Origin of the sequence: Ornithinibacillus bavariensis, assembly GCF_018333235.1 — a bacterium.
Taxonomy (GTDB): Bacteria; Bacillota; Bacilli; order Bacillales; family Amphibacillaceae; genus Ornithinibacillus; species Ornithinibacillus bavariensis.
This window is the reverse complement of record NZ_BORP01000001.1, coordinates 1095759-1153429: the sequence shown is the minus strand read 5'-3', so window position 1 is coordinate 1153429 and position 57671 is coordinate 1095759. Positions and strand designations below refer to the sequence as shown.

Annotated in this window: 53 protein-coding genes and 3 pseudogenes; 44 read left to right on the top strand and 12 right to left on the bottom strand. The window is 37.1% G+C overall.

Annotated features, from left to right (window positions below):
- Positions 1 to 316: 316 nt before the first annotated feature.
- From hpaI to KI338_RS05730, 11 genes are all read left to right on the top strand, one after another.
- The gene (gene hpaI / locus KI338_RS05780) at positions 317 to 1237 is read left to right on the top strand and encodes a 2,4-dihydroxyhept-2-ene-1,7-dioic acid aldolase (RefSeq protein WP_212919985.1); all 921 of its coding nucleotides are present in this window, start codon (positions 317 to 319) and stop codon (positions 1235 to 1237) included.
- 13 nt (positions 1238 to 1250) lie between these two features.
- Complete coding sequence (hpaE, locus tag KI338_RS05775; RefSeq protein ID WP_373306328.1) at positions 1251 to 2738, top strand: 5-carboxymethyl-2-hydroxymuconate semialdehyde dehydrogenase; 1488 nt, start codon at positions 1251 to 1253, stop codon at positions 2736 to 2738.
- A 15-nt stretch (positions 2739 to 2753) separates the two neighbouring features.
- Positions 2754 to 4214, top strand: a complete 1461-nt coding sequence (gene hpaB, locus KI338_RS05770; RefSeq protein WP_212919983.1) for a 4-hydroxyphenylacetate 3-monooxygenase, oxygenase component — start codon at positions 2754 to 2756, stop codon at positions 4212 to 4214.
- A 14-nt stretch (positions 4215 to 4228) separates the two neighbouring features.
- The gene (hpaD, locus tag KI338_RS05765) at positions 4229 to 5212 is read left to right on the top strand and encodes a 3,4-dihydroxyphenylacetate 2,3-dioxygenase (protein WP_212919982.1); all 984 of its coding nucleotides are present in this window, start codon (positions 4229 to 4231) and stop codon (positions 5210 to 5212) included.
- A gap of 36 nt (positions 5213 to 5248) precedes the next feature.
- Complete coding sequence (locus tag KI338_RS05760; RefSeq protein WP_212919981.1) at positions 5249 to 5725, top strand: flavin reductase family protein; 477 nt, start codon at positions 5249 to 5251, stop codon at positions 5723 to 5725.
- Positions 5726 to 5819: 94 nt separating this feature from the next.
- Positions 5820 to 6968: a Leu/Phe/Val dehydrogenase gene (locus KI338_RS05755; RefSeq protein WP_212919980.1), complete on the top strand. Its 1149-nt coding sequence runs from the start codon at positions 5820 to 5822 to the stop codon at positions 6966 to 6968.
- Between the two features lie 2 nt (positions 6969 to 6970).
- Positions 6971 to 8212, top strand: coding sequence for a dihydrolipoamide acetyltransferase family protein (locus KI338_RS05750; protein WP_212919979.1), 1242 nt, complete (start codon positions 6971 to 6973; stop codon positions 8210 to 8212).
- Between the two features lie 105 nt (positions 8213 to 8317).
- Positions 8318 to 9109, top strand: coding sequence for a fumarylacetoacetate hydrolase family protein (locus tag KI338_RS05745; protein ID WP_212919978.1), 792 nt, complete (start codon positions 8318 to 8320; stop codon positions 9107 to 9109).
- Positions 9106 to 9861: a fumarylacetoacetate hydrolase family protein gene (locus tag KI338_RS05740; RefSeq protein WP_212919977.1), complete on the top strand. Its 756-nt coding sequence runs from the start codon at positions 9106 to 9108 to the stop codon at positions 9859 to 9861. The genes KI338_RS05745 and KI338_RS05740 overlap by 4 nt, the downstream gene beginning before the upstream one ends.
- An 11-nt stretch (positions 9862 to 9872) precedes the next feature.
- Positions 9873 to 10259: a 5-carboxymethyl-2-hydroxymuconate Delta-isomerase gene (locus KI338_RS05735; RefSeq protein ID WP_212919976.1), complete on the top strand. Its 387-nt coding sequence runs from the start codon at positions 9873 to 9875 to the stop codon at positions 10257 to 10259.
- Between the two features lie 392 nt (positions 10260 to 10651).
- The gene (locus KI338_RS05730) at positions 10652 to 11485 is read left to right on the top strand and encodes a helix-turn-helix transcriptional regulator (RefSeq protein WP_244853371.1); all 834 of its coding nucleotides are present in this window, start codon (positions 10652 to 10654) and stop codon (positions 11483 to 11485) included.
- On the opposite strand, the gene KI338_RS05725 is transcribed toward KI338_RS05730, so the two are convergent.
- The 3 genes from KI338_RS05725 to ytaF form a co-directional block, all read right to left on the bottom strand.
- Positions 11422 to 12660, bottom strand: coding sequence for an MFS transporter (locus tag KI338_RS05725; protein WP_212919975.1), 1239 nt, complete (start codon positions 12658 to 12660; stop codon positions 11422 to 11424). The genes KI338_RS05730 and KI338_RS05725 overlap by 64 nt on opposite strands.
- Before the next feature lie 271 nt (positions 12661 to 12931).
- On the bottom strand, positions 12932 to 13711 hold the full coding sequence (locus KI338_RS05720) for an alpha/beta fold hydrolase (protein ID WP_212919974.1): 780 nt from the start codon (positions 13709 to 13711) through the stop codon (positions 12932 to 12934).
- A 500-nt stretch (positions 13712 to 14211) separates the two neighbouring features.
- The gene (gene ytaF, locus KI338_RS05715; protein ID WP_244853369.1) at positions 14212 to 14874 is read right to left on the bottom strand and encodes a sporulation membrane protein YtaF; all 663 of its coding nucleotides are present in this window, start codon (positions 14872 to 14874) and stop codon (positions 14212 to 14214) included.
- A gap of 169 nt (positions 14875 to 15043) precedes the next feature.
- On the opposite strand from ytaF, the gene KI338_RS05710 reads away from it, so the two are divergent.
- The 3 genes from KI338_RS05710 to KI338_RS05700 all read left to right on the top strand — a co-directional run bounded on the left by KI338_RS05710 (position 15044) and on the right by KI338_RS05700 (position 18463).
- Positions 15044 to 17221: a DNA topoisomerase III gene (locus tag KI338_RS05710; RefSeq protein WP_212919973.1), complete on the top strand. Its 2178-nt coding sequence runs from the start codon at positions 15044 to 15046 to the stop codon at positions 17219 to 17221.
- Between the two features lie 453 nt (positions 17222 to 17674).
- Entirely contained in the window at positions 17675 to 18112 is a 438-nt protein-coding gene (locus KI338_RS05705) for a GNAT family N-acetyltransferase (protein ID WP_212919972.1), read from the top strand.
- A 111-nt stretch (positions 18113 to 18223) separates the two neighbouring features.
- Positions 18224 to 18463, top strand: a complete 240-nt coding sequence (locus KI338_RS05700; protein WP_212919971.1) for a ferredoxin family protein — start codon at positions 18224 to 18226, stop codon at positions 18461 to 18463.
- A 183-nt stretch (positions 18464 to 18646) separates the two neighbouring features.
- On the opposite strand, the gene KI338_RS05695 is transcribed toward KI338_RS05700, so the two are convergent.
- The gene (locus KI338_RS05695) at positions 18647 to 18784 is read right to left on the bottom strand and encodes a hypothetical protein (RefSeq protein ID WP_212919970.1); all 138 of its coding nucleotides are present in this window, start codon (positions 18782 to 18784) and stop codon (positions 18647 to 18649) included.
- 696 nt (positions 18785 to 19480) lie between these two features.
- On the opposite strand from KI338_RS05695, the gene KI338_RS05690 reads away from it, so the two are divergent.
- Together KI338_RS05690 and KI338_RS17705 are read left to right on the top strand one after the other, a co-directional pair.
- Positions 19481 to 20044 carry a pyridoxine/pyridoxamine 5'-phosphate oxidase gene (locus tag KI338_RS05690; protein WP_244853367.1) on the top strand — a complete coding sequence of 188 codons (564 nt, stop codon included), beginning with the start codon at positions 19481 to 19483 and terminating at the stop codon, positions 20042 to 20044.
- A gap of 12 nt (positions 20045 to 20056) precedes the next feature.
- Positions 20057 to 20134 (top strand): annotated as a pseudogene (locus tag KI338_RS17705) (oxidase); the annotation flags it as partial.
- Between the two features lie 307 nt (positions 20135 to 20441).
- Here KI338_RS17705 and KI338_RS05685 read toward each other — a convergent pair.
- The 5 genes from KI338_RS05685 to KI338_RS05665 form a co-directional block, all read right to left on the bottom strand.
- The gene (locus KI338_RS05685; protein ID WP_212919969.1) at positions 20442 to 22508 is read right to left on the bottom strand and encodes a thioredoxin domain-containing protein; all 2067 of its coding nucleotides are present in this window, start codon (positions 22506 to 22508) and stop codon (positions 20442 to 20444) included.
- Positions 22509 to 22901: 393 nt separating this feature from the next.
- A complete protein-coding gene (locus KI338_RS05680; protein ID WP_212919968.1) occupies positions 22902 to 23249 on the bottom strand; it encodes a hypothetical protein in 348 nt (115 codons plus the stop codon).
- 138 nt (positions 23250 to 23387) lie between these two features.
- Positions 23388 to 25850 carry a YhgE/Pip domain-containing protein gene (locus KI338_RS05675; protein ID WP_212919967.1) on the bottom strand — a complete coding sequence of 821 codons (2463 nt, stop codon included), beginning with the start codon at positions 25848 to 25850 and terminating at the stop codon, positions 23388 to 23390.
- A gap of 112 nt (positions 25851 to 25962) precedes the next feature.
- On the bottom strand, positions 25963 to 26535 hold the full coding sequence (locus KI338_RS05670) for a TetR/AcrR family transcriptional regulator (protein WP_244853365.1): 573 nt from the start codon (positions 26533 to 26535) through the stop codon (positions 25963 to 25965).
- A 103-nt stretch (positions 26536 to 26638) separates the two neighbouring features.
- A complete protein-coding gene (locus KI338_RS05665) occupies positions 26639 to 27643 on the bottom strand; it encodes a tetratricopeptide repeat protein (RefSeq protein ID WP_212919965.1) in 1005 nt (334 codons plus the stop codon).
- A gap of 308 nt (positions 27644 to 27951) precedes the next feature.
- On the opposite strand from KI338_RS05665, the gene KI338_RS05660 reads away from it, so the two are divergent.
- The 9 genes from KI338_RS05660 (at position 27952) to KI338_RS05620 (ending at position 38125) form a co-directional block, all read left to right on the top strand.
- Positions 27952 to 29445 (top strand): peptide MFS transporter, encoded by a 1494-nt coding sequence (locus tag KI338_RS05660; protein ID WP_212919964.1) that lies wholly within the window; start codon positions 27952 to 27954, stop codon positions 29443 to 29445.
- 258 nt (positions 29446 to 29703) lie between these two features.
- A complete protein-coding gene (locus KI338_RS05655; RefSeq protein ID WP_212919963.1) occupies positions 29704 to 30465 on the top strand; it encodes an acyl-[acyl-carrier-protein] thioesterase in 762 nt (253 codons plus the stop codon).
- A gap of 569 nt (positions 30466 to 31034) precedes the next feature.
- Positions 31035 to 32336, top strand: coding sequence for an ABC transporter substrate-binding protein (locus tag KI338_RS05650; RefSeq protein ID WP_212919962.1), 1302 nt, complete (start codon positions 31035 to 31037; stop codon positions 32334 to 32336).
- A gap of 121 nt (positions 32337 to 32457) precedes the next feature.
- Positions 32458 to 33324: a carbohydrate ABC transporter permease gene (locus KI338_RS05645; RefSeq protein ID WP_212919961.1), complete on the top strand. Its 867-nt coding sequence runs from the start codon at positions 32458 to 32460 to the stop codon at positions 33322 to 33324.
- Positions 33325 to 33336: 12 nt separating this feature from the next.
- Entirely contained in the window at positions 33337 to 34188 is an 852-nt protein-coding gene (locus tag KI338_RS05640; RefSeq protein ID WP_212919960.1) for a carbohydrate ABC transporter permease, read from the top strand.
- Between the two features lie 15 nt (positions 34189 to 34203).
- Positions 34204 to 35370, top strand: a complete 1167-nt coding sequence (locus tag KI338_RS05635; protein ID WP_212919959.1) for an exo-beta-N-acetylmuramidase NamZ family protein — start codon at positions 34204 to 34206, stop codon at positions 35368 to 35370.
- Complete coding sequence (murQ, locus tag KI338_RS05630) at positions 35360 to 36256, top strand: N-acetylmuramic acid 6-phosphate etherase (RefSeq protein WP_306345297.1); 897 nt, start codon at positions 35360 to 35362, stop codon at positions 36254 to 36256. Before KI338_RS05635 ends, murQ (KI338_RS05630) begins: the two co-directional genes overlap by 11 nt.
- Before the next feature lie 12 nt (positions 36257 to 36268).
- Positions 36269 to 37222 (top strand): N-acetylglucosamine kinase, encoded by a 954-nt coding sequence (locus tag KI338_RS05625; RefSeq protein WP_212919958.1) that lies wholly within the window; start codon positions 36269 to 36271, stop codon positions 37220 to 37222.
- A 30-nt stretch (positions 37223 to 37252) separates the two neighbouring features.
- Positions 37253 to 38125, top strand: coding sequence for a MurR/RpiR family transcriptional regulator (locus KI338_RS05620; protein WP_212919957.1), 873 nt, complete (start codon positions 37253 to 37255; stop codon positions 38123 to 38125).
- Between the two features lie 211 nt (positions 38126 to 38336).
- On the opposite strand, the pseudogene KI338_RS05615 reads toward KI338_RS05620, so the two are convergent.
- Positions 38337 to 38450 (bottom strand): annotated as a pseudogene (locus tag KI338_RS05615) (IS3 family transposase); the annotation flags it as partial.
- A gap of 572 nt (positions 38451 to 39022) precedes the next feature.
- On the bottom strand, positions 39023 to 39616 hold the full coding sequence (locus KI338_RS05610; protein WP_212919956.1) for a TetR/AcrR family transcriptional regulator: 594 nt from the start codon (positions 39614 to 39616) through the stop codon (positions 39023 to 39025).
- 86 nt (positions 39617 to 39702) lie between these two features.
- Between KI338_RS05610 and KI338_RS05605 the strand changes: the two genes are divergently transcribed.
- From KI338_RS05605 to KI338_RS05585, 5 genes and pseudogenes are all read left to right on the top strand, one after another.
- Positions 39703 to 40410, top strand: a complete 708-nt coding sequence (locus tag KI338_RS05605) for a GAP family protein (protein WP_212919955.1) — start codon at positions 39703 to 39705, stop codon at positions 40408 to 40410.
- Positions 40411 to 40450: 40 nt separating this feature from the next.
- Positions 40451 to 40663: a hypothetical protein gene (locus KI338_RS05600; protein ID WP_212919954.1), complete on the top strand. Its 213-nt coding sequence runs from the start codon at positions 40451 to 40453 to the stop codon at positions 40661 to 40663.
- A gap of 168 nt (positions 40664 to 40831) precedes the next feature.
- A complete protein-coding gene (locus KI338_RS05595; protein ID WP_212919953.1) occupies positions 40832 to 41182 on the top strand; it encodes an ArsR/SmtB family transcription factor in 351 nt (116 codons plus the stop codon).
- A 20-nt stretch (positions 41183 to 41202) separates the two neighbouring features.
- Positions 41203 to 41715, top strand: a complete 513-nt coding sequence (locus tag KI338_RS05590; protein WP_212919952.1) for an SRPBCC domain-containing protein — start codon at positions 41203 to 41205, stop codon at positions 41713 to 41715.
- A gap of 123 nt (positions 41716 to 41838) precedes the next feature.
- Positions 41839 to 42091: pseudogene (locus tag KI338_RS05585) on the top strand (ATP-binding cassette domain-containing protein); the annotation flags it as partial.
- Between the two features lie 236 nt (positions 42092 to 42327).
- On the opposite strand, the gene KI338_RS05580 reads toward KI338_RS05585, so the two are convergent.
- On the bottom strand, positions 42328 to 43869 hold the full coding sequence (locus tag KI338_RS05580; protein ID WP_212919951.1) for a SpoIID/LytB domain-containing protein: 1542 nt from the start codon (positions 43867 to 43869) through the stop codon (positions 42328 to 42330).
- A gap of 346 nt (positions 43870 to 44215) precedes the next feature.
- On the opposite strand from KI338_RS05580, the gene KI338_RS05575 reads away from it, so the two are divergent.
- The 14 genes from KI338_RS05575 (at position 44216) to KI338_RS05510 (ending at position 57599) form a co-directional block, all read left to right on the top strand.
- Complete coding sequence (locus KI338_RS05575) at positions 44216 to 44947, top strand: PIG-L deacetylase family protein (RefSeq protein ID WP_212919950.1); 732 nt, start codon at positions 44216 to 44218, stop codon at positions 44945 to 44947.
- A 5-nt stretch (positions 44948 to 44952) separates the two neighbouring features.
- On the top strand, positions 44953 to 46545 hold the full coding sequence (gene nagZ, locus KI338_RS05570) for a beta-N-acetylhexosaminidase (RefSeq protein WP_212919949.1): 1593 nt from the start codon (positions 44953 to 44955) through the stop codon (positions 46543 to 46545).
- A gap of 14 nt (positions 46546 to 46559) precedes the next feature.
- On the top strand, positions 46560 to 47741 hold the full coding sequence (locus KI338_RS05565; protein ID WP_244853360.1) for an anhydro-N-acetylmuramic acid kinase: 1182 nt from the start codon (positions 46560 to 46562) through the stop codon (positions 47739 to 47741).
- Positions 47742 to 47817: 76 nt separating this feature from the next.
- Positions 47818 to 49176, top strand: coding sequence for an ABC transporter substrate-binding protein (locus tag KI338_RS05560; RefSeq protein WP_212919948.1), 1359 nt, complete (start codon positions 47818 to 47820; stop codon positions 49174 to 49176).
- Between the two features lie 179 nt (positions 49177 to 49355).
- Positions 49356 to 50273 (top strand): carbohydrate ABC transporter permease, encoded by a 918-nt coding sequence (locus KI338_RS05555; protein ID WP_212919947.1) that lies wholly within the window; start codon positions 49356 to 49358, stop codon positions 50271 to 50273.
- Between the two features lie 11 nt (positions 50274 to 50284).
- Positions 50285 to 51250, top strand: a complete 966-nt coding sequence (locus KI338_RS05550; protein WP_212919946.1) for a carbohydrate ABC transporter permease — start codon at positions 50285 to 50287, stop codon at positions 51248 to 51250.
- Positions 51251 to 51290: 40 nt separating this feature from the next.
- Entirely contained in the window at positions 51291 to 52211 is a 921-nt protein-coding gene (gene murQ / locus KI338_RS05545) for an N-acetylmuramic acid 6-phosphate etherase (protein WP_212919945.1), read from the top strand.
- A gap of 1 nt (position 52212) precedes the next feature.
- Positions 52213 to 53160, top strand: coding sequence for a GNAT family N-acetyltransferase (locus KI338_RS05540; protein ID WP_212919944.1), 948 nt, complete (start codon positions 52213 to 52215; stop codon positions 53158 to 53160).
- 27 nt (positions 53161 to 53187) lie between these two features.
- The gene (locus KI338_RS05535; protein ID WP_212919943.1) at positions 53188 to 54057 is read left to right on the top strand and encodes a MurR/RpiR family transcriptional regulator; all 870 of its coding nucleotides are present in this window, start codon (positions 53188 to 53190) and stop codon (positions 54055 to 54057) included.
- A 64-nt stretch (positions 54058 to 54121) separates the two neighbouring features.
- Complete coding sequence (locus tag KI338_RS05530) at positions 54122 to 55075, top strand: GNAT family N-acetyltransferase (protein WP_212919942.1); 954 nt, start codon at positions 54122 to 54124, stop codon at positions 55073 to 55075.
- 2 nt (positions 55076 to 55077) lie between these two features.
- Complete coding sequence (locus KI338_RS05525; protein ID WP_212919941.1) at positions 55078 to 56124, top strand: serine hydrolase domain-containing protein; 1047 nt, start codon at positions 55078 to 55080, stop codon at positions 56122 to 56124.
- Positions 56125 to 56169: 45 nt separating this feature from the next.
- Entirely contained in the window at positions 56170 to 56925 is a 756-nt protein-coding gene (locus KI338_RS05520) for a class I SAM-dependent methyltransferase (protein WP_212919940.1), read from the top strand.
- Between the two features lie 167 nt (positions 56926 to 57092).
- Entirely contained in the window at positions 57093 to 57266 is a 174-nt protein-coding gene (locus KI338_RS05515) for a hypothetical protein (RefSeq protein ID WP_212920070.1), read from the top strand.
- Positions 57267 to 57296: 30 nt separating this feature from the next.
- A complete protein-coding gene (locus tag KI338_RS05510) occupies positions 57297 to 57599 on the top strand; it encodes a DNA-binding protein (RefSeq protein ID WP_212919939.1) in 303 nt (100 codons plus the stop codon).
- Positions 57600 to 57671 lie beyond the last annotated feature (72 nt).

The window sequence follows — 57671 nt, the reverse complement described above, 5'->3', positions numbered from 1 at the left end:
TCCTCTACAAAAAATCCTCTAGAAGATAAGCTAAGGAACAATAAAGATCAACTAATGTAGTTCTGTCTTCTTCTTTTCTCCATAACTGCTGAGAGATGAAGATTTTCTATTTTATTTAAATCCTTAAGTGAATATTTCGTATTGACATGACATATGAAATCATATATGATTTAATTGTTCAGAAAATTATCAGTTATTAAATTTATCCCACATCTTTGAACGGTAATCCTCCTAATGGTTTACAATATTTCAGAGAGGATTTCCACAATACTAAATGATGCTATACCTTACTAAAATATGAGTTGGAGGTAATCAAATGGCTTTTGAAGAGGCAAAAGAACGATTCCGAGGCTCGATTGCACCTGTGATCACCCCATTTAATGAGGATGAGTCCATTGATTTTGAAAAATTTAAGGAATTGATTAATTGGCAAATTGCTAGTGGGAGTCATGGCATATCCGTAACAGGAACTTCTGGTGAACCTAGCTCGATGTCAATTGAAGAACGAATTCAAGTAATGGAAACAGCTTGCAAAACAGTTAACGGAAGAGTTCCATTTATCCCAGGAACCGGATCAACTAACCACCAAGAAACACTCCGCATGACAAAGGCTGCACAAGAAATGGGAGCAGATGCTGCAATGGTCATTGTTCCTTACTACAACAAACCAAACCAACACGCATTATACCAACACTTTAAACAGGTTGCAGATTCAGTAGACATACCAATTATTTTATACAACATTCCGGGAAGAACAGCAGTAAATTTGGAAGCGTTTACAATTGCTAGATTAGCAGAGGATTGTCCAAATATAATCGGAGTAAAAGAATCCAATAAGGATTTTGAACATGTTAACAAAGTATTGCTGAAATGTGGTAGGAACTTCAATTTATATTCTGGCATTGAGGTTCTTTGTTATCCAATGCTTGCCATTGGTGGAGCGGGACATATTAGTGCAACTGCAAATGTTGCACCACGTGAAGTGGCTGAAGTTTACAATCGCTGGGATAGAGGGGACGTAAAAAGTGCACAAGACCTGCATTACGAATTAATGCCACTAAACGATGTGCTTTTCCGAGATACGAATCCAGCACCAGCTAAAGCAGCGCTTGGCATGATGGGCAAGATTAAACCAATACTAAGAAAGCCACTAGATGTTCCATCACTAGAAATTCAAAACGAAATACGTGAAGTATTGCTAGATTATCAGTTAATTACGGAAGATGTTGAAATCTAAGGAGGGTCAGATTTTGGGAGAAAGGTTAGAGGATGTAAAACTCTACATAAATGGAGAATTTGTTGATGCTGCAAGTGGAGAAACCTTTGAAAATATCAATCCCTTTACAAATGAAGTCACGAACCTTGTGGCAAAAGGATCAAGTCCTGATATCGATAAGGCAGTAGCAGCAGCAAGTGAAGCATTTCAACATGGACCATGGGGCTCTATGAAACTATCTGAAAGAATGAAATATATAGATAGGATAGCTGATTTAATTGAGGAGGAGGCGGAAACGATAGCGCATCTTGAGTCACTTGATTCAGGATTACCCATCAGCCAAACACGTAAAATGGCGGCTAGAGGTGCAGAGAATTTCCGTTTTTACTCCCGAGTGGTGCAAGCAAGAATGCATGGAGATGCTTATCAGGTTGATGACGAGTTCATGAATTATACCGTCTACCAACCACTAGGTGTTGTGGGACTGATTACCCCATGGAATGCTCCGTTTATGTTACTGACATGGAAGGTGGCACCAGCACTAGCTACAGGAAATACTGTAGTGCTGAAGCCAGCAGAGCTATCCCCATTATCCGCAAATATTTTAGCAAGCGTTATACAAAAAGCAAAATTACCAAAGGGTGTTTTCAATGTTGTGCATGGTTTTGGAGAAACAGCAGGAGAAGCACTTGTAAAGCATGCTACAGTCAAAGCGATCTCCTTTACTGGGGAAACAACTACGGGAAAACGGATTATCAAGAATGCTGCTGATTCGTTAAAGAAAACCTCGATGGAACTAGGTGGTAAATCTCCTTTGATCATCTTTGAGGATGCGGATTTTGAGAAAGCACTGGATGCGGCTATTTGGGGGATTTTCTCTTTTAATGGAGAACGTTGCACTGCGAATTCAAGAGTTTTTATTCATAAAAGTTTAAAAGAAAAATTTACTACTGCTTTAAAAGAAAGAGTCCAAAACATCATTGTAGGAGATCCAAAGGACAATAGGACCGAACTTGGTCCACTAATCGATAAAGGACATTTTCAAAAGGTCACGAGCTATATTGAACTAGCCAAGGAAGAAGGCTGTGAGGTGTATCAGGGTACAGTTCCACCAGTTTTCAAATCTGGAAATTATGTACCACCGACTCTATTATTAAATGCCAAAAATGAGATGCGGGTATGCCAGGAGGAAATCTTTGGACCGGTCATGGCAGTCATTGAATTTGAAACAGAAGAAGAAGTTGTTCATATAGCGAATGACGTAGATTATGGTCTAGCGGGATATGTTTGGACAAATGATATTAAGCGAGCACATCGGGTAGCACAAGCAATTGATTCAGGAATGATTTGGGTCAATTCCCAAAATGTTCGTGACTTACGTATTCCATTTGGCGGAATGAAGGCTAGTGGAATTGGACGTGAAGGTGGACATTTCGCCATCTTTGAATTTTATACAGAGCCAAAAGCAATCCATATCGCAATAGGAGACCATCATATTCCGAAATTTGGTAAAGGGAAATAAGGAGGGAATTATTAGATGCCAGCGAAAACAGGAAAAGAGTATATCGAAGGATTAAAAAAAGCAAATAATAATATTTATATTCATGGGGAAAGAGTTGACGATGTTACAGAACATCCTGCATTTAAAAATGTCATTAAATCAATGGCAAACTTATATGATTTACAGTACGAAAAGCCTGAGAAAATGCTTTATACATCACCGACCACAGGTAATAAGGTTGGGATGACCTTTCTACAGCCGAGGACGATAGAGGATTTGATAGCTCGCAGAGAAGCAACCCAAGAATGGGCAAAAACATCAGGGGGAATGATGGGACGCTCACCAGATTATTTAAATGCCGAAGTAATGGCAATGGGCGTTAATAATAGCCTTTTTGCAGAAGGTGACCCACGCTTTGCCGAGAATGCACGTAATTATTATGAATATGCTCGTGAAAATGATATTAGTCTAACACATACACTAATCCACCCACAGGTAAATCGTGCTAAAATGCAGCACCAGCAAAAGGATGCGAATGTTGCACTTCATTTAGTGGAGGAGCGTTCGGACGGAATTATTGTCGATGGGATTAGGTTGCTAGCTACACAGGGTGGAATCACAGATGAAATCTTGGTTTTCCCATCTACTGTGAAGAAGGCAGGAGAGCTAGACGATCCATATTCCCTAGCATTTGCCATACCGAATAATACTCCTGGTCTTAAGTTCATTAGTCGTGAATCCTTTGATTATGGAAAAAATGAATGGGATCACCCACTAGGAGCTAGATTTGAAGAGGGAGATGCCATCGTATCGTTTGAAAATGTATTTGTCCCTTGGGAACGAGTTTTCGTATGTGGGAACTCTTCAGTATGTAATCGTACGTTTAAGGAAACAAATGCGGTGGTTCATATGTCTCACCAGGTTGTGGCGAAAAATATCGTGAAAACAGAATTTGTATTGGGTGTTGCACTTAGTGTAATGGATGCAATCGGAATTGATGGGTTCCAGCATGTTCAGGACAAAGGAACAGAAATCATGCTTACCCTTGAAACTATGAAATCACATTTATATCGTGCCGAGCATAATGCTAAGCTAGATAATTCTGGAACGATGACACCAGATTTTGCTGCTTTAGATGCTGCGCGTAATTGGTATCCAAGAATTTATCCTAGATTGACTGAGATTATTCGTATATTGGGAGCTTCCGGGTTAATGGGAATCCCAACAGAAGCAGATTTCCACCATGATGAAATTGGTCCAATTATCCACCGTGGATTACAGGGTAAAAATTTAGAAGGTTACGAACGGGTACAGCTATTCCGTCTAGCGTGGGACCTAACATTGAGTGCCTTCGGTAGCAGACAAACACATTACGAATATTACTTCTTTGGTGATCCAATTCGTATGGGGATGACATATTTTGAAAACTATGATAAAGAGCCATTTAGAAACTATATTCAAGATTTTTTAAAAAAGTCTAGTAGTGTAAAGGCCTAAAGGGGGAGAATGGTTTGAATTATAATGTCATTCGCTGTGCAAGGTCTGTTCTATTAGTTACCAATTTAGAAGCATCAAGAAAGTTTTATGTTGATGCATTGGGCTTTATCGAAACAGAGTCAGATGAAAATCATATCTATTTACGTGGCTTAGAAGAACATAATCACCACAGTCTAGTTTTGAAAAAGGCGGATAAAGCTGCAGTAGAGGTATTAGGTTATAAGGTTTCTTCAGAAGCTGATTTAGATTCGTTAGCAATCATGTTTGAAAAAGAAGGATACTCGATTAAATGGGTTGAAAAAGGAGAGCAGCATGCGTTAGGTCGTTCCTTACGAGTAAATGACCTGTCTGGTTTACCATTGGAATTTTTCGCGGAGATGGATACAGTTGAAAGACTCCTCCAACGATATGATTTGTACAAAGGCTCTAGAATGCAACGAATTGATCATTTTAACTGTGCAGTATCAGATGTAGAGGCAGCATATAAATTTTATAAAGAAAATCTAGGCTTTGCTTGTTCAGAATACACGGACACTCCAGAAGGTAATATATGGGCAGCATGGTTACATCGTAAACAGAATGTTCATGATGTCGCGTTTATGAATAGTAAAGGACCTAGATTACACCATATTGGTTTCTGGCTACCGGATCAATTATCACTGATTCATACTTGTGATGTACTGGCGGCAATGGGCTATGGTGAAGCAATAGAGAGGGGTCCCGGTAGACATGGATTGTCCAATGCCTTCTTTCTTTATTTACGGGATCCAGATGGACACCGAATCGAATTATATAGTGGGGATTATTTAACAAGTGATCCTGACTTCGAACCAATTCGTTGGGATATTAATGATCCAATGCGCCAAACTTTTTGGGGACATGAAGCACCAGATAAATGGTTTACCGAAGCATCGCCTGTTTTAAATGTTCACACAGGAAAAGAGATGGAAATACTACCTGCAAAGTTAGAGCAGCATAAACCTACCTTTGTGATTTGATTGCCAACCAAAATATAGAAAAAAGGAGGCAGGTAAATGGATGATCGTATTTTCCGTAACGCAATGGGAAAATTCGCTACGGGCGTTACGGTGGTTACGACCAAGCTAGGCGAAGAAATTCACGGTATGACTGCAAATGCTTTTATGTCTGTTTCCTTAGACCCAAAACTAGTATTAGTGTCAGTAGATCATAGAGCAACCATGAAACGTTATATAGAAAACTCCGGTAAATTTGCGATTAGTTTTTTAAATCAGGAACAAAGAGATTTATCGGCATATTTTGCTGGTCAGATTAACGAAACACGTGAAATAGATTTTTACTGGTTACAGGAAATGCCAACGATAAAGGATGCACTTGTCAATATCGTTTGTGATCTACATGAAGCAATAGATGCTGGGGATCATACCCTATTCATTGGAAAAGTAATCGATTTAGAAATACGAGATGGGGACCCACTCACATTTTTTCAAGGAAAATATCGAGAGCTGGGGAATAGTGAACGGGTTAATTAGTCTTACTTGGTAAGGTTAAACGGTGAAGCGCTTTTGTCGTATTGTCATATAGACAGCAAAAGTTAATTTTTTCAAACTGATTGGGGGTTGGACCATGAAACAGCAATTAGATAAGTCAACTCATTTAACAATGGATATTTTTGAAAAAATAAGTGGACATGAGCAAGTTGTATTTTGTAATGATCCTACAACAGGACTACAAGCAATTATAGCCATCCACAATACAACTCTAGGACCTGCGCTAGGGGGCACGAGAATGTATCCATATGCTAGTTTAGAAGATGCATTAAATGATGTTCTTCGACTTTCGGAAGGTATGACATACAAATGTGCTGCAGCAGATATTGATTTTGGTGGAGGAAAAGGAGTTATTATTGGTGACCCAAAAACAGATAAGTCACCAGCCCTATTCAGGGCTTATGGACAGTTCGTAGACTCGCTAAACGGTAGATTCTTTACTGGTACAGACATGGGAACGACAATGGATGACTTTGTACAGGCATCAAAGGAAACAAATTTTATAAATGGAATTCCCGAGGAGTTTGGCGGTGGTGGTGATTCATCAATACCAACTGCACAGGGAGTTATTTATGCGCTACAGGCTACAAATCAATATTTATTTGGTGATAAGGATCTCGCTAGTAAAACTTACGCAATTCAAGGTCTAGGTAAGGTAGGCTTCAAGGTGGCAGAGCATTTATTACAAGTAGGTGCTAATTTAATAGTAACCGATATTTCGGATGAGACACTTACAGCTATCCAAGATATGGCAAATAGTTCTAAAGGAAATGTAACCGTTGTAGATAGTGAAGCTATCTATGCAGTTGCAGCAGATATTTTTATTCCATGTGCCATGGGTGGTATTTTGAATGATGAAACTATTGCAAAGCTCCAGGCAAAAGCTATTGTTGGGTCAGCTAATAACCAACTAAAGTCAGACCAGCATGCGAAGCTCTTACATGAAAAAGGAATATTGTATGCACCTGATTATATTGTCAATGCTGGAGGACTCATACAGGTTGCGGATGAACTCTACGGTCCAAATAAAGCTAGAGTCTTATTAAAAACGAAAGCAATCTATAACTCTATTTTAGAGATTTATAAGCAGTCAGAGCTGGATGCCATTACAACATTAGAGGCAGCCAATCGCAAGTGTCAACAACAATTAGAGGAACAACGTGTCCGTAATAATTTTTATAAGAGACACAAAAGCCCGAAGTGGACATTTATAAAAGAGGTGTAACCATGGTCGAGGTAAAATTCCATGATATTGGGGAAGGAATGACGGAGGGGGAGGTAGTTAGCTATTTAGTGAAGGTTGGCGATTCGGTTAAGGTTGACCAGCCTCTTGTGGAAATGCAGACTGACAAAATGGTAGCTGAAATTCCCTCGCCAACAGCGGGAATAGTTAAAAAGATTCATTTTTCTGAAGGAAGCACAATATCCATTGGGCAGGTGATTCTAGAGATAGATGATGGTAAAGAAGAAAGCTTATCCTCTAGTCCAGAAAAGGAGGTTTCTGCAGGATTATTAACCCCTGAGAAGAAGGAAGTACAGCCTCATTCTCAGACTACTAAAATCCCACCTAAAAGGGTGATTGCAGCACCGCATACGAGAAGGATTGCTAGAGAGCATGATGTTAATATCGAGCAAGTAGTTGGTTCAGGCCCAGCTGGTAGAGTGACGGATGAAGATATTTTCCGGGTTGTACGTGAACGGGAGGAAAAGGTAGATACTCGTTTTGTAGAAATGGAAAGTTCACCGTTATTGAGATCAACAGATGAAAAAGTGATAGCCGACCATACTGTACCTTTTTCTGGCATTCGTAAACAAATAGCGATAAAGATGACAGAATCATTGGCTAGAATCCCACATGTCACCCATTTTGATGAAGTGGATTTAACGAATTTACTAGAGCTACGTGAAGAATTGAGAGAGGCAGGAGAAAATGTATCGGTAGTGGCATTTTTCTTGAAGGCAATTGCAATTACCTTGAAAGAATTTCCATTATTCAACGCCCAATTAGATGAAGAAAAAAATTTAATTCGTCTTTTAAAAGATTATCATATTGGACTTGCGACAAATACAGACAAAGGGTTACTAGTTCCTGTCCTGCGGGAAGTTGATAAGAAGTCAATAAAAGATATACATGAAGAAATGAAAACATTAACGAAAAAGGCACAGGAGCATAAATTATCGGTAGGTGAGATGAAGGGTGGGACATTTACCATCAGTAATGTTGGCCCACTTGGTGGAATAGCTGCAACACCAATTATTAATCATCCACAAACGAGCATTATTGCATTTCATAAAACAAAACGTACGCCAGTAGTCACAGAAAATGATGAAATTGCTATTCGTTCCATTATGACCATGTCATTATCCTTTGATCACCGAATCATTGATGGTGCAGATGCGGTAATGTTCACCAATCGCTTTATAGCATTAATGGAACAACCCAAAACAATATTATTGTATTTGCGTTAATAGGCACGGGTAGTTGCACCAAGATTGGTTCTGCTGCCCGTTGTGTTATGAATAAAGTGATAAAGTAACAAACAATGATGTCATCAAAAAGGGGTGAATGCTTTCATGCTGTATCCAGCAAAAGCAAGATTTTCATCAACATCCGGCTTGGAAAATATTTTGATAGGTCACTCCCATATCGAATGGAAGGGAGAAAAATTTACAGAAGATGCTTTTTCTTGGCAATCACCAGTGCTTGGGACCGTTTATGGCTGTTTATTCAATTTTCAGGATCAAGTAGAGACATTAGCCAACCAATTTACTCAATCTCCGTACCAAAAGCCTCCAATGAGGCCGGTTTTATATATCAAACCAAGAAACACCATGAATGCACATTTAAAGGAGGTTGCGATACCTACAGGGGAAAATATGGTGGAAATTAATGCTACGCTAGGTGTTGTCATTGGAAAAACAGCGACAAATGTTAAAGAAGCCGATGCATTCGATTATATAGAAGGGTATACGATTGTAAGTGATGTTTCCCTTCCACATGATAATTTCTATCGCCCAGCTATCAAACAAAAAGCACGTGATGGTTTTTGCCCGATTGGTCCATGGGTTGTATCAAAAAAACATGTTTCAAATCCGGATAACTTAACTATCTGGACCTTTAAGAACGATGAATTGATTCATATAAATAGTACAAAGGATTTAATTCGTTCCATTCCTCAGCTCATTCAGGATGTTACAGAATTTATGACATTATCTAAGGGTGATGTTCTACTAGTTGGTGTTCCAAATAACCCACCTACAGCAAGTGCTGGCGACACGATTCGGATAGAAATAGACAGGATTGGGAGTCTGGAAAATCGCTTTGTCTATGAAAATGTCCATATTGCTGGAGGTGATAAGGTATGAAGCGGGCACGAATCGCTTTCCTTGGAGCGATCCATGATGCAATGGAAGAGAATGGGCAATTGAAGCTATCAGATGGTCGCTTCGTTGACCAAAGCGAAGTAGTTTGGTTACCACCAGTTGAAGCAGGTACCATTTTTGCACTCGGACTAAATTATGCTGATCATGCAAGTGAAATTAGCTTTCAAGCACCAGAAGAACCGTTAGTGTTTTTAAAGGGACCGAATACATTAATTGGGCATAATGGCCAGACTCGTAGACCAATTGGTGTTGAAATCATGCATTATGAGTGTGAATTAGCCGTTGTAATCGGGAAAAAAGCGCGTTCTGTTAAACGAGAGGATGCGTATGAGTATGTAGCTGGATATACCGTAGCAAATGATTATGCAATACGGGATTATCTGGAAAACTATTATCGCCCAAATTTAGTAGTGAAGAACCGTGATACACTGACTCCAATTGGTCCCTGGTTTGTTGAAAAAGAAGATATTACTGATCCAATGAACTTAAGGCTCTATACGTATGTTAATGGAGATTTAAAGCAAGAAGGTACGACCAAGGATATGGTGTTTGATATTCCGTTTTTAATTGAGTACTTAAGTAGTTTTATGACGTTGAATGAAAATGACATCATTTTAACCGGGACACCAAAGGGGACGGTGAATGTGGTTGAGGGTGATGAGGTCATCGTAGGTATAGAGGGAATAGGAGAATTAAGGAATACAATCGTAGGAGACACTGAATTTTCACGTTGAGGGGTGAAATAATGCCACATGTTACAGTTGAATATACGGATAATCTTCGTGATGATGGTGATATAAAGGGACTCTTACTGAAAATAAATGAGACGCTTATTGCAGAAGGAGATGCTTTTCCAATTGGCGGAATTCGCTCTCGGGCAATTGAATTAAAGGACTATGTTATTGCAGACGGTACAGGTGGTAATGATGATGCCTTTGTTCATGTTACTTTAAAAATAGGAAGCGGACGTCCTAATGAGGTGAAGATGGCTGCTTGTGATTCCTTATTTCGTGTGCTGGAAGAGCACTTCGAAAAGCATTTTGCTGAGCGTAATATAGCGATATCATTAGAACTTTTTGAGTTCATGTACCCAACATATAAAAAGAATAATATTCATCGAAGGTATCAGTAGGATAATAGATATGAATAAATAGAACCTAGGGGCAGTAGATACATTGGAAGATTCTACGCCCCTTTTTTACGGGTTATTTGTATTAAAGAAATACTTTACGTTAAAAAACTAAGTTATCTACTTATTTTGCCATTCTAAGACTAAAATGGTTTATAAGGACTATTAATTCTTTGACAAAGTATTGGTTATTCAACGATCACACCTGCTTGTTGAATAACCAATGTCTATTAGCCGAGGTGAAACGTCTGATAAAATAGCTGTTCGACCCATTACTAATGAATGTGCATTTTACTTTCTCATAATATGAGTTTAAATAAAGTTCAGATTTTTACGATATCGTCAATCTGTATGATACAATTTTTTATAAACAGAATTACAAAGCAGGTGAATTCTTGAGAAAATCAAAGTTATTAATGGAAGTTCCAAACGGCGTTTTTTTACTCAAAAAGGATTTTGATCAGGAAAGTAACTGGCGATCAGATAATTGTTATAAATTTATTTATTCCTTAAATGGAGCGATGACTTATCAAACGAATCGAAATCAGTTAATCCTGTATGAGCAACAATTTATTTTGTTTAATCCACAAGATGAACATAAACAGTTAGCAGTAGATGATAAGAAATTTCTGATTGAATTAAATCCGTCATTTTTGAACGAGATTGCTAGATTTCTATCTCCGATGCACTACTACGATATTCAATTTGCTTCATTTGTACAGAAATATCCTCAGCTAACAAACTGGGTCCAGTTTGTTTTGCAGTATGTACAACTTGAACAAGATGAGATTACTGAATCAACGGAAATTTTTCTTGAACACAGTATTACGCAATTAGCATTAATACTTGTAAAAAGTGCTGTTGGAACACATACAAACGACATAAATATACATACCCATAAAACGATTCATCCTGAGCTGTATAAAACCATATCGGCAATGAAAGAAAATTTTCAGCATGCATGGACATTAGATGAAATGGCGAATGTTTCTAGACTAAGTAAATATCAATTTGCTCATTATTTTAAAGAAATTATTGGGATTTCACCATATTCTTGGTTGCAGATATATCGCATCATTCGTAGTCAAGAAATGCTTAAAAACACGGATAAAACTATATTAAATATCGCGATGGAATGTGGATTTTCTTCTGTTGCAATTTACAATCAACTATTTAAGCGTTTATATGGCATCACTCCAGGTTTGTTTCGAAGGATGGTTAGAAGGTAAACGCCAGAGCTAACAATCATCATTAGTCCACATATCAAAAATAAGATATGGGTGGATACGAATGAAGAAATAAATCCGAAGATTCCAAGAGAAATGGCATTGGATAAATATAGAAGAAATGCATTGAAACTAAAGCCTCTCCCCAATTTATTTGTTGGCAGGTATTGTTGTAATAAGTATACCCTAGCTAAGCCAGATATTGGCAAGCCAATTGCAGTAACTAACACTCCGATAAAATATAGTGGGGTGTTAGTTGCTAGACCCAAAATAAAGATACCCAATCCCCAAATAAGTGATCCAATCAAATAAATCTTCATATTCAGCTTTTTCCACATTATTGGAACCAGTAAATTTATTGCTATGACTGCAGCACCGTACCAGCCTAATAGAATACTGTACAGTTCTTCTCCGTTCGGTCTTGTTTCCATCAGCTGTAATAATAGACCAACTTGCCATACCCATGTGTTAAAAAATACGATTATTACTGTTACAATAAACAATGTTCGGATTGTGACTTGTCTGTACGCCCAAACAGCAAAATCTCTTATTGAACTAATTATATCCGTTGTTTTTATTCTGGAAATTTCACTGTCTTTTTCTTGAAGACGGATTTTATAAATAAGGATTGCACTTATTAGATATGTAAACGCATCGAGAGTAAAAAAATGTATGATGCCAATCGTATTCATTAATCCAACACTAGCTATCGGACCTAGTACGGTCACCCCTCTTGTAACGGTATCAAGGAAGCTATTAACTGTAGTTCTTTCTTCCTCCTTAGTAATAACCGGTAGAATTGCTCGATGAGCTGGGTTGAAAAAACATCCTAAACATTGAATGATAAAGCTTACAATAATTAGATGCCAGTAGTTCAATAGTTCAAATTGATGTAATGCGACTAGTGATAAGATAAGCGGTACACTGATAAGATCAATTTTTATCAACAGCTTCTTTTTATCTACCGAATCAGCAATGACGCCACCAACTAATCCAAATAAGAGATATGGTAGTACCTGTGAAATAGCAACACCTGTTGTGTGTAGGGTTGATTCCGTCATCTCATAAGCTAAAAATAAGAAAGCAAGTCCTGTTATAACATTACCTAAATTAGATGCTCCCGCTCCTAGTAAGTAGAATAGAACATTCTTATTATTTTTTAGAACATTCAAGTACATATGATTTCACCTCACTTAAAGATTACTAAATTAGTGAGTTTATTTTCTTCTAGATTCTTGCGGACTTTATTAACAAGATTATATAGCTTTGGAATAGGACTTTATTAAAAACACCTTCCTAATCTTCTTTTTACATTACATATAAAGAATCCATTTTGAAAAAAATAAATCAAAACGGATCCTAATCCAGCAGATATAGGTTTGGGTTATGTAAGAGGTTTGAACATTTCAGTAATCCCTTTATGCAAAGGAACCGTTCCTCTAACTTTTTTTACTTTATTAATGTTACTTCTTTTGGCAAAGTACCTTCGTGTATCCAAGTTTTTATCAATTGGTTAAAGAAATCAGGATTCACCAAAGATATTCCGTGGCCAACCTTAGGGATAATTATTCCAGTGCAATTTGAATTATTTGCAACTATATCTATTGCTGATTTTTTCATTATTGATTTTTCTTTTTTCCCAACAGTAACGAGTATTTTACTTTTTGATTTCTTAAAAGCTTCGGGTATTTTAAATGACATATTTTCCTTTAATATTCTAATCAGTGTATCTGATTTCATTTGTGAGCTTTCCTTAAAATATGTATCAAAGTATTCCTGTCCGATATATAGTGTTTTCGCTTGAAGTTTTGAAAAGAATTTATTTTTAACTAATGGAAAGGACAATTTTATCATCGGTCTTATCATTTTTCTAATTATTGAGTTGGGTCTTACTAATGCACTGTTAATAATGGCATAATCAATTAAATTGGAATTTAGGCTCAGCATTTTTATAGCAACCTGTGCCCCTAGTGAGAACCCAATAACAATTACCTTTTTACCGTTTGCTTCCTTCTCTATTATCTCATTAACTTTTTCGGCACTAAACTGAATGGAGAACTCCTCTGTATCTGTACTTGCTCCTTGTTCTGGTAGATCTATGGTAATACAATGATAATTACTGAAATATTGAACTTGCTTATCCCACATCCAGCTGCTTACTCCACCCCCGTGTAAAAACACCATCAATGGAGCATTCTTATCTCCATACACTTGATAATTTAAACTCAAACCATCCACCCTCTTTTTAGTTAAGTTATTAAGAAAACGGCGTCGTTCGTTATAAGTACATGGTTTCACATACTACCTTTATGTTAGCATAAAAATCGAAATAAACTGATATTAAAAAGGAGAAAAGAGATATAATCTCTTAAATTAACCCAAAACAACGCACTTTCAAATATAATACGTCTTTTCAAAACAACTTACTTACAGCAAAAGTCGATCTATCTTAAATAGTAAAAAGGACTACCTATTAGATAGCCCTTCATAATTTTATATACCTTCTCCATGCTTATATTAAGAATTTCTTTGTTCTACTTTATCACTACTAAATTATTAAAATTGGAAAATGAGTTTAAAGCTATTCTCAAGCGAATAAAGCTTTTTTACTTTATGATGCTACAGCGAGACTATAACTAGATTCTCGATTTTTCGAAACATGAGGAATCCATTTTCTAGATTGTTACCATATAATAATACTTTGATAATGGAACATTATTATAACTTTTCTAAAACAAATTCAAAACCCCAATGGTAATTAACAATACTGGTGGTAAAAAGTTCATTCGTTCCAGGCGTTTATTTTTTGATAATACGATTCCTATTCTTATACCAAAATGAACAAATAGTCCACTCATTAACGCGATTAAGAGTGGGGTAAGAATCACGGAATAACCCAAAATGGCAGCACCTATTCCCGCACCAAATGCATCTAATGCTAGAGCAGTGCCAAGTAAAACTGCTTCACCAATGGATATCGTTCCAGAAAGGTCAAGATCTGCTTTATCAGGTGTAGCTATAACGGTGCGAAATCGATGGAAGTTGTTCGGTGATGAGGCTTGATTTGTTTTCCCATCATCTTTTTTTAGTTGACTTCGAATAGCGTTAATTAAGGAGAATACTCCAATAAATATTAGAATTGCTGCTCCAATAGTTTTCGCGAAGTGTATGGATAAATAGGAACTTATCACATTTCCAAGAAGCATGGAAAAAAGAACAACTACTCCTGAACATAGCATAATGATTGAAAGTGCATTTCGTGGTACTAGTATCTTACGCATTCCATAGGAAACGCCAACACCAAAACCATCTAAGCTTACAGCAATGACTAGGAATAATAATCCTGTATAGTATAGCATATCACCATATCCTTTACTTAGCAGATGGAACATCGTTTTCACCTGCATTAGTGTAACCTAGTCTTCGCTTCATGCGATGTATTACTAGGTATTCTATCTGTAGGTTATATTATGGGATTTAGTGATGTTGTGTGCTACAAAGGGCAAGCCCTTCGAAATATGGTATAGTAAGGAATAGATGTTTTTAGAAAGGATTATGCATATGAGTAAAACATTAGTTCTAGCAGAAAAACCTTCCGTAGGTCGTGATATAGCACGAGTTCTTAATTGTTCTAAAAAAGGAAATGGCTTTATGGAAGGTTCGAAATATATCGTGACCTGGGCACTTGGTCACTTGATTACGCTTGCGGACCCAGAAGCATATGATGATAAATACAAACAGTGGCGCCTAGAGGACTTACCAATGCTTCCTGCCCCTTTAAAACTTATTGTCATGAAGCAAACTGGAAAGCAATTTAGTGCGGTAAAAACACAGCTTAATCGAAAAGATGTAGGGGAAATTGTTATTGCTACAGATGCTGGCCGTGAGGGGGAGCTTGTGGCAAGATGGATTATTGAAAAAGCTCGGATTAATAAGCCTATTAAACGACTTTGGATTTCGTCTGTCACAGATAAAGCAATACGTGATGGGTTTAAGCAGTTAAAGCCAGGTAAAAACTATGAAAATTTATATGCCTCTGCTGTTGCTCGTTCCGAAGCCGATTGGTATGTAGGACTGAATGCTACACGCGCACTTACAACAAAATTTAATGCCCAGCTATCTAGTGGACGTGTCCAAACACCAACATTAGCAATGGTCGCTGCAAGAGAAAAGGAAATACAAGAATTTAAAGCCCAAACATTTTACGGAATAGTAGCAAAGACTAAAAGCGGTATTACATTTACATGGCAGGATAACAAAAACAACTCGAGGATTTTTTCTAAAGAAAAAGCAGATGGATTACTTGCTAAACTAAGAGACCAGTCGTTAAAAATTATTAAGGTCGATACAACGCTGAAAAAGAAACATTCGCCACAGCTATATGATTTAACTGAATTGCAACGGGATGCAAATCGTATATTTGGCTTTTCTGGGAAACAAACCTTATCGATTATGCAAAAACTCTATGAACGTCATAAGGTTTTAACTTATCCTAGAACGGATTCAAGGGTTATTTCTACTGACATTGTTCCAACATTAACAGATCGTCTAAAGGCATGTGGTGTTGATCAGTATGCTCGATTTGCTAAATTGATCCTGCAAAAGGGCATCGGCAAGCTACCGAAATCTGTTGTTGATAATGCAAAAGTCAGTGATCACCATGCTATTATTCCTACCGAGGAGCCTGTAATTCTGGAGGGTTTGGATGATAAGGAACGAAAAATATATGATCTCGTTGTCAAGCGTTTCTTAGCAGTGTTAATGGAAGCATATGAGTACGATCAGACGACAATTCACGCAAGTATTGGCTCAGAATCCTTTACAGCAAAAGGGAAAATCGTTAAAAAACAAGGCTGGAAAGCTGTCTATGATCGTCATTTCGATGATGAGGAGGAGGTAGACAATCAGCGTTTACCGGTTGTAAAACAGCATGATGTAATGGCAAATATAACAATTAATTTGACAACTGGAGAAACAAAACCTCCAGAACGGTTTACCGAGGGTGCTTTGCTACAAGCAATGGAAAATCCTGTTCGATACATGAATCCAGATGAAAAGCATTTAGCTGGAACCCTGCAAAAAACAGGAGGAATCGGGACGGTAGCAACTCGTGCGGATATTATTGAAAAGCTATTTAATAGTAGCTATATGGAGCTAAAAGGAAAACATATTTTTATTACCTCCAAAGGAAAGCAACTGCTGGATCTTGTACCAGAGGATTTACGGTCCCCGGCTTTAACTGCTGAATGGGAGCAAAAACTTAGTTTAATAGCAGAAGGTAAATTAAATAAAAATCAATTTATTCGCGAAATCAAGGATTATACAAAAGAAGTTGTACAAGAGATTAAAGGAAAAGACAGTAAATTTAAACATGATAATATGACCGGGACAAAATGTCCTGAATGTGGAAAATTAATGCTTGAGGTTAATAATAAGCATGGACGTATGCTTGTCTGCCAGGACCGCTCCTGTGGACATAAGAAAAATATAGCAAGAAAAACAAATGCACGTTGCCCAAATTGCCATAAACGATTAGAATTACGTGGTGAAGGCGAAGGACAATTATTTACTTGCTCCTGTGGCTATCGAGAAAAGCTGTCAACCTTTAACAAGCGAAGAGAACAAGAGAAGAGACATAAGGTTTCTAAAAAGGATGTTCATAAGTATTTAAAAAATCAAGATGATGGATTTGCCAATAATGCTCTTGCAGAAGCTTTAGCCAAGTTTAAAGAAAAGTAAAAGAATGAATTTCTAAAAATCATTAAATAATATAGATATACGAGTTTACCACAGCTTATCTTGCTGTGGTTCTTTTATTTGGAACTAATTTAGGCATAAAACATAAAACTAACGTACAGCATTCATATAAACGTCATTATGGGCAAAGAGAAGAAGAGAAATGAAGCATAGAGCGCTCCTAAGCATTATTTTGAGGAAAAAGAAGAAGAGAAATGAGGTCTAGGGATCTTCTAAGCATCATTTTTGGCAAAGAGAAGAATAGAAATGAAGAATAGAGTATCTCCTAAATACCAATTTGACCAATGTATTGTTGAAAAGGAGACGTAGCAAGGATTAAATCCTACAGTTGTCTAAATCCTTGTTAGTTTCATTCGTTTTTTTTTTGTTAAATAAAGAAGGAGATATGATGAACGAGAAGAATTAATATAGTAGTTAGTAAAAGGGGGAAATTAAATGATAGAAATTAGAGAAGTTAGTCCAGAAATGACCTATGATATAAGGCACCAAATCTTAAGGCCACACTTACCGTATGAGGAAAGTATATATGATACAGATCATGATGAGGGTGCATTTCATTTGGGTGCTTTTTTAAATGATAAATTAATCACAATTGCATCATTTTATAAGGAAAGTTTTCCGGATTTTTCTAGTGAAAAGCAATATCGTTTACGAGCTATGGCCACACTGGACGAACATCGTATGCTTGGAGCAGGTAGAAGAGTCGTTACTTATGCTGAAGAAAAGCTAAGGGATGAAGGGTTTGATTTACTCTGGTGTAATGGAAGAACGACAGTACAAGCATATTATGAAAAGCTGGGCTTTTATGCACATGGTGATGTGTTTCATTATCCACAAATTGGACCTCATATAATTATGTATAAGGAACTTTAGTCTTCTTTATCTTTATGAATTTTCCGTGAAGCAGTTTACTTGAACTTCTACTAGTTGTATCATTAATATGAAGATGTGCCTTGTATTATGGATTAGGGAGGGTTAAAATAGATGGCTTTTGTAATATTAGAACCATGTCAGCAAGAAAAGGCAGCAGAGTGTGTTAGTGTCTGCCCAGTTGATTGTATAGAAGAAGGTCCAGATCAATTCTACATAGATCCAGATATTTGTATTGACTGTGGAGCATGTAAAGCTGCTTGCCCAGTAAATGCAATTGAAGAAGAATATGATTTGACACCTGAACAAGAAGTTTATTTAGAAAAGGCTGAAGAATTCTTCGCCAATCGTTAATCATACACAAAAGTCCCGTTAACATCATAAATGTTAGCGGGACTTTTTATCTTGCATCGTTGTAACAAAAAGCGAAGGGCAAATTTGTAATTTTATTGCCGTAATTTTTTTGAATGAAATATGCAAGGATATAGGAAACCAAGAAACGCTTTTGCGGTACATTATAGAAGTGAAATCTATGAACTATTCTTCCTCAGCCTTTATAGCTAGTTTGCTAGCTATCCATCTTTTAGCCGTTTCTTCATCAACCTCATAAACCTTGCCTGCCCGAAATAATTCACCATGATATGCCGTTTGTACATTCATTTTTACTTTTACCATATCCCTAAACTCCTTCCTATCTCTATTATAAAGAACAAAAAATAGAGATGCCATATTTAAACTACAGAAGATGCCAACCGAATTGAACATTCATTTTTACGGTAAAACGTATGAATAGATGCACTGTAATAGACTAAAATTGCGGAAACCAAGCAAATCTGCCTAATAGAAGTGCCCTAATAGACTAAAAATCGGGGAATAAGGAAAATTAGTCTAATAGAAGCGTTCTAATAGACTAAAAATCGGAAAACAAGGCGAATCAGTCTAATAGAAGCGTTCTAATAGACTAAAAATCGGGAAACAAGGTAAGTCAGTCTAATAGAAGTCATCTAATAGACTAAAAATCGGAAAACAAGGTAAGTCAGTCTAATAGAAGTCATCTAATAGACTAAAAATCGGAAAACAAGGCGAATCAGTCTAATAGAAGCCCGCTAATAGACTAAAAATCGGAGAACAAGTTAAATCAGTCTAATAAAAGTCATCAAATACAGAAAAACTCGGGGAGCACGACTGAAGAGTAGACATTACGAACTACAGACATTTGCCGGTTGCTACAATTTTTGGTATTGGAATATAAATACATGAGCCTGTAAAATATTTATTTTTTGTAAATATGTCAGATTACTAAAAATGCTCATTAATATTCAAAAATGATATACTTTGCTTAAAAGATCCTTTAAGAAAAGGAGCATGAATATGAACAGTCCTCACAAGTTACTTAGTAACCTTAAAGCGTTGGAGGGACCATTTCCGAAATTTGATTATACCAATGTTCCGGAAAGTCCTCATAAGCTTTTTCAAGAATGGTTTCAGATTGCAATAAAAAATGGAGTACATGAACCACATTCCATGACACTTTCTCCTATCAATCGTTTTGGGAATCCTGATGCGCGAGTACTCATTCTAAAAGATATGGATGAAGAAGGGTGGTACTTTGCATCTGGTATTAATAGTGCAAAGGGACAGCAATTAAAGGAGAATCCAAATGTTACATTAACTTTTTATTGGTCCTTGATCGGCAGGCAAGTTCGAATACGTGGTACTGCATCGGAGATAGGAAAAGAGCAAAGTGCTAAAGACTTTTTAGGAAGAGGAGAAACTGCACGAGCCATAGCTCTAATTGGTAAGCAAAGTGAAGTGATGCCTAGCAATGATGATTTTGAGCGATCTTTTCTAGAGAATTATCAGCTTGTCGAAAATAATCCTAATTTAGTAGACCCTAATTGGTGTCTATATCAGGTAACTGCATGTGAGGTGTAATTTTGGCAGGGGGACATAGACAGAAAACATATACGCGTTCTGTATCGAAAGGAAAATAATAATTGGGTCAAAGAACTTCTTTGGCCATAGTCGCTAATAAATAGATGATCTGGTAGGCTGAAGTACTCTTCATCAAGAAACAAACTAACCACCAATCAGGAAAAGAAATTGATAATCCTGTAATAGGTAAGCTTTGGTATGAAATACCAGATGGTTTATCAATTCTATTTTAGAAAAGACAACAGATAAGATTTTAAAATCCTAAATTAAAGGCTACACCTCATCATAAGAAAAATGGATTCCATTTTTATAAAAAAACCGCATGAAGCTAAGTGATAACCAATTTGATTTCATGCGGTTTTTTATTAGTTCTGCAGTTAGCTCTATATTTCTATACCTACTTCTCAGTTGAAAATATGTTTGATATCGCCACCTCAATATCTGTGGTGGGCTGTCTACAGGCGAAATTTTCACAAACATAGATAGTAGTTTTTTCATCTAACTTTTTGTAATCAGTAGCAAATTCTGCAATTTTAGCAAACTGCTCAGGGTTTTCAGCTACCAAAAGTGATATATCTGGTGTAAACTTTTCCTGAATTAATTTTACGACTTCCATGCGAGAATAATCGTTTTCAACAAGAGCTACTACTTCTTTTGTCGGGTTTTCCGTAAGTAATAAACTTTGGAGGAAGAATGCTCCAGCTGAAGGCTGTCGATTAATATCCTCAAAAAATGTATAGTACATTTCCTCTAATTTATCTAAGTAACTCATTTCACCAGTTGTATATCCCAACTGTGCAAGTACTACAGCTGCAACACTATTTCCAGAGGGGATGGCACCGTCATAGATTTCCTTATCATTGGAGATTAGCTTCTCGTTATCTGCACCACTAAAGAAGAATCCGCCATTCTTTTCATCCCAGAATAAACGAATCATTTCGTTAACAAGATGTTTACCCTTTACTAGAAAATCTAAAGAAAAAGTAGCATTATAAAGCTCTAAATACGCCCAACTTAGGTAGGCATAATCACCTAAATAGGCTTTATATTTTGTATCACCTTCACGATATCTCGCCATTATCCTACCTTCTTGAATAAGCCTAGACTCTATAAACTGGATAGCTTTTTTGGCAGATTGTAAATAGCTTTCCTCTTGAAAAACGATGCTAGCCTTGGCTAATGCAGCAACCATCATCGCGTTCCAGGAGGTTAGGATTTTATCATCCACATGAGGATAAATTCTTTCTTCACGTGCCTTCAATAATTTTTCTCTTGCTATTTCAAGCTGTTCCAATAATTCATCCATGGAAAGCTCAAACTCCTCGGCAATAAGTTCAAGCTTCACACCAATTAAATGAGGAATATTTTTTCCTTCAAAATTTCCATAAGGAGTAATACCGTATGCTGTTGCAAAAATCTCCCCTAAGTCCTCATCAAGGATGTCATAAATTTCTTCATTCTCCCAAACATAATATTTTCCTTCCACACCTTCTGAGTCGGCATCGATAGCAGAATAAAAGGCTCCTTCTTTACTGGTCATTTCCCGTTCAACAAATTCTATGATTTGTTTAGCAATTTGCTTATAGAATGGATTTTTTGTGAGCTGATAGCTCTCTGTATAGACCATCAGCAATAGGGCATTGTCATAAAGCATTTTCTCAAAATGCGGAACAAGCCACTTTTCATCGGTTGAATATCGAGCAAAACCAAATCCTACATGGTCATAGATTCCACCTGTAGCCATTTTCTGGAGAGTCCTTTCAACCATTTCTAGAGCAGCAGGTTTGCCAGTGAAATGATAATAACGAAGCAAAAACATTAAATTTTGTGGCTGTGGAAATTTCGGTGCCTCCCAAAAACCACCATATGTATGGTCAAATCCTCTTCCTAATTGTTGGTATGCGTGATCTGTTGTTTCCTTTGTTAAACGGCTTTTGCTTTTTTCTCTAGTGGATTGATCTAATGCTTGTTTAACACTTTGGGTAACTTCGGAAATATGATCTGGATCGGTGGTGTATTTTTGATGTAATTGTTCCAACGATTCCAGTAATCCAGGTCTTCCATATTTACTTTCTTTCGGAAAATAGGTTCCAGCATAAAACGGTACCTTCTCTGGTGTCATAAAAATGGTTAATGGCCATCCACCATGTCCTGTCATCATTTGACACACTTTCATGTATATCGAGTCGATATCAGGGCGTTCTTCACGGTCAACCTTAATAGCAATATAATGGTCGTTTAGAAGCTTAGCGACTTCTTCATCCTCAAAGGATTCATGGGCCATAACGTGGCACCAATGGCAAGTGGAATAGCCAATAGAAAGGAAGATAGGTTTATTCTCTTGTTGTGCCTTTTCAAATGCTTCTTCTCCCCATGGATACCAATTAACTGGATTATGTGCATGTTGAAGTAGGTAGGGGGATTTTTCATTGATTAAATTGTTGGATCTTTGTTTATGACTCATAAGGGCACCATCTTTCCAAAATGTAATTCACCTATTTTACTTTACCACAACTATCCAAATATATGAGGCGATATCATTTTATGTAGTGGAGAACAGAAAAGTTTCTCCTGTTAACTGCCCTTAAATAGTTCTGTTTTACGAATCTTCCTGATCTTGATAATGCAAATCTTTTTTATAGTAATAAGGCCGTATAGTTAGATTACATCGAACACCATTTCTCTGTTTTTAAATCTACTGCTAGTCAGTGAGTGAATATCTAGTACCTTGACCTGGGAGTGAAAGGGAAGCATATTTCCGAAGGGTTTTACATTGTAACTTTTTAATTATATGGGTTATTAACTTGTAGCCTCTACACATTTTTACATGACATATAATGTTTCAATTCCATTTCCCTTAATGTTGTAGGGTATTTAGCAAAATGTAATACGCTTCCATAGCCTCTTGGAAGGCTTCTGTTACTCGAGTTTTATCGACAGTTGTTTCGAATTCTATATTTACTCCAGTAAATAGTTCTCCAAACATCTCAACCTTTTTCATGAATGATTGAACCACTTCTAATTGTCCAATCTTAGGATCCATATATGTATACACCCGAAAAGAATGTTCATTTGCACAGAACTTTTCAAATAAGTCAGCACGTTCCTTATTCTGCTTATCAGCTTTACCTTTCAAATTCTGCATGCTTGTGATCGTGTTTTTTCCCTGTTCTACAATAAGTTCAGCTACATTAGTAGTGTCCATAAAGTTCGGAGCCTTCTTTCTTTAATACTTATGTTGACATTATATCATAGCTGAATCTTAGTATTATCCGTTTTGCCTATAAGCATTATCTCAATAATAAAAAGGTGTCCGCAACATAGGTTACGGACACCAACTAATTTATGCAGTTTGTTCATTCAAGCTATTTTCATTCTTAAATTGTTTCTTATGTTTCCAAACAAAGTAGATTGTTGTAATAATAATGGAACCAGCAATATATGCGAATAATATTCCTGCATTATGCCACATGAATCCATAATCCCCATTTGAGATGACAGCTTTAAATCCTTGTACAGAATACGTCATCGGTAATAATGGGTTAAACCATTGTACGGCTTTCGGAATAACCTCAAGTGGGAATGTGCCAGCACTACTAGTTAATTGCAAAATTAAGATGATGATGGCAACAAATCGACCTGGATTATTACCTAATGTTACTAAGAATTGAATTAATGTTATAAATGTTAGGCTTGTAATTATGGTAAATAGGACAAATAATGGTACACTTTGAACCTCTATATCTAACCCATATAGAATGATAATGTCTGTAAGGATGGCTTGAATAATTCCTACTAACGCCATAACACCGAATTTACTCATAAACCAACTTATTCCGTTGTTAGGAATACCTGCAGTATCATTTAGTGGGAAGATAATTGTTAATAGTAATGCACCGACAAATAGACCTAATGAAATGAAGTATGGTGCAAAACCAGTACCATAATTCGGCACTTTATTAGCATGGTGGATATCTAGTTCCACTGGGCTAGCCATCATGTCATACGTATCTTGATCAGCATCGATAGAGCTAATTTGATCAGCTGCATCACCGAGTTTAGAATGTAATTCATCTGTTCCTTTTTGCAGTTCATTCGTTCCATCTGAAAGCTGTACAGACCCTTCTGCTAGCTTGGCTGAACCGTCAGAGAACTGTGTGGCTCCATCATTTAATTGACTCATGCCAGTCACTAATTGGTTCGTACCATCATCAAGTTTGTTGGCTCCTGCTTTTGCTTCACCTAGCTTTTTAGTGAATAACTCCATATTAGAACCGAATGTTTCTTGCCCGGTACCTAACTTTTGTGCACCGGCATATAAACGATTTAGTCCGGTATTTAATTGTTCTGCCCCGCTTTGAACTTTTTCCTGGCCATTATTAACTGCATGAAGACCACTTGAAAGTTTGTTGAAAACAGGATTAACAGCATCGGCAATTTGTTTTTCCATAGAAGTTGCCGCTAATTGCTTCGTTAATTCTTCTTGGTAATAATCGAAGCCGGCATCAATTTCTGATACGGTTTGCTGTATTCCATTATTGATTCCTGCTTCAAAGCTTGGTTGCAGTGATTGATATAAATTTTGTTGTAAAACTTCTTGTGAAGGAGCGTCTTTGGTTAGGGCAGCTAATATTGCATCCTTGTCCTCAACTCCATAATCAGTTAGAAGTTTATCTAAGGTATTGATTTGCTGTTGTTGACTTTCAACCATGCTCTCTGAAATTTTACTTGCTGTGTTTTGTGCTAAGCCTTCAGTCAATTGAGGCGCGAGTTTGTCAGTTAGTCCAGAATCGATCGATGCATTTAATTGGTTAATGCCTTTGCTCATACCACCGGAAGAACCAGTTAATTGACTACTAAAGCTTTGGGCCAACTGTTTTGGTAGTTGTTTTTGAAATTCCTTTAAACCAGCTTGCACTTCTTTTGTACCATTTACGAGTAGTGGCATATTTTGATTCAATGCTTCAGTTCCATTCTTTGCCTCTGCAATTCCAGAGATAAGTGTTTTGGAACCGGACTGCAAATCCTTAGAACCATTTAATAATTGTCCACTAGCGTCTGTCAATTGGCCTAATCCTGCTGCTAATTCTCCAGAGCCATCATGTAATGCATCAACACCGGATTGAGCGGTTTGAATACCATCCTGAAACTCGATAGACTTCGATGCTAGGACCTCTAAATTACTTTTTAATTCATTAGCACCGTCCTTCAAATCACTAGCCCCTGAATCTAATTTTCCTGAACCATCACTAGCAGCCTGTAAGCCATCCTTCATTTCGAATACCTTTGAAAATAAGGTTTCTGCATATGTTTTTGATACTTCTGTTGCCATTGTTGTTTGGATTTTGCTGATAGCAGTTTCACCAATTTGACTAGCTAGAAAATTATAGCTGTCATTCGAAATGTATTGTAGTTGAAGCTTTTTAGGATTTTTATCTAATAATGTTGTTGCATTTTCGGAAAAGTCTTTAGGAATTTTAATCACCATATAATAGGTTAAGTCATCGAGCCCTTGCATAGCTTCCTTTTCAGAAATTATATGAAAGTCAAAGGCATCACTATCCTCTAAATTCCTAACCAAATTTTTACCTAGTTGTAATTTTACACCTTCTAATGTTGCTCCTTCATCACTATTGACGACTGCAACTGGTAGTTCATCCATTTTCGCGTATGGATCAAGGAAGGACCATAAGAACATACCAGCATAAATTAATGGAACCATCAGAATTGCAATGATTGGGATTAACAATTTCTTATTTTTAGCAATTCGTTGCAACTCTTTACCAAGTAATTTAAAACCATTCATGTATCAAAACTCCTTTGTTGAATTAATGACCATTTTGGTATTTCGGTCATTGACGTGAAAAATAATAGGACTATCAGTTACGTTGATAATCCTGTTCGATCCCGCAAAAATATTAGGATACTGCTAATCCTTTGAAAATATACAAATTCATTAAATCAGCAATTTCTTCTTTTGAAAGGGAAGGATTATTTTTTTCCCAATCAAAGATTAATGCAACATACATTTTCAAAATGATATAGGCTGTGATTTTTGGGTCACATGGGTGAATAAATCCTTTGTTAATTGCTTCTTGGATAATGTGACTGATATAGTTCACAATTGCATCCTCAAAGTATTTTAACGCTTCAACAACTTCAGGCGTGCCAAATTTGCCTTCTTCAAAAAGCTTTATGGCTAGCTGATGTTCCATCCGGTACTCAAGCATTTTGTAGATGGCGCGATGAACAAACTTGTGAAAAGAAATGTTTTTATCGTATGTCTCTTCTGCGGCTGTCTTCATTTCCTTTATTAATTCTTCCATGATAAATTGAAGGAGCTCTTCTTTATTTTTGAAGAATGTATAAATCGTTCCTTTACCAACATTAGCTAATTTAGCGATTTGATCCATCGTTGTTGCCTTGTAGCCAAATAAGGAAAAGGATTTTTCTGCAGCCTCTACAATATTCCTTCTTCGATCGATTTCCACCTTCTCACCACCTCTGATTGACCAAATGAACATTCCAGTCATTTCGTACAGAATATAGATTACAATTAATAAAACAGGAAGTCAAGTTTTTACCAATGAAAAATTATAAATCCTTCAGCCTCTCCTTTGCCTGTATATCTCCTTTCAATGCAGCTTTTTGATACCAATACTTTGCTTTTTTTCTATCGATTACAGTCCCAATCCCATTTTCATAACAAAGTCCAAGATTAAATTCACCATAAGAATCGCCACGCTCTGCAGCCAGCTTATACCAGGATATCGCTTCTTCTCCATGTCCATTTTCTACAGCTTCATGCCCTAAGCGATTTGCAGCAAAAACGTCACCAGCCAGTGCAGATTTCTTAAACCAGTTGTATGCTTCTTCCTTATTTTCTATTGTTCCGACACCATTGCCATGCATATATTCAAGTGTATACATAGCCTCTGGTACCCCTTTATTAGCAGCCTGTGTAAAAAGCTCAAGTGCTTTCCTTTCATTCTTTTCTACATATTCCCCTCGCAAATACATATCCGCATAATTATTTAATGCATCAGCATGACCTAGTTCGGCAGCACGTTTATAGCAATTAAATGCTTTTTGCATACTCTGCTCCACTATCGTTCCATCATAATATATATTTCCAAGCCAATATAACGCATCAGCGTTTCCTACCTCAGCTGACAGTCGTAACCAATCAAATCCCCATTCTGCACGATGAACACTTTTATAGAAGAGGCCTAATTCAACTTGCGCCTTACTATTTCCATTTACTGCCTCCTGATAGAGAGATGCAGCTTCTGACATTTCATCCTTATCCATGAATATCTCAATTGCATCAGCGGAAGGATTAATATACGCTGATAAAATAGTACTTAGGTCACGAAGCATAATAAATTTGTAATCTTCCTGAAAGATTGAAACTTTGCTTAGTTGGGTATAAAGAATATATAAATCATCAGGAAGTGTACTTTTTGCAGCTGAGCATTCGGATAATAGAAGTGCAAGGTCTTGTAAAAAGTATTCACTGGATTGGATATTCTTAAGCAAATTTGCTGCCTTTGTAAAACCCTTTTTCTCCAATTCAATTACCAAATAATCAAATTTCAATTGCCATACATCCTTATGTAGCTTTTTTTAGAGTATCTCATAATTTAAGAACGGATGCACCTTTATCAATTTGAAATGAAATTTTTATCGGAATTACCAATTTTTAACTAATGTTAAAAACATCAATCGTTGCAATACTAGTTACTAGAGCGATTACATAAAGATGATTCGTTATTTTAATATATTTTGGAAGAGTTTCACTTCTTTAAAATCCCTTTACGTCCATTAAAAATTCCCTTAAAATGGTTTCATTAGCTTCATTAGAGTTTTCAGTTTATTTACGGAATTTAAACAACAGGAGGCAGATCATGAAATCAAACGATAAGGATGCTATTCTGAAAACCATTCCGCAAAAAGGTTTTTTTGGTCATCCAAAAGGTTTATCTACATTATTCTTTACTGAATTTTGGGAACGTTTCTCATACTATGGAATGCGAGCAATCTTACTGTTCTATATGTATTATGAAGTTTCTAAAGGCGGACTTGGTATTGATCAAACAACTGCGAACTCCATCATGGCGATTTATGGTTCGCTTGTATATATGTCTGGTATTATTGGTGGTTGGATTGCTGACCGTATATTGGGAACAGCAAGGACCGTTTTCTATGGTGGAGTACTCATTATGCTTGGTCATGTCATCCTGGCATTACCACTAGGAGCACCAGCCTTATTCGCTTCCATGGCGTTTATTATCATCGGAACAGGATTACTAAAACCTAATGTTGGTGGTATGGTGGGTGATCTGTACAGTAAAACAGATCCTCGTCGTGATTCTGGTTTCAGTATCTATTATATGGGTATAAATATGGGGGCTTTTATCTCTCCATATATTGTTGGAACACTTGGTGAGGAAGTAAACTTCCACTTAGGATTTGGTTTCGCAGCAGTTGGTATGTTTATTGGTTTAGTTGTGTATGTAATCACTCGAAAAAAATACCTAGGACTTGCTGGTTCCTATGTGCCAAACCCTCTAAAAAAAGAAGAAAAGGGCCGCATGGCAACCATTATTATCCTAGCGTTACTTGTTCTAGGAATAATTGGCTGGATAGGAGTTTCTGGTGGATGGCTAACGGTAGATCGTGTCATTTTCTTTATTAGTATTCTTGGGGTAATCATCCCAGCCGTTTATTTTATCTTTATGTTTCGTAGTCCTAAGACAACGAAAGATGAAAAGTCTCGTTTATTAGCGTATATCCCGCTATTCGTTGCAGCTATGATGTTCTGGGCTATCCAAGAGCAAGGCTCAACCATTCTAGCAACATATGCGAATGAGCGTACAAACTTGAATTTCATGGGAATAGAACTCCATGCTTCTTGGTTCCAATCACTTAATCCTTTGTTTATTATTATCTTTGCTCCAATTTTTGCGGGATTATGGACAAAACTTGGCGATAAACAACCAACAGTTTCACAGAAGTTTTCATTTGGATTAATCTTTGCTGGCTTATCCTTTATAGTGATGATGTTTCCTGCATACTTCAATGGAACAGAATCCTTAGTAAGTCCACTATGGTTAGTGCTTAGTTTCTTCTTGGTTGTTATGGGTGAATTGCTCTTATCACCAGTTGGTCTATCTGCATCAACAAAACTAGCACCAGCAGCATTTGCTGCACAGATGATGAGCTTATGGAACCTATCGAATTCATCTGCACAAGCAATCAATGCACAGGTGGTACGCTTTTATACAGCAGATACCGAAGTAATGTACTTTGGAGTTATAGGTGGTATTGCAATTGTATTGGGTATCATTTTATTTATGTTCTCTCCGAAATTGAAAGAGTTCATGAAAGGTATAAAATAAAAGTAAGAAGATATGCTGGCCTTAATACCCTCTCATGGTGTAAGGTCAGCTTTTTATGCCCTTTTAAGCTACTGCTTTTGCTCATCCAAAGTCTTAATAAAACTGGTCATAGACTGTGGCTATCTATACTTTAATTTAGGATGAAGAGTAGAGGAAAAAGAGTTAGCACAAGCTATTAGGGAAATAAATGTATAAAAAATGATGGATACATATGATAAAGTAAGTATATAGAGTTAGAAACGAACTAGGAGAGATAACATGGAACCTGTAACTCGCTTCCAAAAAGACTATCATATCGATTTAAGGGATGTTGATTTTAAAAAGGAATTAAAGTTAAGTACACTATTTGGTTTCTTTCAGGATGTAGCGAATCTTGCTTCTGATAATCTTGGGGTAGGGTTTGAGGCACTTGATAAAAATTATGGAGTGGCATTTGTCCTAATGCGAATTAGGGTAGAGGTGATTCGGATTCCTAAATTAGATGAAGAGATAGAAATAGAAACCTGGCCACTCGAGCCTGGAAAGCTTGAATTCGAACGTGATTTTATTGTTAAAGACAAAGATGGTAATATTATTGTTCGGGCAACGTCGGTTTGGGTACTAATGGATTTGAGAAAACGTAGATTAAAGCGAAGTGATTCGATTGATCTCGTCTATCCGGAAATAATAACCGAGAGAGCAATCGAAGGTTCTTTAGATAAACTAAGAGCTGGAGAAAACCTAGAAACTACCTATCATAAGACAATTGGATATAGTGATATAGACTTTAATGGTCATTTAAATAACTCAAGGTATGTGGATTATATCATGGATTGCTTTTCTGTTGAACAGCACCGTAACTATCGAATACATACAATAGAGGTAAACTATTTAAATGAGGCATTACCAGGTGATACGATAATCCTTAAAAAGGACTTATCCAATCTTAATGATAATACTGTAATTGTCGAAGGGATTCGAAGCGAAAATGAAAAAATGGTCTTTCGATCACAGGTGAAAATAATAAAAAAACAGGGATGAGAAGAGCTATTACTCATCCCTGTTTTTTTATTAGCAACACCGTGGGTAGTTGTCTATAGATAGGTTTATTTCTCCTTACACTAATAATCTAGCAGGAACCTAGCTCAATTAATAAGTGAGTGATAAATACAATTATGTATTTAGAATGCTATCTTTTTCCGCTAAGTTCCCGGATTCTCCTATATATTCTGAGGTTCCCTTTGCCATTCGAGATCGACATTGAAAAACCTTCTTAAGGAGAAGAGCTTACACCAGCACTTGTTTTGAAAATATATTTCAAGATATTTATTAATTTTGGAAATGGAATTTATAGTAATTTTCTATGTAAAACATAAATAGAACTGTTTAATCCACATGTAATGAGGGATTACTTCTAACTAACTGAAATTTTATTTCAAAAAAACAGATTGACTATCGGAATATAATTTAATATACTTAGGTTGTGATTTGAAAGGGTTTACAAATAAAGGTGCTTTTAAGCTACTAGATTACTAGAATTCAGATAGATAGAAAAAAATGGGTTCTGTAATCCAAAAACAAACTAGGTGAAAGCAGAAAGGGGAAAAACAATGAAAAAGAAATTAGGTTTCTTAGCCCTATTACTTGTTATTACGATGCTTGTTGTTTCAGCATGTGGAAGCAAGGATGAAGGTAAATCAAAGGATTCTAAGAATGCTTCAGGAGATGAACAAATCGAATTAGAATTCTGGACAATGCAGTTACAGCCAACGTTCACAGATTATATTAACGGTATTATTAAGGACTTTGAGGGAGAAAATCCAAATATTAAAATTAAATGGTTGGATGTTCCGGCAGCAGATTTAAGTAAGAAAATTCTATCTGCAGTTACAACGAACACAGCTCCAGATGTTGTAAACCTTAACCCAACATTTGCATCTCAGCTAGCTGAACTTGATGCACTAGTTAATATGGATGAAGCAGTATCTGATGAAGACAAGGCTTTATATGTAAAAGGTGCTTGGGAAGCAAACAATATCAATGGTACAACCTTTGCGATTCCTTGGTATCTATCAACTTCTGTAACATTAAATAATAAAGCAATATTCGAAGAAGCAGGATTAGACCCAGAAAAACCAGCAACTACTTATGAGGAAGCTGCTGAGTATGCAAAAATCATTAAAGAAAAAACTGGTAAGTATGGATATTTCCCATCAATGGATCTATCTTTAGTACTTCAACATATGGTAATGATGGGTGCAGATTTAACAAATGAAGATGGAACAAAAGCTGCATTCAATTCACCTGAAGGTCTATATGCATTTGAATATTTCACAAAACTATATCAAGATGGTTTAATTCCTAGAGAAGCTTTAACTGGAGACCAACGTTCTACAATTGATATGTATCAAGCAGGTCAAGTAGCGTTCTTTGACGGTTCTCAATTTATTGTACAAGTTAAAGAAAATGCTCCAGATCTATACGCAAACACAATTCCTTCACAAGCAATTACAGGTAAATCTGGTAAGAAAACAATGTCAGTACAAAACGTTGTAGTTCCAAAGCAAACAAAACATCAGGAAGCAGCAGTTAAATTTGCTTTATTCCTAACTAATGGAAAGAACCAATTAGAATTCTCGAAACTAACACCAATTCTACCATCTAACGTAGAAGCTCTAGCTGATCCATACTTCACAGAAGCTGGTGACGATGCAGAACCAACGGATTTAGTTCGAATTGTATCTGCATCACAATTAGATAGTGCTGAGCTATTAGTTCCTCCAATGAAAAACTATGATGAACTAAGACAAGCAATGTACGACGCTATTTCAGCTTCTATGCTTGGAGAAATGACTCCACAAGAGGCACTTGACCAAGCAGAACAAGAATGGAATGACATTTTAGCAAAATAATGAAGACGAGGGGGGATCACCCCTCTCTCTTATTATTAGGTTGTATTTTATAAGATGGTTTTAAAATGGAATTTTACTAGAAATAATAATAAACCTCAAATAGAGAATGGGGTGTGAAACCTTGAGAACGAATAAGCTAACACCATATTTATTTTTACTTCCCGGATGTATCATTCTTGGGGCTTTTATTTTTTATCCAATGTTGCAAGCGATCTGGATGAGTTTCACCGATTACAATATGGTTACCGATCCATCGTTTGTGAAATTAGATAACTATAAGGATCTTTTCCAGGATGATTTATTCTGGAAAACCTTAAAGAATACCTTAATTTACTTAATTGGTGTTGTACCTGCTCTTGTTGTATTACCGATATTTTTAGCAGTATTAGTAAACCAGAAATTAAAAGGGATTGGCTTTTTCCGAAGTGCCTATTATATTCCAGTTGTGACATCATTAGTTGTTGCAGGAATTGCATGGGACTGGGTATATAAAGAGAATGGACTTTTGAATTATGTTCTTGATTTGTTGAATATTATCTCTGAACCAATTCCGTGGTTAACTCAAACACAGACTGCATTATTTGCGGTCATGCTTGTAACCGTTTGGAAGGGTTTAGGTTATTATATGATCATTTATTTAGCAGGACTTCAATCAATTCCAGAATCCTTATATGAAGCTGCTGATATTGATGGCGCGAACTGGTGGCAAAAGATGACTCGTGTAACGATACCAATGCTTATGCCTTTTGTTTTAATTGTTACAATTATGTCATCAATTGCAGCAATGAAGGTGTTTGAAGAGATTTATATCATGACAGGTGGGGGACCACTTCATAGCTCGGAAACTTTAGTATTTTACATCTACACCCAAGCATTCGACCGCCTAAATATGGGTTATGCTAGTGCTGCTGGTGTTATTCTATTCTTATTAACTTTAGTATTCTCACTCATTAACTTAAAAGTAATGGGTAAGGACAACTCAGAATAAGGGGGATTCGAAATGGCTAAGCAAAAGAAATTATCTTCTAATCGACAAATAGTGAAAAAGATATCCTCATATATTCTATTAATCGCTATCACCTTATTTATGATTGGACCTTTCCTATGGTTACTTTCAACATCGTTAAAAGCTGGTAGTGAGAATATCTTTCAATATCCACCAAAGCTATTACCAGAACACCCTACATTATCAAATTTTTCAAAGGTAATGGAAGTATTCCCATTTTGGAGATATTTGTTCAATAGTGTTGTGGTATCTGTATTAACAGTTGTCTTAAACGTGCTTTTTTGTTCACTGGCGGCTTATCCGCTTGCTCGAATGAACTTTAAAGGAAAAAATATAATTTTTATACTAATTATCACGACGATGATGATACCTTTCCAATTATTAATGATTCCAGTTTATATTATTTCATTAAAGCTTGGACTACAAAATACGTATTTAGGGATGGTTCTACCACATGTCACGACCGCATTTGGTGTATTCTTAATGCGCCAGGCATTTATGACTGTACCGAAGTCGCTTGACGAGTCTGCGAGAATGGATGGGGCAAATAGTTTTCAAATATGGCTCCGGGTCTTAATGCCGCTTGTGAAACCAGCAATGGTAACACTAACCATCTTTACGTTTGTGTCAGCATGGGGAGATTTCCTATGGCCATTGATTATCGTCAATGAACAGGAAATGTTTACATTACCACTTGGTCTGAACATGCTTTCTGGAACGTTCACATCTGACTGGCGTTTAATTGCAGCTGGTGCGATTATTTCGATGATTCCTATTATCACGATATTCCTATTACTACAACGACACTTTATTGGTGGGGCAATGAGCGGTGCAGTAAAGGAATAGGCAGGAGGAATGACGATGAAGCTTGGCTTAGAGGTCTTTTTGGAGAAACATACAGAAGCATATGTTGGTAAGAAAATCGGAGTATTAACAAACCTAACAGGTGTAAATAAAAAACTAGAAGCAACCATTGACTTATTTCATCACCATCCTAATCTAACTCTTTCTGCATTATTTGGGCCTGAGCATGGACTAAGAGGGGAAGTGCAGGAAGGAAAGCTTATTGATTCGAGTGTTGATTCCTACACAGGAGTGCCAATTTATAGCTTATATAATAAAGATAAAAAGCCTAATCTCGAAATGCTTGAGAATGTTGATGTTGTATTTTGTGACCTGCAGGATATTGGTACACGTTATTATACGTTTATCTATACGTTAGCAAATATGATGCAAATGTGCGGTATCGCTGGAAAGAAAGTTGTCGTATTAGACCGACCTAATCCGATTAATGGTTTAACCGTTGAAGGCAATATCGTAGAAAGTAACTTTACTTCCTTTGTTGGGCAATTCCCGATACCAGTACGGCATGGGATGACAATAGGTGAATTAGCAACTCTTTTCCAGCATGAATTTTCCATTGATTGTGAACTAGAGGTAATTCCGATGGAGGGCTGGTCAAGAGAGATGTATTTTGACCAAACGGATTTATTCTGGGTTTCACCAACCCCAAATACAACAACGATGGATATGTGTGTCTTGTATCCAGGAACTTGCTTAGTTGAAGGAACTAATCTCTCAGAGGGAAGAGGTACCACAAAGCCTTTCGAAGTTATTGGAGCACCATTTATTGATGGACGAAAATTAGCAGACGAAATGAATGCTTTACAGCTTGAAGGAGTATTATTTCGGCCAACAGTCTTTAAACCTATGTACCAAAAGCATGAAGGAGTAGTGTGTGAAGGAGTTCAGCTCCATGTCTCAGATCGTGATAAGCTACGAGCTTTTGAGGTGGGTGTCTTATTATTGGAGACGATCTATCGTCTTTATCCAAATGACATTACATTTATACAATCCGGGGAAGAGGAACGGTACTTTTTAGATTTGTTAGCAGGAACTGACCAATTACGGAAGCAGATTACAAAAGGGAAAACAAACGCATTTTTAAATCAACTACCTCAAGCTATAAAACAGTTTGAAGAAAAACGAATAAAATATTTACTATACACAGCTAAAGATGATGCATGAGGGAGTGGATCGTGTGGCAGGAAAATTAGATACGATGACTGTGGAAGAGCTGCTAGCAGAAATGAATGCGACTGATCAAACAGTACCATCCGTTGTAGAGAAAGCTATTCCACAAATAAAGCCAGTAATCGAATCGTGTATAAGGGCAATCCAAAATGGTGGAAAAATAATTTATATGGGTGCAGGAACAAGTGGACGACTGGGAGTTCTAGATGCATCAGAATGTCCACCGACTTTTGGTGTGAGTCCAGATTTATTTACGGCACTAATTGCGGGAGGCGAGCGTGCAATTCGTCAAGCCGTTGAAAATGCAGAAGATGATGAAGAACAAGGTGCGAAGGAATTAGCGGAAATTGCAACAAGCAACGATGTACTTATTGGAATTGCAGCTAGTGGAAGAACACCTTATGTTATTGGTGGAATTAATAAAGCAAAGGAGTTAGGGATTCCTACAGCTGGAATTGTTTGTAGAGATAGCTCTCCAATTGCTGCTATTGTAGATAACCCAATTGAATTAATAGTGGGAGAAGAGTTCATCCTTGGCTCTACTAGATTAAAATCAGGTACAGCACAGAAGCTTGTGTTAAATATGATCTCGTCAATTACTATGATTAAACTTGGAAAGGTTTATGATAATTATATGGTTGATGTGCAGGCTTCCAATATTAAATTAAGAGAGCGGACAATACAAATCATTTGTGACATTGCAAAAGTGGATGAAGAATCAGCAAAAAATTCATTGCTAGCTTGTAATTATCGATTAAAAGCAGCTGTACTAGTTAGTAAATTTCACGTTTCTGCAATGGAAGCATTTGAAATTCTTAAGGATTATGACGATAATCTAAGAGAATCGATTGAATATTTAGAAACAAAAGATGCTGTTTAAGGTGATGATAGGATGAATTATGTTATTGGTATAGATGGTGGAGGTACCAAAACACAAGTCATGTTGGCTGATCAACATGGTAATATCTTGACCAATGAACAATATGGTTCGACAAATCCGAATACTGTTTCAAAGCAGTATTTACGGGAATTATTTCAGCAAATGTTTCAGGATATTCAAGAAAAAATTCCTAATAGTCTGGAACAGGTGAGCTCTGTTTTTGCGGGAATATCTGGTGCAGGTAGTGCCGATTCCGCCTTCTATTTAAGAGAATTAATAGAAGGCTCGTTTCCGAATGCTCCGATAGTTAGGGTTGAGCCAGATGCCCTTAATGCACTATATTCTGGAACCTTTGGTGGACCGGGAATTGTCCAAATATGTGGAACTGGCTCCATTACATATGGAATTAATCAACATCAGGTGCAGGATCGTGTCGGTGGATGGGGCTACCTTCTTGGTGATGAAGGTAGTGGATATGATGTGGGCAGAAAAGGAATAATGGCAGCACTCCAATATGAAGATGGGCGTGGACCAAAGACAATACTTCTAGATTTACTCCATGAACATTTTGGTGCCAAGACGGGAAGACAGCTTATTGACAAGGTTTATCAGTCTGAAAGTCCAAAGCTGACAATTTCTCCAGTCTCTCCGCTAGTATTTCAAGCGTTTGAGCAAGGGGATCAGGTGGCAGCAACTATTTTACATCAGGTCGCGGACGAGATTTATCATAGTCTGAAAACATTAGCTGATAGATTATTTTCAACAGAGGATTCGATTCCTATTATTCTATGTGGTGGTCTATTTCAAAATAGCTCGATTTTATCGGATCTATTAGTGGAAAAATGTCAACGGAATTTTTCTTTCTTGTTACCTGACGTACCACCTGTTGTTGGATCATTAGCAGGAGCTATTCAAGGTGAGCTAACAAGTGATGTTATTACAAGGTTAAAATACACATCGAAATAATATAGAAACATGATAGGAGGTGAAGTCAACATGGCAAATCTTAAAGGTGGATTGATTATTATGAAGGAAATGATTGACAGTCTGCCAAATTCTGAGCAAAAGATAGCTGCATTTATTTTACAGCATCCGGAAGATGCGATTCTACTAACTGCACAAGCACTTGGTAAAAAAAGTGGAACAAGTGGTGCAACTGTTATTCGTCTTTGTAAATCCCTAGGATTCAATGGTTTTCAGGAGCTGAAACTACGTGTTGCAGGTGACCTACAGGAACGAAATATGACGGATTATCGTGATATCGAGCCAAATGAAGATTATATGAAAATCATTGAAAAAGTAACAGCCAATACGATGCAAACGATAAATGAAACCGTTAAGATGATGAATATTGAACGGCTAAAAGAGGCTGTTCATACATTAATTCAAGCAGAGTCCATCATTTTTATTGGTTTTGGCGCATCATTTATTACAGCAAAGGATGCAGAGCAAAAGTTCCTCCGGATTAATAAGCATGTCCATGCTTTTTCAGATCTCCATATGGCTTCAACCGCTATCGCTAATAAAGGAACAAAAGATGTTGTTGTTGGTATATCATTCTCGGGGAATACGGTAGAAGTTGCAAAATTATTGGAGCTGTCGAAGAAGAGAGGAGTTAAAACAATAAGTATTACGAAATATGGTAACTCCTTATTGACAAGCTATGCAGATATTAATCTCTTTACATCAACAGCAAAAGAGGCTGTCATTCGAAGTGGTGCAACATCGTCACGGATAGCACAGCTACATTTAATTGATATATTATTTATGTGTGTAGCTTCAGAGGAGTATGAAAAAACGGTGGAACACCTTGATTCAACCCTGGAAGCAGTTACCTTTTTTAAAAATCAGATGGTCGCAAAGAAATAAATATTCAAAAGAAAACTACTTGATAACGAGTAGTTTTTTGCTTCTAATGCTATAAAGTTCTCACTTGTTTGGAATGTAAGTGTGATAAGATTATTGTCTAAAATAATGTGAGGATTTTATTTATCCTTGTGACAGGTTATAAAGAACTAATGGCTGAAGCGTCAAAAAGGATCAGTTTTATGGTAGTGACTCTCAATAGTTAGAGTTTTAATTATACAACCGATTGGCTGGTTTGAGTTCGGTACTGCACTGGACTTAAACCAGCCAATTTTCTTCTGCTACGTTCGTTATTGTAGCAGTAAATATAGTTTTCGACTCTTTGTTTAGGTTACATTGTGATTTGTATTAAAAAATAACATGATTGGCACTAGGGAAGCCCAGTTTATATGAGGCTGGGACAAAAGAATTTATTTGAAAATAAAAATCGAACAATTCATATAGTTACAGCGTAAACCCGCTTCGGAAATATACTTCGCGTTCCGCGGGCGGCTGGTGAGCCTCCTCGTGCTACGCACTCCGGGGTCTCACCGTAGCCTCTCCTCCCGCAGGAGTCTACGTATATTTCCGAAGCTAATTTGGCCATTGTTCGTTTTTAGAATAAATCTCTTTGTTATGTGCCAGCCTCTATAAATCCGGCTTTTCTACCTTAATCAAAAGATTTTAGGTATTCGGGTTAGTATGTGGAAAGCATGCTTTAACTATCAACTTAAATCCTTTATTTAATATGTGTACTTTTTAAGCTTTCGTATTGATTCCGTCAGTTAGCAATTTTATATTTTATTACTTTTAAAATCACATTTAAAATTGCTCTTCGGATTTATGGTAGGATCCTACTTCCTTTCATTGTCGGTTCATTCCACAGGGTTTATATTAGAAAACAAGTGTTTAACTAATATATCATTGGTTGCAAAGTTCATTTAAGTGGTGAGTAATAATTTGTTCTGTTTTTTCAATTGTGAATATATCCGGTCTTAATAGAGCATGTATGGATAAACCTTCAATGACTGCCGAAAGCCTTAATTTTTCTATTTCAATATTTATGTCTTTTCTTATATAGCCTGCTTTAATCAATATTTCAAGCAGTGCTTCCATTAAAATATATTCTCCTTCAGTTAGTTCATCTTTTTTTGTGTTCAAAGCTACACTTGTAAGTGAGCGAATGGCGAAAACTAGCCAAACGCTAGTTTCAGTTTGTTTATCCTGATCCACAGGAACCAATTCTAACAACGTTTCCTGTACCGCAATAAGAGGATTTTTTGACCATGATTTATTCTCCGACCGTTCTTTCCCACGAGCAAGAAAATAATCCATGATAAATAATAGTAATTCATCTTGATTTGAGAAATAATGTCTTAGTGCTCCGGTAGACATTCCAGCTTCAGATGCAATTCTTCGGATAGATACTTTTTCAATGCCTTCTGTTTCTATGATTTTCCAAGCTGTTTCAACGATAATTTTCCTTTTGTGATTATGATCAACTTTTTTAGGCACTCAAATCACCTCTTGTTTTTATTTCACACACTGTGTTATTATTTATTTTAACACAGTGTGTGAAATAAATAAGGGGGGATGTTTAGGTGCTTGAAATCATTGAAACATTAATTCCTACCAACATAGATTTCACAACAGCACTTCTCATTATTGTGCTCTGTGCTTTCATTGATATCTTAAGTCCCGGTGTTTTGGCAATTACAGCTTATATCCTTCTAGTACAAAAAGAAAAATTGACATCGCGTTTATTCGTTTTTTTATTATCGCTACAATTTTGCTATTTTACGATGGGGATTTTAGTTTACCTAGGAGTTGGACCAATTCTTGGTTTTATAGAAAGTATGACCAAGAATCAAATTTCAAGTTGGTTTAATACGATATTTGGTGCCGCACTTGTACTGATTAGCTTTTATAAGCCTAAAAAAGGAATGGAATCAAGATTTATGGAATGGTTACCAAATCAAGTATCTTTAAGGGCGATGATTATACTTGGTATCATTGTGTTTACGATCGAGTTTGCTACTGCTTTACCGTATTTTTACTCAATTTTATTAATGGATGGTTTAGCGTTTAATACCGCGATGTCTGTTAGTATTTTATTTGGTTATAACGTAATTATGGTACTTCCTTCAATCTTACTATTGATCATTTATATACTATTTAGAAGCTGGATACAGAGCAAGCTCGAAAGACTAAGAAAAAAATTAGTAAAAGCTCCATTGTCTTCTGTATTAGTGGCAGTGGCAGTTATTGGGGCGATTTTATTCAATATTGGAATTAGGGGGATTTTGTAATGATTTCAGGAGTTAATTTTTTGAAAGGGGATATAGTGTTATGAAAGAGATTGTAAGCGGTGCAAGTATACTTTTATTTATTCAAGGAGTTGGAGGTATCATAAACCGATTAACAAATGGAGGGCCAAGCTGGTTTCTGGTAAATTACATTGACGCTTTGCAAGGATATGAAATCATTGCCAGTATAGTTTTAGTTATACTGGGAGCAATTATTGGTGTAGGTTCTCTCAAAATAAAAGATAGAGATGACTAACCTATTATCTCTTCAAGATTTTAGTGACTTCATTCAAAAAAATTTTTTAAATCGGAATATAACTTTACAGTTATATTCCGATTGTGTTATATTCGATAATATGAATATGTCAAACATCGGGAAGGGGATGCGATGAAAATAGACATTGAATTAATGAGGTGAACAACATTGATGGGTAAACTGAAAAGCATAGATATATCTATGCTGAGCGCATTGGCTGAACCTAAACGGATGGCAATCGTTGAGTTGCTTCGCGATGGACCCCTAACGGTGGGAGAAATCGCTAAACGGCTGGAACTGAGCCAGCCACATGCTTCAAAGCATTTAAAGGTGCTAAGTGATAATGGAATTGTAGAAGTAAAGCCAGAAGCTAATCGTCGATATTACAAGCTACGACTAGAGCCTTTCCAAGTAATAGAATATTGGGCAACTTCCTTTCAAACACATCTGGAAAAGAGGCTCGACAACCTGGACGACTATGTACAAAAATTGAAAAACGATCGAAAAAGGGATGAGTGAAAAAATAAGGAGGAAAAATTATGTCAAATAACAAGATGGTTTCAAGAGTAGAGAATGAAAGGTTTCTAGTTTTAGAGCGCGTTTATGATATGCCGCGTAATCAACTATTTCAATTATTTAAAGAACCAGAGCATTTAAAGCGCTGGTGGAGTACGGACGGTTGGGAACTACCAGTTTGTAACATGGACTTTCGTCCAGGGGGTGTATGGCACTATTGCATGAAATGTGTTGATAAGAGTCAAGAAGAATATGGAATGGAATCTTGGAACAAAACCATTTATAAAGAAATTATTGAACCAGAAAAGATTGTCTATAACGATTATTTTTCAGACGCAGAAGGTAATATCAATGAGTCTATGCCATCTCCAGAGGTCACGATGGAATTCATCGATTTAGGCAGTCAAACGAAATTGGTCAGCCGTTCTGAATTTGATTCAGCAGATTCTCTTCAAGCTGTTTTGAACATGGGATTGCTAGAGGGTATCAAACAAACGTGGGATAGTTTAGATGCACTGGTTGGGAGCTTAAAGTAACGTAGGGGACAAGACTTTGATAATTTAATATGAGTTTAACATGATGAAAAATATTCACAATGGGGATTGACCAAATTAGTTAGTCGCCTTTTAATACATCTTGAAGGGATCGCAAATAAATAGAAGAAGTTACGGAAAAAGGAAATAGCTTTAGATACTAGATTGAATAAGCTCGAGAATAAAGAGAAAACAAAAGAACTCCCTCCACTTAAAATGGATTTATTGATTTCAGAAACGTTTAAAAATCGAGTTATACCGTGTTGAAGATGTTTCTGGTGTAAAACGGGTATTATGAAAGGCAGTCAGTTTTAATGTCAGGGGTGGTGATAAGCTGGCAATTATCGGCTCTAACGGTGCAGGTAAGACCACCCTCATTTAAAAAACCATTCAGAATAAGTCAGGCTTAATTAGGTTTTGGTATTCTTTTTCTAATTTCTCTGTGGGGTTAATACCCAATCTACTGAGAACTTCTGTGATTCTTGTTTCAAGTAAGAGCTTTTTATCCTCTTTTATATCTAGGGGAAGGGCAAGGGTACTGCACCTCAAAAGTTAGATTGGTTACTCTAACTTTTGAGGTGCAGTACCGATTGACCCTATTTTTACTTTTCCAATTTAATATTGCTTCTCTAACTCAATTCCTGTATAGAAATGCTTTAGTATCTCCTCATAAGTATAACCGTATACTGCCATCCCCATTGCGCCAACTTGAGACATTCCGACACCATGCCCCCAGCCACCGCCTTCAGCCTTGAATCCGGTTACAGAGTTAGTTTCCTCATCGAGGATTGGCTCGATATGGAATAATGTGCTACGTAATACGCTCATGTCACCATTTTCGTTCATATATTTTAGTGCCCAACGGATGCGATCTTTATATTCATAGAAGTTGCCTTTATCAGTAACGAATTCAATTTCTAGAACCCTACCATTGGAGCGATTCAACACATTAATTTCATAGACCTCATTGATATTCGTACTGAAATAGTCGTTCACGACTAACTTCATCTCTTCACTTGTCCATTCATGACTCCAGCGGTAATATTTTGACCAATCCTTTTCAAATTCAATACCCCTTTTAATTCGATTTGCGTTCTGTGATTGATCTTTTTCATTTATGGTTACTCGCTCGGAGACAGGTACAGATCGTAAATAAGGGATTGGTTCAGAGGACCAGACATCCTCATTGTTAGCAGTGATACCCCCGCTAGTTGAATGATAAACCGCGTTGATTAATTCTCCGTTATATGTTGCAACAATGCCTTCTGTTTCTTGTACAGCTTGAGTAGAAAGAGATTGCTCTACATCATATCCACCATATACTTGATCAGCTGTAGTTGGAAGTAAATCATATCCATCAACACTACGCTTACCTAGTCCAGATATGGCATATGTCCTAGCAGCTACTGCCTGTGACTTCTGTGCTTCAAGCTCATTGTAGGGTGATGGTGATAATTCAAGAGGAACTACACCATATAAATATTCTTCTAACGGTAGCTCATTTATACCAGCCAATGTACCACTACTGTTAAAACCAACTTCACCTATACCACGATATTGCTTTCCATTCATCGTAATGAATCCATTTTCTGACTTTATTTGTACAGCTCCTTGGACAATTTCCTCCATGTCGTCAGCTCTAACTAGTATCGTTTCTTCCCCACTTGATGTAGTAATTAGTCTCCAAAAGGAATCACTGCTAGCAAGCCCTTTACTGATAACTTCTTGACGAAACGCTTCTCGTTCTCCCCATCCCGCGTTTTCAGGGAATTTTCCTATTAGCATGCGCCAGCCACCATTATAATCCTCAATAAAGGTTTCATAGCCAGCTGTTTCGGCCCTTCTTACCCAATCCAACATATTAGCTTCATCCGTGGTCCAGCCAGTCTGAAGTCGATAATTCGTCTCAATTATTGCCGAAGAGGACAGTTCTACTGTTACGGTACTATTTACACCAGTGTAAATAATCGCACCAGTATCTTTGTTCCTGATAGTAAAATCTTGCTTGCCGCCAATAATAATTGATTCAGCGGATGGTACAACACCAATTCGAATCATTTGAATCTGGGTGTCTGCGAAGCTAGTAATAGAGTTTCCAAGAAAGGTTAATAAGACAATCAAGCCACAGCCTAGAAGTCTACCAAGCTTTTTAATCACAACTTCACCTCCGATTTTTAAGCACTTACATTTACTATTCAACACGGACAAGAGGATTCCTCTTTCTTTCCTATGAGGAAAAAGAACTTTTTTTCATAGTTTTGTAGGCTTAAAGTATGAATCTGCCAATAATTTACTGAAATTAAAATACATTTTTTTGTTAAAAAATATGAATTTGTATTTCAAAATGTTCGTTTTCATGTATAATAGTAGTGATTTTATAATTCTGAAAAGTAGTCATAGCAATATGTATAGTACAAAGATATATTTTTTCGTCTTTTAAAGGGTAATGTAAGCGTTATCAAATTTGAATTAGTCTAAAAAATTCTTTAAAAGAGGTGTTGTGATGAGTGATAAGTATCATGTCATGATAGTTGGAGCACACTGTGGTGATGCTGAAATTCAAGCAGGGGCTATTGCGTACAAATATGCCAAAGCAGGTCATAAGGTTACTTTTTTACATTTAACTGCAGGAGAAAAAGGAAATCCTCCACATCTTTCAGTAGAAGCATATCGTGAACAAAAAATAAGAGAAGCAGAGAAGGCAGCCGTAATACTTGGTGGGAAGTGTATTACTTTAGACTATAAAGATGCCGAATTGAAAGAAGATGATGAGACGATTACAGAAGTTGCTAAGCTTTTCCGTAAAGAGAAGCCTAATGTCGTCATTACACATTGGGAAAACAGTATGCATCCAGACCATGCACTTTGTCCAAGAATAGTACAGTCTGCCTGGCTAAAAGCAGCACTTCCTGGTTTTAATATAGAGGGACTAGAACCTCATTCGATTACGAGAATGTTCCATAGTGAAAACTGGGAGGATATGGAAGGGTATGTGCCAGATGTTTATGTTGATGTCACAGAGGAGTTTGATACATACTTAGAGGCATTATCCCAATATTGGTTTATTATGAATTCTAGTTCCTTTCGTTACTATGACTATTATAAGGCATTAGGAACAATGAGAGGTTGCCTAGCGAGAACCACCTATGCACAAACATTAAAATTCCCGACTGGTGCAAACACAAGAAAAGGGAAATCAATCCCAGGCTTTGAAATTTTGACAACAATGGAGTGATTAAGATGGAAAAAGATTTAAAAAAGAAAATCGGACAGCTCATGGTATTTGGATTCAAAGGGAAGACTGCTACGCCTGAGATTAAAAAACTTATACGGGAGCATCAGGTTGGTGGCATTATTTTATTTGCTAGAAACATTGGAACGACAGAGGAAGTACTTGCATTGACAAAGGAGCTTCAACGGGAAGCAAAGGAAGCAGGACATGAAAAGCCACTGTTGATTTGCGTCGATCAGGAGAATGGTGTTGTTCGTAGACTTGGCGACGGTGCGACAATATTTCCAGGTTCTATGCTACTAGGTGCTGCTGGTCGAAGTGAAAATGCCTACATAACAGGATTATTAACAGGTAGAGAATTAAAGGCTCTAGGGATTAACTGGAACTTAGCCCCCGTATTAGACGTCAATAATAACCCGAATAATCCGGTAATTGGTGTTCGTTCCTATAGTGAATCAGCAGAGATAGTGGCTGAATTCGGAAAACAAGCTGTGAAGGGAATGCAGGATGCTGGATTAATAACAACAATAAAGCATTTCCCAGGTCATGGGGATACTAGTGTGGATTCCCATCTTGATTTACCTGTTATTTCACATGGAATGGAAAGACTAGAAGAAGTAGAGCTAAAACCGTTCCGAGAGGTGATAAAGCAAGGCGCTGACACAATCATGTCTGCACATGTGTACTTCCCAGCAATTGAGGACCGTGAAAATGTACCAGCTACTTTATCTAGAAAAGTCATTACAGGACTACTTCGTGAAAAATTAGGCTATCAAGGTGTCATCACGACAGACTGTATGGAAATGAATGCTATTTCCGAGGGGATTGGAACGGCTGAAGGAGCGGTTGAAGCATTAAAAGCTGGAGTTGATTTAATTATGGTTTCTCATCTCCAGTCGCGACAATATGAAACATTAAGTCTAGTTGAGGCTGCTGTTGGATCGGGGGAAATCGCTGAAGAGGTTATTGATGCTGCTTACGGTAGGGTTATGGCCTTGAAGGAAAAGTATTTAGCATGGGACGATATTTCACTAGATTCAATGGAAGTAGTTCCTCCAGTTGTCGGGAGTAAGTTACATGAAGTAGAGGCTCGTGAGATTTATAAGCAGGGAATTACTATCGTGAAGAATGAAGGAGATTTACTTCCTCTTCAACTAGAGGATGCCGACCGAATTTTAGTAGTTTACCCAGAGAATAGTTATGCGATGCAAGTAGAGGATAAAAGATATGCAACCTTTTCACTTGGTGAAGCGGTTCGACAATTACACAAAAACACAGAAGTTGTTGAATTATCAAACCCACCAAAGGTTGAAGAAATTGAACAAGTACAACAAATCGCTAAGAATTTCGAGGCTGTTATTGTAGGCACACTAACCGTTATGCCCGATGATCAACAAGTAAGATTAGTAGAGGCATTATATAAGGAAAATAAACAAATCGCGGTCATTGCAACTAGAAGTCCATATGATATTGCTTATTTACCAGATATTCCTGCCTATATTGCTACCTATGAATTTACTACACCAGCATTACAAATTGCTGTGGATGCATTATTTGGAAAAGAGAAGGTAAAAGGGAAATTACCTGTAACTTTGCCATAGAAGAAGGGATGAGGATGATGTTTTCTGGAAAAGAATTTTGCTACGCTATCGGACTTATGTCTGGAACCTCTGTAGATGGAATTGATGCTGCTGTCGTAAAAATTTATGAGAATGATGATATACGTATGGAACTAGTGCATTTTGATTCCATCCAATATGAAGCGGCTATACGGAATGCAATCCTAGCACTTTGTAATCCAAAGCAAGCTAGAATTGAGATGATTTCGGGTATGAATATGCTGCTTGGTGAGCTTTTTTCAGATGCTGTAAGGAAGGTTATTCAGGACGCAGGACTTCAACCAGAAGATATTTCCTTTATCAGTTCTCATGGCCAAACTATTTTTCATCAACCAGAACCACAGCTAATCGGCAAACATCCAGTTACCTCTACATTACAAATCGGCGATATTAGCATGATAGCTGAAAGAACAGGAATTACAACAGTTGGGGATTTTCGCACTAGAGATATGGCGGTTGGTGGACAAGGGGCACCACTAGTACCGTATGCTGATTATTTATTATTTCGCCATAGGGAGGTTGGTAGAGTACTAGTCAATATTGGAGGAATCTCTAATTTGACAGTACTCCCGGCTAATGCCGAAGAATCAGATGTGTTAGCCTATGATACTGGCCCTGGGAATATGATTATCGATTATTTTGCAAATCAAATTACACATGGAAAGCGTTCATTTGATCAGGATGGACGTATTGCTAGTGCGGGTAAAGTTCATGGACCATGGTTAGAAGAGTTGTTACGTGAGCCTTATTACAGTCAAACTCCACCCAAATCAACGGGTAGAGAGCTTTTTGGGGAAGTGTATGCACGTAAACTATGGGATGAAGCCAATCGACTCGGTATAAGTGAAGAAGACCGCATTGCAACCGTTACAACCTTAACAGCAAAAACAATAACGAATGAAATTGACCGTCATATGGCGAAAGGAAGTATTCGTGAAGTTTACATTAGTGGTGGAGGAAGTAACAATTCATTCTTAATGAAACAAATTGAAAGCGCTTTACCTAATGGGGTAACCTTACGAAGAATGGATGAATTGGGTGTATCGGCTGATGCAAAGGAGGCAATGGTCTTTGCATTACTGGGGTATCAATATTTAAATAAGAGAACCAATAATTTACCATCCGCAACAGGTGCTACCAAGAAAGTAATGATGGGTAAGGTAGCCTGGGGAAGCTAAGGAGGTGAAATAGTTTTTCGCAATCATGATTTAAATATTAACTATCGATTACTTAAAAGCTAGGGGGAAGTATTTAATGAGAGGAAAGTTGAAGTTAGTTTTTATGTTGCTATTTGCTTCTACATTTGTATTCATATTGAGTGCATGTGGAAAAGATTCAGCAGGGGAGACAGATGAAGACGGTAATTGGAAAGGGAAAATTACGATTTGGGATGGTCCAAGATGGGCACAAGAAGGGGACACTTCTGGCGAAGAAGGGAAAGGAAATCAATATTTTTGGCTAGAAGGAAAAATTGAAGCGTTTGAAAAGTCTCATCCAGGTGTTGAAATTGAGCTTATTAAAGTTCCTTGGGCAGAGTTACCAGATAAGCTAGGTGTTAATATTGCTGGTCAATCTTGGCCAGATATTGCTCCAGTAGATATAAGTGGTAGTGCTGTAAGTATAGATCATATTGATCAAGGTGTTATCGAGCCCTTAGATGACTTCTTTACCGAAGATGAGCTTAAAGATTTTTACGAAAATGCATTAGATGCATACACCTATGATGGAAAACTATATGGTATTCCAAACTCACTAACCGTTCACTCCATGTTACTCAACCTTGATCTATTTAAGGAAGCGGGTGTGGAGCCACCAGCTAATGGCGAATGGACATGGGATGAATTTCTTGATACAGCCAAAAAATTAACCTTTGACCGTGATGGTGATGGAAAGATAGATGTATACGGATTTTCTACCTATATCCTACCTGGATATTATGAGGCATGGCCATTCTTCTATATGAATGGAGGTCAGCCTTTAAGTGATGACTTAACTGAATTCACATTTGATTCACCTGAAGCTATTGAATCCATTCAAGCATTAGCAGATTTAAAGCTAGTAGAAGAAGCAGCCCCTGTATCCATGGGTGGTGCTGATGTAGGTGGTACGTTCCAGGCTTGGGCAAATGAAGAACAACGAACTGTAGCAATGGAGCCTTGGGCAACCTGGGCAATTACCTCGACTCAGTCGTCTTATCCAACGAACTTTATGGTTGCTAATTATCCTACTGGTTCCACCGGAGAGCCTGTAACCATTGGTGGTGTTGGCGGCTGGACAATGTTCCATCAAGAGAGTGATGCTAAGAAGGAAGTTGTAGCAGAATTTATGAAGTTCATCTCTTCAACGGATGAGCAATATCTAATGTCAAAAGAATATGGTATCTTCCCTGCACGAATCAGTGCTGCTGAGAAGGAACCTTTCGCAGACAACCCAGAAATGGCACGTGCACAAGAAATGTCTTCACAGGTTGTTATGCTTCCACGTCACCCAGAGTGGAAGAAAATAGACGAAATCATTCAACGTGAATTACAGCTTGTATTTAATGGTGAGAAAACCGCTGAAGAAGCAATGGCAACGGCGAAGCCAGAGGTAGAAGCATTACTGCAAAAATAATAATGGGTAATCCAGTAGGCTGCAGTATATAAAAGTCTACTGGATTACTTAATAGCTGAGAAGATGTTGCTCGACTGTAGAAAATCAAAGCGTAAAAAATTCACAACAATAAGTAACACATATAAATCTACTAATTTATAAAATTACATATTTAAAACAAACAGCAGGGAGGGAAAGCTTTGGAAATATCAGGGGCGTTCAAAAATGCTGGAAAGAATTTGAAAAGAACCGGTAAACAAATTCGCAAAAATTATGCAGCCTATCTTTTCTTACTTCCTAAATTGATCTTATTTACTTTATTTATAGCTATTCCAGTTGTGTGGGCATTTGTTCTGTCTTTTCAAGAGTACCGCATTACAGAGTCTAATATATTTGCAGGATTAGACAATTATAAGCAAGTGTTGGAAAGTGAGGCATTTAGAGAAGCGTTACTAAATACAACGATATATACTGTAGTGACAGTTCCGTTTAATGTTATCACTGCGTTAATTGCGGCATCCTTAATACATTCACTTGGAAGGTTTGCTCAGAACTTTTTCCGGGCTGCATTTTATTTACCTACAGTTACTTCCATGGTAATTATTGCGATGGTTTGGCGTTGGATGTATAACTACGAATTTGGTTTGTTTAACTATGTAATAGGTTGGTTTGGTATGGAGCCGATTAACTGGCTGGGACAAACGAATTCTGCATTAATGGCAATTATTATTATGCAAATGTTAATTCCATTTGGTGTTGGAATTATTTTATATTTAGCTTCCATGAGCTCGATTTCTGAATCACTTTATGAGGCAGCGACAATTGATGGTGCAAATGCTTTCCAAAAATGGGTTCGAATTACGATTCCAATGCTAACCCCATCAACAGTATATCTAACGCTACTTAGTACTATTGGTTCTTTCCAGGTATTTACACAAATTATATTAATGACTGGTGGGGGTCCAGGTTATGCAACGGAAACTTTAGTGCATTTAATCTATAAAACTGGATTTAGAGACTTTGAGTTTGGATTAGCAGCAGCACAGTCTGTCGTATTATTCTTGATTATTCTCGTCATTTCTGTGTTTCAATACAGAGTGTTAAATCGTAGGAACTAGGAGGGAAATACATGAAAAAGCGGTTTAGTATTCAAAAAACAATTACATATTTGTTGTTATCTGTTGCTGCAGTTATTTCCCTTTTACCACTATACTGGGTATTTAGTACTTCTCTACAGCTTAAAAGTTATCAGGACGAGGATCTTGAGAGGCCAACCTCCTATGTTAATGCAAACCCACCAAAAATGTTTCCGGTAGGTATTACGGAATACTTTGAGCATTGGGGGAAAGCAAGGGATGCTGAAAAAATCGGGGATAGTGAACAGGAAGCATATCATCGACAGGTTATGGATAATATTGTAACCGATATGTTTTCTGGTTTTAGGCAATTGTTCCAACAAAACAGTATGGGATTATGGTTCTTTAATAGTTTGTATATTGGGATTGTAGTGACACTCGGAATCCTATTATTTGACTCGATGGCGGGCTATGTTCTTGCGAAAAAGAGATTCCCTGGTCGTAATTTTATCTTCTGGTTGATCATTTCTACGATGATGATTCCTTCACAGGTTACGCTAGTTCCGATGTTTATTATGGTCCGAGATTTAGGTTTAATGGATACACATTGGGCATTAATTTTACCAGACCTATCCATGGTATTTGGAGTATTTTTAATGCGTCAATTTATGTTCTCAATTCCTGATGAGTTAATCGAAGCGGCCAAAATTGATGGGGCAAGCGAATGGAAAACATTTTGGAAGATTGTCCTTCCACTTGCAAGGCCAGGTCTAGCAGCGCTTGGAATATTCACCTTTATGAATGTGTGGAATTCCTTCCTATGGCCGATCATTGTGTTGAATAATGCTAAACTATATACTCTCCCAGTAGGTCTAAAAACATTACAGGATGCAAACCTTGCAGACTTCAAGCTACTAATGAGTGGAGCAGCAATTGCAGCAATTCCAATGATTATTGTGTTCCTTCTATTCCAACGTCATTTTGTAAAGGGATTAACCTTGGGTGGTGTAAAGGAATAGAGAATGACTTAAGTTAAAACCTAAAACATTATAGGATGGTATGTGCATGAATAATTTATCAGCTTTGGTTACAGAGATGCGGAATGAGCATTCGATGACAATTGATACGATGTCGACTGCGGAAATCTTATCGGTCATCAATCAAGAGGATATGAAGGTTGCCCAGCAGGTTCAGGAGGTTTTACCTCAGGTTGAACAGGCGGTTGAGAAAATCTATCAATCACTTAAGCGAGGCGGTAGATTATTTTACGTTGGAGCAGGTACAAGTGGCCGACTAGGAATCCTAGATGCAGTTGAATGTCCTCCTACCTTTAGCACCCCTCCAGATTTGATTCAGGCTGTTATAGCCGGTGGTTTTAATGCATTTGAACAGGCAGTTGAGGGTGCAGAGGATAGTGAGGAACTAGGTGCAAGTGATTTAAAGAACCGGGGTCTAACCGAATTGGATGTTGTAGTAGGTATTGCTGCAAGTGGGCGTACACCTTATGTTCTTGGAGCACTTAATTATGCTAGAAAAAACGGTGCTGCGACAATTAGTCTTACAAGTAATAAAAATGCTACCATTAGTCAAGCTGCAGAGGTCAATATAGAGGTTGAAACAGGTCCAGAAGTTATTACTGGATCTACTAGAATGAAGGCTGCTACTGCACATAAACTTATTTTGAACATGCTAACGACAACAACGATGATTAAAATTGGTAAGGTTTATGAAAATCTGATGGTCGATGTAAAAGTAAGTAATTATAAACTAAAGGAACGTGCGATTAATATTGTATCGACCATTACGGGGGTATCCTATGAAAGTGCTAAGGATACATTAGACGAGACAAATCAGGAGGTTAAGCCCGCGATTGTTATGCTTAAAGCGAATATCACCTTTGAGGAAGCAAAAAAAGCTATATATGAGGCAAATGGCTACGTTAGAAAGGCAATAGAACTTGCAACTAAAGGGAGAGATTAGTATGGTAACTTATAGAAGCTATCAATCTAGTGATGAAGTTGAAATCGTCAATTTGTGGAATAACTGCTTACCGAAGGATCCGATTACAGCTTCTAGATTTCGAAATCTTGTATTACTAGATGCCAATTTTGATCCCAATGGACTGCTGTTAGCTTTTGATGGGGCAAAATTAGTTGGCTGCATGTATGGCGTTCGAAGATTATTACCAATGATAGGAACGGAGCTTGAAGAAGAGAGTGGTTGGATTACATTTTTCTTTGTCGATGCCAATTATCAAAGAAAAGGAATTGGATCCGAATTATTGAATCAGGTGATCCAATTTTTCCAAGCAGCTAACCGAAAGCAGCTATTTTTTGCTTCCTATGCTCCTAACTATATTTTGCCAGGGCTTGATAAAAATGTTTATCCAGAAGCCTTTCGTTTTTTACAAAAGTATGGATTTCAGACTTTATATTCACCTGTGGCAATGGACAGGAGTTTAATAGATTTCCATAAAACAGCTGAAATTAAGCAATTAAAAATGGAACGAGAAGCGGAAGGGTATACGATAACGACTGCTAATAATGGGGACTTATACGAGGTTATACAATTTGCCACTACTATCTTCAATCCAGATTGGGGAAGAGCTATTCGAGAGGGTATCCTTCAGGTTTTACCGCTAGAGCGTATATTAATTGCCAGGCACCATGGAAAATTGGTAGGATTTTGTTTATATGGAGGATATGAGGGAATAGCGGAAAGATTTGGTCCCTTTGGTGTTGATCCGAATCAACAGGGAAAGGGACTTGGTAAGTTGTTACTTCATGAGTGCTTGTTCCATATGAAAGCAGAGGGGCTTCATAATGCTTGGTTCTTGTGGACAGGTGAGAAGAGCACTGCTGGACATTTATATGTAAAAACTGGTTTTCAAATAACCCGAAAATTTCACGTCATGAAAAAGGATATTTGAACCTGATAGAAAGAGGTTTGAAATTGTATGTCTTATATGACTGGTGGTCTAACCATGCTAACGGAAATGTTACCATTGTTACCTCCCTCCGAGAAAAAAATTGCAACTTATATTATTAAACAGCCAGAAGAAGCGATAAAGCTTACAGCACAGGAGCTTGGTAAACGAAGCGATACAAGTGGTGCTGCAGTTATTCGATTGTGTAAATCACTGGATCTTAAAGGTTTTCAGGATTTAAAATTTCGTATTGCTGGTGATTTACAAAAAACATCTGACGAAGGCTTTCGTGATATTAAACCAAATGAAGGACTAAAGTCAATCATTGATAAAATGACCTCTAATACCATTCAAACCATTCGTGAAACTGCCGAATTGTTACATATTGAAGAGGTAGAAAAGGCTGTTCAACTGCTTCTCCATGCCAAGAAAATCCATTTTGTTGGAGTGGGCGCCTCTGGAATCATTGCAAAGGATGCACAGCAGAAGTTTTTACGTATTAATAAGACCGTCTATGCTTTTTCTGATATTCATATGGCGGCTACACTTGTGGCAAATGGTGATGAGGATGATGTCGTTGTTGGGATCTCCTTTTCTGGGGAAACACCTGAGGTTGCGAAAATTCTAGAGCTTGCAAAGCAGAAAAACATGAAGACAATCAGTATTACGAAATATGGAAGCTCCAAAGTAACAGAACAGTCAGATATTCGGCTGTATACATCTGCAACAAAGGAGCCGACTTTTCGAAGTGGTGCTACCCTTTCTCGTATTGGACAATTACAGGTGATTGATATTCTTTTCATGCGTGTGGCAACATTGAAATATGATGAGACTGTAACATATATTGATGTAACAAGAGACGCTATTAACTTTATAAGTAATAAAGGAAAGAAAAAGTAATATATAGAAAGCTAACTCTAGAAGGGTTGGCTTATTCTTGTTAGGACAACTGGAGGGAATCGTTATGAAATTTATGCCTTGGCAAAAAGAAAGATTAGAAGAGCTTGTTGCGTTATGGAATCAAGAATTACAGGAAAGATTTCCAATGCGCTTCGAACTATTTCAGCAAAACAGCTTTTTAGATAAAAACATTTCCTATGAAGGATCAAGAATGGTAGTAAACGAAAATGATAAAGTTGTTGGCTTTATTGTGGCAAAGCATTTTAAAGAAAATACTCCCATAAAATTGGGAGATGGAGTTGGCTGGATACAAACGATGTTAGTTGATTCTAATTACCGTAACCAGGGAATCGGTACACAGCTATTACAGCATGCGGAGTCAATTTTACAACAAGAGGGTGTAAAGGAAATACTGTTGGGTAGAGATCCCTATCATTATTTTCCTGGAGTCCCAAGTGAAGATAAAGAGACAGCTCGTTGGTTTGAGAAACGTGGCTATCTACATCTAACAACGGAAACAGATCTAAGTAGAAGCTATGAGGTACAAGAACCTATTGATTGGCCGGTAATACCGAATGTTGAATTTTCTATCTTACAAGAGACAGAGAAAGAAGAATTTCTGGCATTTTTACATCGTTGCTTCCCAGGAAGATGGGAATATGAAGCGGTTCATTACTTCCAAAAAGGCGGGACAGGACGAGAATTTGTTGTCCTAAAGGAGAATGACGTAATCATCGGATTTTGTCGTGTTAATGATGGTAATTCACCGATCATAATGGGAAATATTAACTGGTCACCATTGTTTAATGGGTCATATGGAGGTATTGGGCCACTTGGTGTGGATGCTGAAAAACGTAAAAATGGTTATGGACTTGCGGTAGTTAAGGCTGGAATTGCTACTCTTCGTGAACGTGGCATTACTCGAATCGTTATTGACTGGACAGGATTAGTGGATTTCTACCGAAAACTTGGCTTTGAAAGCTGGAAGAGCTATGAAGGCTATAAAAAGGAGCTATAATCATGCGAGAAAAAGTATTGGGGTTTTTACAGCAAGAGATTGAATTGGAGCATATACCTGGGGCTGTGATTCATGTCTCCCATCAAGGAAAGGTACTGATGCAGGAAGCAATCGGTAATCGAGTTGTATACCCAGAAGTAGCACCAATGCAGCTTGATACGGTATTTGATTTAGCATCACTAACAAAGGTCGTTTCGACATTGCCCGCTATACTCAAGCTTTTAGATGATGGCTTGATTCGATTAGATGACAGCGTATCCTTCTTTTTACCTGAATTCGGAAATGAGGGAAAAGAAGATATTACGTTAAGACATTTATTAACCCATACATCAGGTCTACCATCTCATATTCCATATTTTTTGGAGAAATTGAATACTGAACAGATATTAGAGCGTATTTACCAACAACCATTAGAATTTAAGACAGGGGAAAAGGTAGTCTATAGTGATTTAGGACTAATAACTTTATATAAAATAGTAGAAATCGTAACTGGAGAGCGTTTTGAAGAATATTTAAGTAGAGAAATTTTTAATCCTCTTGAAATGTATGAAACAAGCTATAAGCCAAGCTTTGAACATAATCGCTATGCAGCAACAGAATACAGTGAGGAGCTAAATGCATTCAAAGTAGGAATTGTTCATGACGAAAATACTGAATCAATGGGTGGCATCAGTGGCCATGCTGGACTTTTCTCAACAATTCATGACCTCGCTAAATATGCCCAGATGATTGAGAATCACGGCGTGTACAATGGAAAATGCATTCTATCGGAGTCGGGCTTACGTCTAGCTAGGAAAAACCATACCCCTTTTGATGATGAATACCGTGGTCTTGGCTGGCAATTAAAGAGCCCAATGTATTCTCCATGTGGTGATTATTTCTCGAATTCTACTTATGGCCATACTGGATTTACTGGCACAAGTATTTGGTTTGATCCAGAGATTGATTTACATGTGATATTATTGACGAATCGAGTGCATTTTGGAAGAAAACCTCCTATTCTAAGATTGAGACCGAGATTGCATAATTTGATACGATCGCATTTTTAGCGGGTGAACTATTGTAAGTTTCTTACAAAAAGAGAAGGTGGTTTTATGAAATCCACAAATAAATTCACAGACAAGGCTAAGGTATATGCAAAATATCGTCCTAATTACCCTATTAAATATATTGATTACTTAATTGCTGAAACAGGTATTAATGAGGAGTGTATAATTGCAGATATTGGCTCAGGGACTGGAATATTAAGTAGACAGCTTCTGGAAAGAGGATTTACTGTAATCGGAGTGGAACCAAATGGTGATATTAGAACATTAGCGGAACAAACCTTGAATCCGGATCGTCGTTTTACTTCAGTTAAGGCAACGGCTGAAAATACTACAATAAAAGATAATAGTATTGATTTAAGAACAGTAGCACAGGCATTTCATTGGTTCAATATGGAGCAGTTCAGGTTGGAATGTCAGCGGATTTTAAAACAAGATGCGAAGGTAGCTCTTGTGTGGAATAGTAGGGATGGGACAAGTGATATCAACAAGGAATGTGCTAATGTTTGCCAAAAGTACTGTCCCAATTTTAACGGTTTTAGTGGAGGAATGGAGGAAACTTCGATTGCATTTCAGCAATTCTTTAAAGATGGAAAATATTATTTTAAGCATTTTCGCAATGATTTGCAATTTAATTTAATTGGATTTTTGGGGAGGTATTTATCTGCTTCCTTTTCCCCGAAAAAGACCGACAAGGAGTATAAACCCTTCATTGCTGCATTAACAGAAGTATTTGAAAAGTATAGCGACAATGGGCAAATAGTTATTCCAACTAGTACAAAAAGCTATTTGGGTGAAGTGTAATTGTTTAGAGGTTGATTATATAAAAATACATTTCTGGAAATTAGTATAAAAATACAGTAAAAAAATATTTACAAGCTAAAGTGTATAGAGTTTTATTCATGGAACCTAATAGTAGGATTAGACGTACTACATAATACATATTCAATGGTGCAGAGGAGGAGAATTTTGTGAGTAGTATTGGAATACCAGGATTAGTACTAACGTTAATTCCTTTGCTAGTACCTATAGCACTCATTGTGTTTCTATTAATTTGGATTTACCAAATAAAAGTCAGCAATGACGTACAAGTGAAACAAAACCAAAAAATAATTGATTTATTAGAGAAATTAAATCGGAAATAGAAACGAACATCGATTAAGGAGGAAAGTGTTGTGGATTTTGATTTTTTTTGGTTGGCATTAGGAATAGCTATTGCCGGATACTGTATAGGAGAAGGCTTGAAAAATTTCAAGAATCCTAATGCGAAAAATCCGATAGATTTTTTAGATGAAGATGACGAACATGAGTTAATTAAAGAAAATGAAGTACACTATTTCATGGGAATAGCAAAGGAAGATGCAAAATCACTAATAGAGGAATATCCAGATATCCCCCATATCGTTATTAACGAAAAAGTGTACTATCCAAAGGCAAAATTACGTCAATGGCTTTTAAGCTTGGGAGATGAGAAGTAATATTTACTAAATAAATTTGTTGTTATAACTAAATCAAAGTATAGGCTGGTAAAAGCATGAAGACTTGTTGTC

What these genes read in the sequence shown, in the direction of transcription:
- hpaI (WP_212919985.1), top strand. Translation starts at nt 317, where the DNA reads ATGGCTTTTGAAGAGGCAAAAGAACGATTCCGAGGCTCGATTGCACCT.
- hpaB (WP_212919983.1), top strand. Translation starts at nt 2,754, where the DNA reads ATGCCAGCGAAAACAGGAAAAGAGTATATCGAAGGATTAAAAAAAGCA.
- KI338_RS05760 (WP_212919981.1), top strand. Translation starts at nt 5,249, where the DNA reads ATGGATGATCGTATTTTCCGTAACGCAATGGGAAAATTCGCTACGGGC.
- KI338_RS05755 (WP_212919980.1), top strand. Translation starts at nt 5,820, where the DNA reads ATGAAACAGCAATTAGATAAGTCAACTCATTTAACAATGGATATTTTT.
- KI338_RS05750 (WP_212919979.1), top strand. Translation starts at nt 6,971, where the DNA reads ATGGTCGAGGTAAAATTCCATGATATTGGGGAAGGAATGACGGAGGGG.
- KI338_RS05745 (WP_212919978.1), top strand. Translation starts at nt 8,318, where the DNA reads ATGCTGTATCCAGCAAAAGCAAGATTTTCATCAACATCCGGCTTGGAA.
- KI338_RS05740 (WP_212919977.1), top strand. Translation starts at nt 9,106, where the DNA reads ATGAAGCGGGCACGAATCGCTTTCCTTGGAGCGATCCATGATGCAATG.
- KI338_RS05735 (WP_212919976.1), top strand. Translation starts at nt 9,873, where the DNA reads ATGCCACATGTTACAGTTGAATATACGGATAATCTTCGTGATGATGGT.
- KI338_RS05725 (WP_212919975.1), bottom strand. Translation starts at nt 12,660, where the DNA reads ATGTACTTGAATGTTCTAAAAAATAATAAGAATGTTCTATTCTACTTA.
- ytaF (WP_244853369.1), bottom strand. Translation starts at nt 14,874, where the DNA reads ATGTTCCATCTGCTAAGTAAAGGATATGGTGATATGCTATACTATACA.
- KI338_RS05710 (WP_212919973.1), top strand. Translation starts at nt 15,044, where the DNA reads ATGAGTAAAACATTAGTTCTAGCAGAAAAACCTTCCGTAGGTCGTGAT.
- KI338_RS05705 (WP_212919972.1), top strand. Translation starts at nt 17,675, where the DNA reads ATGATAGAAATTAGAGAAGTTAGTCCAGAAATGACCTATGATATAAGG.
- KI338_RS05700 (WP_212919971.1), top strand. Translation starts at nt 18,224, where the DNA reads ATGGCTTTTGTAATATTAGAACCATGTCAGCAAGAAAAGGCAGCAGAG.
- KI338_RS05695 (WP_212919970.1), bottom strand. Translation starts at nt 18,784, where the DNA reads ATGGTAAAAGTAAAAATGAATGTACAAACGGCATATCATGGTGAATTA.
- KI338_RS05690 (WP_244853367.1), top strand. Translation starts at nt 19,481, where the DNA reads ATGAACAGTCCTCACAAGTTACTTAGTAACCTTAAAGCGTTGGAGGGA.
- KI338_RS05685 (WP_212919969.1), bottom strand. Translation starts at nt 22,508, where the DNA reads ATGAGTCATAAACAAAGATCCAACAATTTAATCAATGAAAAATCCCCC.
- KI338_RS05680 (WP_212919968.1), bottom strand. Translation starts at nt 23,249, where the DNA reads ATGGACACTACTAATGTAGCTGAACTTATTGTAGAACAGGGAAAAAAC.
- KI338_RS05675 (WP_212919967.1), bottom strand. Translation starts at nt 25,850, where the DNA reads ATGAATGGTTTTAAATTACTTGGTAAAGAGTTGCAACGAATTGCTAAA.
- KI338_RS05660 (WP_212919964.1), top strand. Translation starts at nt 27,952, where the DNA reads ATGAAATCAAACGATAAGGATGCTATTCTGAAAACCATTCCGCAAAAA.
- KI338_RS05655 (WP_212919963.1), top strand. Translation starts at nt 29,704, where the DNA reads ATGGAACCTGTAACTCGCTTCCAAAAAGACTATCATATCGATTTAAGG.
- KI338_RS05650 (WP_212919962.1), top strand. Translation starts at nt 31,035, where the DNA reads ATGAAAAAGAAATTAGGTTTCTTAGCCCTATTACTTGTTATTACGATG.
- KI338_RS05640 (WP_212919960.1), top strand. Translation starts at nt 33,337, where the DNA reads ATGGCTAAGCAAAAGAAATTATCTTCTAATCGACAAATAGTGAAAAAG.
- KI338_RS05635 (WP_212919959.1), top strand. Translation starts at nt 34,204, where the DNA reads ATGAAGCTTGGCTTAGAGGTCTTTTTGGAGAAACATACAGAAGCATAT.
- murQ (WP_306345297.1), top strand. Translation starts at nt 35,360, where the DNA reads ATGATGCATGAGGGAGTGGATCGTGTGGCAGGAAAATTAGATACGATG.
- KI338_RS05625 (WP_212919958.1), top strand. Translation starts at nt 36,269, where the DNA reads ATGAATTATGTTATTGGTATAGATGGTGGAGGTACCAAAACACAAGTC.
- KI338_RS05620 (WP_212919957.1), top strand. Translation starts at nt 37,253, where the DNA reads ATGGCAAATCTTAAAGGTGGATTGATTATTATGAAGGAAATGATTGAC.
- KI338_RS05600 (WP_212919954.1), top strand. Translation starts at nt 40,451, where the DNA reads ATGAAAGAGATTGTAAGCGGTGCAAGTATACTTTTATTTATTCAAGGA.
- KI338_RS05590 (WP_212919952.1), top strand. Translation starts at nt 41,203, where the DNA reads ATGTCAAATAACAAGATGGTTTCAAGAGTAGAGAATGAAAGGTTTCTA.
- KI338_RS05575 (WP_212919950.1), top strand. Translation starts at nt 44,216, where the DNA reads ATGAGTGATAAGTATCATGTCATGATAGTTGGAGCACACTGTGGTGAT.
- nagZ (WP_212919949.1), top strand. Translation starts at nt 44,953, where the DNA reads ATGGAAAAAGATTTAAAAAAGAAAATCGGACAGCTCATGGTATTTGGA.
- KI338_RS05565 (WP_244853360.1), top strand. Translation starts at nt 46,560, where the DNA reads ATGATGTTTTCTGGAAAAGAATTTTGCTACGCTATCGGACTTATGTCT.
- KI338_RS05560 (WP_212919948.1), top strand. Translation starts at nt 47,818, where the DNA reads ATGAGAGGAAAGTTGAAGTTAGTTTTTATGTTGCTATTTGCTTCTACA.
- KI338_RS05550 (WP_212919946.1), top strand. Translation starts at nt 50,285, where the DNA reads ATGAAAAAGCGGTTTAGTATTCAAAAAACAATTACATATTTGTTGTTA.
- murQ (WP_212919945.1), top strand. Translation starts at nt 51,291, where the DNA reads ATGTGCATGAATAATTTATCAGCTTTGGTTACAGAGATGCGGAATGAG.
- KI338_RS05540 (WP_212919944.1), top strand. Translation starts at nt 52,213, where the DNA reads ATGGTAACTTATAGAAGCTATCAATCTAGTGATGAAGTTGAAATCGTC.
- KI338_RS05535 (WP_212919943.1), top strand. Translation starts at nt 53,188, where the DNA reads ATGTCTTATATGACTGGTGGTCTAACCATGCTAACGGAAATGTTACCA.
- KI338_RS05530 (WP_212919942.1), top strand. Translation starts at nt 54,122, where the DNA reads ATGAAATTTATGCCTTGGCAAAAAGAAAGATTAGAAGAGCTTGTTGCG.
- KI338_RS05525 (WP_212919941.1), top strand. Translation starts at nt 55,078, where the DNA reads ATGCGAGAAAAAGTATTGGGGTTTTTACAGCAAGAGATTGAATTGGAG.
- KI338_RS05520 (WP_212919940.1), top strand. Translation starts at nt 56,170, where the DNA reads ATGAAATCCACAAATAAATTCACAGACAAGGCTAAGGTATATGCAAAA.